Raw genomic sequence first — 57,671 nt, 5'->3', positions numbered from 1 at the left:
ACCTTGTGACATTGTTTACAATTTCACTTGTATCATACCAAAACAGAATTGATTTTACCAACTGAAGAGGCGAATTGATAAAAATACTACTATTTTCACTATTCAAATAATGGGATCAAGCTGGAATATATTGTTTCACCGCTTGCCGGATGTCGTCGATATCAAATGGTTTTGCAAAATGGGTAAGCGCTCCCAAATCCTTTGCTTCCTGGATCATGTCGAGCTCCCCGTATGCCGTCATGATGATGACGCGGATATCCGCATCCTTCTGCTTCATCCTTTTTAAGATTTCGATTCCATCCATTCCCGGAATTTTCATATCCAGTAAAACCAGGTCAGGGGAATGCTTATCTACGATTTCAAGGGCCTGAATCCCGTTCGCAGCTTGAAACGTCTGGTACCCTTCCTTTTGCAATACTTCATTTAATAGTATTCTAATACCAAATTGATCGTCCACGATCAAAATTTTCTCGTTCATCCATACCAGTCCCCTTCATAATAGAGTGAATTATGTATTCCGACGGTAAATAATTGTATATTTATTACTTATTCTCTTTTTCTGTAAAAAAATCCTGCTTCTTCTCAAGATTTTACTTGAGACCTTTTTCCCCTTTATAATAAGCGTTATGAAGAAAAAAGTCGAAGATAAATGTAGAAGGAGATTGACACTATGATCAAAATGTTCACTACACAGTTAACCGGACTGTTCAAACGGATATATGATAAGCAGGAATTCGAGATCGAAGACGGTGCCCGCCTGCTAGCACAGGCCGCCATCGGACAGGGAAACATCTATATAAAAGGCTATGGGGAAATGGAAGCTGTCACTGCCGAGGCGCTCTCTGGTGCCGAACCCCTTCCTTCTGCTAAGGGATATGATGACTCCATCCAGCTGACAGAAGCTGATCGTGTGTTAGTCGTCAGCCGCTTTTCAACGGATGAGGATGCGGTGGCATTAGGAAAGAAACTGAAGGCGGAAGGTGTTCCTTTTGTTGCTGTCTCCGGATTGGTGGAGGGGGAAGGTCATCTCGCGGACTTGGCCGATATCCACCTCGATACGAAACTCATCAAGGGGATGCTGCCAGGTGATGAAATCGGTGAGCGCGTCAGCTTCCCTTCAAGCATGGCCGCCCTCTATCTTTATTTCGCTCTCGGATTTGTGATCCGTGAGATGTTGGAGGAGTATGAGGAGTAGATAGGTTGAACCCTTTCTGGGTGGATCATTTTTATTAAAAGAGACGTATGAATGGGCATACGTCTTTTTCTTTATGTACGAATTCCTAATCATCTAGAATCAAGAGTGGCCGCACGTATCAGTTTGGAAAAACAGGTTAAGCTATAGTGCTGATCTAATATAGACGTAAAAATTCCGCTTAATCAGGCATTACTGTGAAAAAAGGCTGAAATAGACGGAAAGATTCCGCCTATTGACTTAAAAAATACAACTAGGAGCAATTTTTCTATGCATAAGCGGAAAAACTACCCTTATTTTCCTGAAAATATCTTCTATTTTAGATATAACAGGAAAAATTCCGCTTATTTTGTTTTTCCTGGTTCTTCTATTAAAGGGCCAATCGTACCCCATTCTGCATACCCATTAAAGAAACTCGCCAAATGCATACATAATGCATGCACAACGGCGAGTTCTACTTTTTTATATATGAGATGCTTCTACAACTATCATTTCAGCACATATTTTTTATAAAAGCACTACTCCCCATCAAGCCCCCCTAACCTTTTTCGCATGAATATAGGTCACGGCCAACGCTAATACCAATACACTCCCTTTAATGATTTCAAATGCATAGTATGGAAGGTTCATCATCGTCAGTCCATTCAGCAGGACCCCGATCAATGCCGCTCCAAAGAAGGTCCCGAGGATATTCGGTTTGCCCGCACCCAAGACGGAGAAGCCTACGAATACGGCGGCGACCGCTTCCATCAGGAGAGGGGCACCGGCATCCATCTGTCCCGATCCGACCCGGGCCGTGAACAGGATACCGCCGATCGATGCGAATACGCCTGAGAGAACGTAGGCAACCAGCTTCACCCGTTTCACCCGGACACCGGACAGGCGTGCGGCTTCCTCATTTCCTCCCGTCATGTACAGGATGCGACCCCATGTGGTGAAATGCATGATCACATAGACAATGGCGACCAGTACGAGCATGATCCATACCGGGACCGGCAATCCGAGCCACTTCCCCTGTCCGATCCATAAGAACGCTTCGGAAAACGTCCCTGGCGCCGTGCCTCCGGTTGTCATCGGCATGTGATTGTAGATCGAATACCCTTCTGTATAGGTCCGGTGGACACCTGAAATGATGTACATGGCGCCCAGGGTAGCCAGCAGATCCGGGATGCCGAACTTGACGATCAGGAGCGAGTTGAATAACCCAACCCCCGCCCCCACCAGCAATGGAACAAGCAGCACGACCCATAACGGGGCTTCATACCAGACCATCAGGGAAGCCGTCACCACGGTGGAAAGGGAAACGGTGGATCCAACCGACAAATCGAAGCCGTCGACCACAAGGGTAAAGGTCACCCCGATCGCCACCAAGGTGACGATGGAAATCGACCTCAGAATGTCGGATAGATTCCCATATGTAAAGAAAAAGGGATTGTATAAGCTGAAAAAGATGAGGATAACAGCCATCAACACGATGGCGCCATATTTAAATAGTAAGTCGAGTATCTTGCCTTTCATGCAGGTCCGTCCCTCCCGAAGCATAAAACAATATCGTTTCCTGAGTCGCTTCTTCTTTTGTTAGTTCTTTGACGATCCGCCCATCGTACATGACAAGGATCCTGTCCGAGATGGCCAGGATTTCTTGCAGCTCGCAGGAAAAGTAGAGTATACCCTTCCTTTTTTCTGCAAGGGACTGAATCAGGGAGAAGATCTCCTTCTTTGCCCCCACGTCCACACCCTTTGTCGGTTCATCGAATAAAAACACGGATGCCTCATCCGTCAGCCACTTTCCGATGGACACCTTCTGTTGATTCCCCCCACTTAAAAAATTGGCGGAGACCCCTTCATGAGCGGTCTTGATTCCAAGGGAACCGATCGTTTCACGGGCAAGCTGATGTTCCTTCTTCTGATTGATCCACAGCCAGTTGGAGACTTTCTTCAAAGAAGGGAAGCTGAGGTTGTGCTGGACGGATTCATGAATGAACAATCCTTCTTTGCGTCTTTCCTCGGGTACAAGCGCCAGTCCATTTTGCACCGCGTCCCGTGGAGACTGAATCCTGCGCTTCTTTCCTTTCAGAAGATGGTCACCCGATTCGACCTTAGATGCTCCAAATAAGGCTTTGGCAAGCTCTGTTTTTCCCGCCCCGACAAGCCCGGCCACTCCGACTACTTCGCCTTCCTTCACGGATAAATGGATATCCTTTACCTTTTGTCCGTCCCCAAATCCCCTCACTTCAAGAAGCGTGTCGCCAATCGGCAGGGATCTTTTCTGAAACTCTTTTCGATAGGTTGCCCCGAGCATGGCTTCGATGATTTGGTGTGAGTCCGTTTGCTGGGTTTCATACGTCCCCACCGTCTCTCCGTCCCTCATCACCGTGATGCGACTGGAGATCCGGAATACCTCGGGGAGCCGGTGAGAGATGAAGATGATCCCCACTCTCTCTTTCTTCAAATCTTCAATGACCTCAAATAATGTTTCCGTTTCAGAAGAACTCAACGGTGCCGTCGGTTCATCCAGAATCAACACCTTTGCTTTTTGAAGGAGACTCCGGGCAATGAGCACCAATTGTTTCTCGGCTAGACTTAATGATGAGGCAGGCTGCCCGAGGGGAATCGATTCTGCCCCGATCCGCTTGAGTGCCCCTGCAGCCTTTCTTTCCAACCTTTTTTTGGTCACAAAGAAGGATCCTTTTTGCGAGAACTGATCCAATACGATATTTTCAGCCACCGAAAGTTCAGGGACAATGGCCGTGTCCACTTCCTGGTACACACAATGAATGCCATGCTCCTTGGCTTCTTTCGGAGTTTGATAGACTTTCTTTTCTGAGTGAAGGATGATGTCGCCGCTGTCCTGTACATATGCTCCCGATAAAATCTTCATCAAGGTGCTTTTCCCTGCGCCATTCGCTCCCAGAAGGGCGTGAACCTCCCCCTCCATTACCTCGAAGCTTGCCGTCTTCAGGGCTTTCACTCCTGAGAAGGTCTTATTGATCTTAGTCATTTCTAACAGTGGAGACGTCATCCCTTCCCACTCCTTTCTATTCTTTGAACGATTCTTCCAGCTTTTTCAGCTCATCGGTATAGCCTTGTTCACTTGCTCCCCAGCCGTCTACATGCTCGTGAAGTTGATCGGTGGTGATCGTTTCTTCAGGCAGTGCCTCTTTTTCAATGAATACAGGCTCAAGCTTTACTTTCTCTGGTGTTTCTCCTCCATCAAGCTTTTGATAAAGGAAGCGGACCTGAACGCGGCCGATATCTTTCGGATCTACAGCTGCCGATGCCACCCATGGGCTGCCGTCTTTTTGAATGATCTGAAGATCCTCATCACTCATGTCGATCCCGTATACCTTGATTTCATCTCTTCCTGCCGCTTCGATTGCCCGTACTGCGCCTTTTGCAAATTCATCCCAGGCAGCCCAGACAGCATCGATGTCCCCTTTGTTCGGGTACTGCTTCAGGATCGCTTCCATTTGTGCCTGTGTATCCAATGCTGTATTCTGACTCGCCGCCCCAAACGCAGCGACTTCTTTAATATCAGGATTTTTTTCTAAAAATTGCTCGTATGCCACCTGGCGTCTTTCCATCGGTGCAAAGCCTGCCACCCATATCTTCACGATCTCACCTTTTCCGCCAAGCTCGTTTGAAAGCTTCGCGAGCGTCTGTTCAGCCATTTGCTGATCACCCTGCTCCAGGACCGTCACTCCCTCTGAAGCCACATCTGCATCGAACACCACGACAGGGATGTTTTGTTCCTTCGCTTTCTCTACTCCTGATTGCAGGGCTTCTTTTGTTCCGTGATCGATCAGGATACCGTCAAACTTTTGATTAATGGCCGCGTCCAGATTGGAAGACATCTTGGCCAAATCCCCTTCAGACGTGAACACCTGCACCTTTCCGCCAAACTTCTCCACCTGCTCTTTGACCCCTTCTATGTATTGAGCAGAGAACGTCCCGAGGTTAATCTGCATAATAAGGGCGATCTTTTTATTGGCTAACGGATGATCTGAAGTGACTTCCTTTTTATCACCGCCGTCAGCATCCGCCTCCTGTGATACCTTCGGCTGACAAGCCGCCAAACTGAAAATAAGTACAAGTAATACGAGTAATGATGCCGTTTTTTTCATCTTTTTTTCTCCTCCCGAGGTGTTTTGCCTCTTTTTTTCAAATAAAAAAACCCCTTTTCCCAAGAGAAAAGAGGTTTATGTATAAATAAACGTGCTCTTATCACTCAGGAAATTCTTCCTGCAGGTCTTAGCACCTTTCCGTGTGAACGGTAGGTTGCCGGGCGTCATCGGGCCAGTCCCTCTGCCAACTCTTTATAAGAGATTATGAAATTGGTTGTGTTCGCTTTGCTATATCGATATATTAACGATATGTGGGAATATTGTCAATATTCTTTTTAGGAAATTTCTTGTGAAGACTCTGCGAAAATTGTCGTTTTTTGCAGAACGGTCGATATCATGAAATGATGGTTGATAAATCCCTAAAACACAAAAAGCCCTCCCAAAAAAGGGAGAGCTCTTCCAGTCAACTCTTATTTTTCACCATACGCCAGTGACGCTTCCACGAAGTCTCTGAATAGAGGCTGCGGACGTGTCGGGCGTGATGTGAATTCAGGGTGGAATTGAGATGCGACGAACCATGGGTGGTCGCTTAGCTCGATGATTTCCACAAGGCGGCCATCAGGGCTCGTGCCTGAGAAGATGAAGCCGGCTTTTTCCATTTGTTCACGGTAGTGATTGTTGAATTCGAAGCGGTGACGGTGACGCTCGTACACGACTTCCCCATCGTAGGCTGTGTAGGCTTTTGAGCCTTTTGTCAGCTTACAAGGGTATAGTCCGAGACGAAGGGTTCCGCCAAGGTCTTCGATGTCCTTTTGTTCCGGTAATAGGTCGATGACCGGGAATGGAGTTTCGGGATTCAACTCAGCTGAGTGAGCTCCTTCAAGGCCAAGGACGTTACGTGCATATTCTACGGATGCAAGCTGCATTCCAAGGCAGATTCCAAGGAAAGGAATCTTGTTTTCACGGGCATATTGAGTGGCAGCGATCTTCCCTTCGACCCCGCGATCACCGAAGCCTCCAGGCACAAGGATCCCGTCTACTCCTGCCAGTTTTTCCGCAACATTTTCGTTGTCGATCAGCTCAGAGTTCAACCATCTCACTTCGATATCACTGTCGAAATGATACCCTGCGTGACGAAGGGCTTCGACTACTGAAATATACGCATCCTGCAATTCAACATACTTCCCTACAAGGGCGATGGTTGTTTTACGGGACAGGTTTTTCACGCGGTCGACGAGTTCGTTCCACTCGGTCATATCCGCTTCGTGGCAGTTCAGCTTCAAGTGCTGGCACGTGATTTCATCCAGCTTTTGATCCTGCAGGGCAAGTGGTACAGAGTATAATGTGTCTGCATCCATTGCTTCGATGACCGCATTTTTGTCAATATCACAGAATAACGCGATTTTGTCCTTCATGTCCTGCGTCATTGGCATTTCTGTACGGACGACGATGACATTTGGCTGGATACCAAGACTGCGAAGCTCTTTAACGCTATGCTGTGTCGGCTTTGTTTTCATTTCACCCGCTGCTTTGATGTAAGGTACCAGTGTACAGTGGATGTACATGACGTTGTCACGGCCGACATCGCTCTTGATCTGACGGATCGCTTCAAGGAATGGAAGTGATTCGATATCCCCCACTGTTCCGCCGATTTCCGTGATCACGACATCTGAATTGGTTTCGCGGCCGGCACGGTATACGCGTTCTTTGATTTCGTTCGTGATGTGCGGGATGACCTGCACCGTTCCACCAAGGTAATCACCGCGGCGCTCTTTCTTCAGTACAGTTGAATAGATTTTACCCGTTGTGACAGAGCTGTATTTCGTCAGGTTGATGTCAACGAAACGCTCATAGTGGCCTAAGTCAAGATCCGTTTCCGCACCATCATCGGTTACGAATACTTCACCGTGCTGATAAGGACTCATCGTTCCCGGATCCACGTTGATGTATGGATCGAACTTCTGGATCGTGACACTCACTCCACGGTTTTTTAATAGTCTGCCAAGGGACGCTGCTGTGATCCCTTTCCCTAGTGACGACACTACGCCGCCTGTTACGAAAATATACTTAGTCATGTATATGTCCCCCTTTTAAAGTAAGTTTGGTTCAAAAAAAGTAGAGGGTGTCTCTTATGTAGTCATGTCATGAATTTATCTTGTTCAAAGAAGGACAAGTCCATTCTCCTAAAATAAATCCATCTGCATAAACCAGCTAAAAGACAGCCTCTTATTATCAAGATACGTAAAGATGTAAGGGGTCTTAAAAGAATCGATCCTTCACACTTAAAACCTTGTCATGTCAAAGCATTCTTCTGTATAAAAATAAAAAACGCCCCGCTTACAATCTTGTAAGGGGAGCGTGATATACGTGATTCGTCCCTTTTTAGGGAGCCCAAATAAAATACTACCTTCATGGAGGGAAGAAGTCAAGCATAGAATAAGGATCGAATTTTCAATCATTTTGCGCATTTAAAAAGCCCCCCGGAAGGCAAGAAACCTAGTGGGGGACTGATCTGATTTAGGAGAGATTATTTCTCTTCCTCTTCTTCTAATTCATCTTCTTCATCTTCGTCATCATCATCGACATCGTCGAATTCATCGATTTCGAGCTCTTCTTCGTCGTCATCATCAATGTCCAGATCTTCGTCTGCATCGTCAACATCGACGTCGTCGTCATCCGTTAGATCGTCATCATCGTCTGTATCGTCAAGATCATCATAATCCAGATCTTCATCGTCCAGATCATCGAAATCATCCAGATCGAGATCTTCGTCCTTTTTCTTCGCTTTTTTCTTTTTACTGGATTTCATCGTTGGAACGGTCTCTTCCTCGATTTGATCAACCGGGTACCATTCTCTTAATCCCCAACGGTTATCGCCCATGGCAATATAACGGCCATCGATATTCAGGTCCGTATAGAATTGAAGTAAACGGCTCTTAACCTCTTTATCAGAGATTTCAAGCAAACCCTGGATTTCCTTCACGATCTCTTCAAATGCCATCGCTTGCTTTTTCTCTACTAAAATTTCATGTGCCAGTTCAATGAATGATGTTTGACGCAATTCTTCTTTGGATAATTGCTTAAGACTCACTTTACGCACTTCCTTTCTCTATTTCACACTCTACTAAGTAGAGTAAAAAAGGGCAAAAATTCTCCATTATCAATTTTAACCATATTCAACATTATAAACAATATCAAACACTTTATGCTAGACATATCTGGTTTTTCCCGCATTTTTTTCATATCAGGTTTCAGGAAGGTCTGCCATTTCCTAACTTCTCTTCTTTCTGTCCGTTCCTGATCACCCGGAACGCTTCATAGAATAGATAAAAAGAGAGCAGGAAGAAAGGGATGGCCCCCAGCTGGAATTGATATAAAAGGATGGCGGCGTATATGGTGATGATCAATAGTATGTAACGTAAAATGGTCTTCACAGTCTCACATCCAAACGTATGTATCGTACTTTCCCGTTCACTTATCTGACAATTCTTATTATATAGGAAATGATACCCTATAACTATTAAGTTCGTGTTAAAAATTGGTTGATTTTGTTTTAAGGATAGACGGTTTGGTGTGTTTTTAAACTTGCCAGGTGAATTTATATTAGATAGGCGTTGTTGATTTCCACTTCAGGCACTCGCTTTCCGGGGCGTGCGGTGAGCCTCCTCGGCTTTGCCTGCGGGGTCTCACCTGTCCCGCTATTCACGCAGGAGTCGAGTGCCTTCCGTTCCAATCAACTTAGCATCTTAATCAACAATTAGTTATTGGGACTATAAAAAAAATGAATTTCCCAATCGTTAAGAATATGTCTAATCATCACCTGTTAGAATGTCCACTGTGAAAAAAGAGACCACTGCACCCCCACAGTAGTCTCATTTTCGTTATTTTTGGTTACATATTACGTCGGTACTGCCCGCCTACTTCGTAGAGGGCGCGTGTGATTTGGCCGAGGCTTGCGACTTTCACGGTTTCCATCAATTCTTCGAAGATGTTTCCTCCGCCGACGGCTGCCTGTTTTAAGCGGGCGAGGGCTTCTTCTGTTTTGTCATTGTGCTGTGCTTGGAAGTCTCGGAGATTATGAATTTGTGTTTCTTTTTCTTCCTTCGTTGCACGTGCCAGTTCCATGCTGTCCATCTGTTCTTCTGAAGGTGGATTTGGATTCAGGTACGTGTTCACTCCCACGATCGGAAGTTCCCCGGAATGCTTCTTCATTTCATAGTACATGGATTCTTCCTGGATTTTCCCGCGTTGATACTGGGTTTCCATCGATCCGAGTACGCCGCCGCGGTCATTCAGGCGGTCGAATTCCGTCAATACCATTTCTTCCACGAGATCTGTCAATTCTTCAACAATGAACGAACCTTGAAGCGGATTTTCATTTTTCGATAATCCGTGTTCTTTCGTGATGATCATCTGGATCGCCATGGCACGGCGGACGGACTCTTCAGTCGGTGTCGTGATGGCTTCATCATAGGCGTTTGTATGCAGGGAGTTACAGTTATCCTGCAGGGCCATCAGCGCTTGAAGCGTCGTACGGATGTCGTTGAAATCAATCTCCTGTGCATGGAGGGAACGACCGGATGTTTGAATATGGTACTTCAGCTTCTGACTTCGTTCGTTCGCACCGTATTTATCTCTCATAACCGTTGACCAAATTCGTCGTGCCACGCGTCCGATCACCGTATACTCAGGATCGAGACCGTTTGAGAAGAAGAACGATAAGTTTGGCGCAAAGGCGTTGATATCCATTCCACGGCTTAAATAGTATTCCACATATGTGAACCCGTTTGCCAGTGTGAAGGCAAGCTGGGAAATCGGGTTCGCTCCCGCTTCGGCGATATGGTAGCCTGAAATCGATACAGAGTAATAGTTTCGTACCTTGTGATCGATGAAGTACTGCTGGATATCTCCCATCATGCGCAGGGCGAATTCAGTTGAGAAGATACACGTGTTTTGTCCCTGATCTTCTTTTAAAATATCTGCCTGAACCGTTCCACGGACGACTTGCAGCGTCTGTTCCTTTACTTCCACGTATTCTTCGACTGTGAGTACGCGGCCAAGCTCTTCTTCCTTCATACGGATCTGTTGATCGATGGCCGTATTCATATACATGGCAAGGATGATCGGTGCCGGACCATTGATGGTCATGGAAACCGACGTAGACGGCGCACACAGATCGAAGCCGGCATACAGCTTCTTCATGTCTTCCAGGGTACAGATGCTCACGCCGCTCTCCCCGACTTTACCGTAAATGTCCGGACGGTGATCCGGATCTTCACCATATAGAGTAACGGAATCAAAGGCCGTACTCAGGCGTTTCGCATCATCATCTTTCGATAGATAGTGAAAACGGCGGTTCGTCCGTTCAGGCGTTCCTTCACCGGCAAACTGACGCTTCGGATCTTCTCCTTTCCGTTTAAACGGAAACACTCCTGCTGTATAAGGGAATGAGCCTGGTACATTCTCTTTGTAAACCCAATCCAGAATCTGACCGTAGTCTTTGTATTTCGGAAGGGATACTTTCGGGATATCGAGTCCGGATAAGCTTTTTGTCTTTAATTCCGTGACAATTTCCTTATCTCGGATTTTTGTGATGAACTGGTCTTTGCTGTAGGTTTCTTTTAGAGAGTCCCATTTTTGTAAAATCTGTTTCGACTCAGCTGTCAGTTTATTTTCGACTTCCTCTTTCAACGTCTGAAGGGATGTGACGACCCCGTCATTCGTTTCTTTCTCATTGACCGCTTCGATGGCTCCTTCAAGCTGGAACAATCTGCGGGCCAGATTTACCTGCTCTTCGGCTTTTTTATGATAATTGCGGACGGTTTCGGCAATCTCGCGAAGATAGTAACGGCGATTGTTTGGAATGATGACGTTTTGCTTTTCAACATCCACGTCTTTAGAGAAACTCGTTTTCCAATCCAGTTCCATCTTATTGTTCACCGTTTCGATAATCGCCGCAAACAAGGCATTCGTACCCGGATCGTTGAACTGACTGGCAATCGTTCCGTATACAGGCATGTCATCTAGATCTTTATCAAACAGCATGTGACTGCGCTGGTACTGCTTCTGTACCTGGCGTCTTGCATCCTCAGAGCCTTTACGCTCGAATTTATTAATGACGATCAGGTCTGCATAATCGATCATATCGATTTTCTCAAGCTGGGACGGCGCACCGAACTCACTGGTCATGACGTACATGGACATGTCACAGATTTCAGCGATTTCCGCATCCCCCTGACCGATTCCGCTCGTTTCAACGACGATCAGGTCGTATCCTGCGGCCTTCACCACGTTGATCGCATCCTTGATGGCGAGTGACAACTCCGTCTTCGATCCACGTGTGGCAAGACTTCTCATATACACACGCGGATTGAAGATCGCATTCATGCGGATCCGGTCCCCGAGAAGGGCTCCTCCCGTTTTTTGTTTCGTAGGATCGATGGATAAAATCGCGATTTTCTTTTCAGGGAGTTCATTGATGAAACGACGGATCAGCTCATCCGTCAGGGAACTCTTCCCTGCTCCACCCGTTCCGGTAATCCCTAAGACAGGTGCTTTTTTCGCCAAGTTCTTGATTTCAGAAAATACGGTCTGGGCTGTAGCCGCCACCTCTTCATTTGCTCCTACTTGATACTCGGCAAGTGAAATCAGCTTCGACACCGTGTTCACATTCCCCGTCGAAAGTTTTTCCACTTCTTGATTGACGCTTCCCTTAATCGTAGGAAAATCGCACTCCTCGATCATTTTATTGATCATGCCTTGAAGACCCTGCGTACGTCCGTCTTCCGGTGAGAAGATGCGGGCGATCCCGTATTCATGAAGTTCCTTGATCTCACGCGGGATGATGACCCCGCCGCCTCCGCCGTAAATACGGATATGGGTGGCCCCTCTTTCGTTCAGAAGGTCATACATATATTTAAAGTATTCAACATGTCCGCCCTGGTAGGAAGAAATCGCAATTCCCTGCACATCTTCCTGGATCGCAGCATTCACGACTTCTTCGACCGAACGGTTATGTCCCAAGTGGATCACTTCTGCCCCACTTGCCTGGATGATCCGACGCATTATGTTGATCGACGCATCATGTCCGTCAAACAGGCTCGACGCCGTGACAAAACGGACATGGTGCTTTGGTTTATAAATCTCAACCGTGCTCATATTACTCCCCCTGTTCTCCCTTGTTTTTCAAATCCGATGATTCCTGCAAAAAGCAGCTCGATTTGAAGATCGATATATTCCTCGAGTGTAAATCGTTTCTGCATGGCCCATCGACGGAATCCCCACATCTGTCCCTGGACGAATACATTTTGAGCCAGCATATGGCACTGATCTTCATCAAGCTCAAGCTTTCCGCTTTCCACGCAGCCTTTGATGAGGTCTTCCACCATCCCCACCATCTCCAGTTCCTTGCGCAGGACATAAGGAAGAGCGTCCTTCGACAGGGATTTCGCTTCCTGGTACATGACCAGCACCTCATCCTGCATCCGGTCCATCACCTTAAAATAATGGGCGATGCCGAGTCGTAAGTTCTCAAGCGTCCCTTTGCCGACGTCCAGCTCCTCAAGCTCCAATCGGACCTGCTCATAAATGCTGTCACACACTAAATACAGGACATCTTCCTTTGTTCGTATATATTCATACAACGTTCCGATACTGAATCCGGCGGCCTTTGCGATCTCTCTGGTCGTGGTGCGATGAAACCCCTTTTGTTTAAACAGAGAGACGGCCCCACGAATCATCTGATCACGCCGCTTTTCTACCAAACGCTCATCCTTAACCGAAGCATGAACTTCCCTCTTCTTATTCAAAACAACCGACCGCCTTTATTATCCGTTTCTCCCAATGACCCCTAATTCCTATCCTGACTGCTTCATCCCCCAACAAAGCAATCAGAACTCTATCTCTATACCAATTCACACCGGGTCTGGCACCCTAAAGTCATATGCAATGGAACAAACCCCTATTACCCCACGAAGCACATCAACCCCCTCGGGTGCCTGACACGAGTTAGAACCTACCACGTGATACCCATCAAGCAAGCCATTCCCACAAACCCTTTTACGCCACGAAGCAGCTAACAACCCCCTCGGGTGCCTGACACGAGTCAGGACGGACCAGGTAATCCCCTTTCAGAAAATCTCCCAGTCAACCTCAACTCTACTTCGTCACCATCCGCGAAATAACCAATCTTTGAATCTCCTGCGTCCCCTCATAAATCTGGGTGATCTTCGCGTCACGCATATAGCGCTCAACAGGATAATCCTTCGTATAGCCATAGCCACCAAAGATCTGAACCGCTTCCGTTGTCACTTTCATCGCTGTATCCCCGGCCATCAGCTTCGACATCGCCGATTCTTTTCCGTATGGAAGACCTTCAGACTCAAGCCACGCAGCTTGATAGGTTAATAGACGGGAAGCCTCGATGGACGTTGCCATATCGGCGATCTTGAATGAAATCCCCTGATTCGCTGCAATCGGCTTGCCGAACTGCTCACGCTCTTTTGCGTACTCAACGGACGCATCAAGGGCCCCTTGTGCAATCCCGACAGCTTGAGCGGCAATCCCATTACGGCCGCCATCAAGCGTCATCATGGCAATCTTGAATCCGTCGCCTTCCTTGCCAAGCATGTTTTCTTTCGGTACCTTACAGTCTTCGAATACGATTTCAGTCGTTGGCGATGAACGGATTCCAAGCTTCTTCTCTTTTTTCCCCACAGAGAACCCTTCGAAGTCTGCCTCTACGATGAACGCACTCGTTCCACGCTGGCGCTGTGAAGGATCAGTTAAAGCAAATACGATATACGTATCGGCGATTCCACCGTTTGTGATGAAAATTTTAGAACCGTTCAATACGTAGTGATCTCCTTCTAAACGGGCCGTCGTTTTCATACCGCCTGCATCCGATCCTGAACCCGGCTCAGTGAGGCCATATGCACCGATCTTTTCACCCTGCGCCATTGGACGAAGGTATTTCTGCTTTTGCTCTTCTGTACCGAATTTATATACCGGCCATCCCGCTAACGATGTATGGGCAGACAGGGTTACACCCGTAGATGCACACACTCTTGAAAGTTCTTCAACGGCGATACAATACGCCAAATAGTCACTGCCGATCCCGCCGTACTCTTCCGGCCAAGGAATCCCCGTCAGACCAAGCTCCGCCATCTTCTTGAACAGATCCATATCAAAGCGCTCTTCCTCATCACGCTCAGCGGCAGTGGGTGCCACCTCATTCCGTGCAAAATCACGCACCATCTTCCGTATCATTTCATGCTCTTCCGACAATTTAAAATTCATCTCAAGTTCCTCCTCTTATCATCTACATACCGGGTCTGGCACCCTAAAGAAGCAAGCAGTGCCAAAACCCCTTTACGCCACGAAACATCCCAATCTATATCGGGTGCCTGACACGCTAACGATATATGCCAAACGACACCCCTCAAAGATTTCAAAAACACCTATCCTGCTAAACCAGCAAATTCTTCCCAATCACCATCCGCTGAATCTCACTCGTACCCTCATAAATCTCCGTCACCTTCGCATCGCGGAACAGGCGCTCAACCGGATATTCCTTCGTATAACCGTATCCGCCGTAAACCTGAATCGCTTCCGTCGACACTTCTACAGCTGTTTTTGAAGCAAACAGTTTGGCCATGCTCGCTTCTTTCCCACAGGAGATGTTGTTGGAGCGAAGATTAGCAGCCCGGTATACGAGAAGCTTCGAGCCTTCAACGGCCGTCGCCATGTCGGCAAGCTTAAAGCCTATTCCCTGCTGTGCGGCGATCGGTTTGCCAAATTGCACACGTTCTTTTGCATAAGCCGTTGAGTAATCGAAAGCCGCTTCCGCGATTCCGAGTGCCTGCGCGGCGATTCCGATCCGGCCGACATCCAGGTTGGCCATGGCGATTTTGAAGCCTTCCCCTTCTTCACCGAGAAGGTTATCAGCAGGCACTTTCATATCTTCAAAGGTCAACTGGACGGTCCGTGAACCGTGCAATCCCATTTTATGTTCGTCTTTTCCAATGACTAGACCAGGTGTATCCTTCTCAACGATGAAGGCCGATACCCCGCGGCTCCCCTTCGTCGAATCCGTCGTTGCAAATACAATATACGTATCGGCTTCTCCCCCATTGGTGATGAAGACTTTCGATCCGTTCACCACATAATGGTCACCGCGCTTTTCAGCACGGGATTTAAGGCTCTTTGCATCCGATCCCGCACTTGGCTCCGTCAGACAGAAAGCACCCAAATACTCGCCTGAAGCAAGCTTGGGAAGATACTTCTGTTTCTGTTCTGCGTTGCCGAAGTAGAGAATCGGATTCGTGCCTACCGACGTATGGACCGACAGGATGACCCCGATGGTGGCGCTTACTTTCGACAGCTCGTGGATCGCGATGATATACGAGGTGAAGTCCATTTCTGAACCACCGTATTTCTCCGGGATCGTGATTCCCATCAAACCTAACTCCGCCATTTTATTTAAAATCTCCTTCGGGAACTGTCCCTCTTCCATCTTCTCAACAAACGGCTGGATTTCGGTTTCGGCAAAATCCCGGACCATCTTTCTCATCATCTGCTGCTCTTCCGTGAATCGTAACTCCATGACTGTTTCCTCCCTGATGTTCGTCGTGATCACTCGTATGAATAGAAGCCCCGGCCCGTCTTGCGTCCCAACCAGCCTGCTTTCACATATTTTCTTAACAGCGGACATGGGCGGTATTTATCATCACCGAAGCCTTCGTGCAGGGTTTCCATGATGTACAGGCATGTATCGAGTCCGATGAAGTCAGCCAGCGTCAGAGGTCCCATCGGGTGATTCATACCAAGCTTCATCACTTCGTCGATCGCCTCTTTGCTCGCCACTCCTTCGTAAAGGGTGTAAATCGCTTCATTGATCATCGGCATCAGGATCCGGTTTGACACGAATCCAGGGAAATCTTCCACTTCCACCGGGACTTTATTGAGGGACTTTGTCATGTCTTCAATCACTTGATACACTTCATCCGTCGTCGCGAGTCCACGGATGATTTCAACGAGCTTCATGACCGGTACGGGATTCATGAAATGCATGCCGATCACCTGCTTGGGACGTTTCGTCGCTGCAGCGATTTCCGTGATTGGAAGTGAAGAAGTGTTCGAAGCTAAGATCGTGTGTTCCTGCGTGATCTCATCCAGTTGAGCGAAGATCTTCGTTTTGATGTCCATATTTTCCACGGCCGCTTCGATGACAAGGTCTACCTTCTTGGCGTCCCCGATATCCGTTGAAGCCGTCAAACGGTTGACCGTCGCCGTTTTCTCTTCCTCAGACATCCTCCCTTTTTCAACGGAGCGCGTCAGGTTCTTGGTGATGACGCCCATCCCCTTTTGGACGAACTCTTCTTTCAAATCGTTCAGATATACGTTGAATCCCGCTTGGGCACAAACCTGGGCGATTCCTGAGCCCATCTGCCCTGCGCCGATGACCATTACGTTTTTGATGTTCATTTCGTTCTCCCCTTTGTTGTTATATGAGACTAGTAAACTAGTTGGTTGGGTAGGTTCAGCTGCTGAAAATACTCATTATTTCAGCTGCTGATTTTCATCAAAAATTCAGCAGCTGAACTCACGGGTGTACCGGGCACACTTCACCGATTATGTACCTGGTACCATCAACCCCATTTGTACCTGGTACAAAACCGCCATCTGACAACCTATTGCTTCGCCACTTCAATCATGATTGCATCCCCTTGACCGCCACCGCTGCAGATCGAGGCAATCCCGATTCCGCCGCCGCGTCGTTTCAGTTCGTATGCCAGTGTCAGGATGATGCGCGCACCACTCGCCCCGATCGGATGACCGAGAGCAACTGCTCCACCGTTCACGTTGACTTTTTCAGGATCAAGGCCGGCAATTTTCCCGCTCGTTAACGCAACGGCTGCGAATGCCTCATTGATTTCGAATAGGTCGATCTCTTCAAGTGCTTTCCCCGTTTTCTTAAGCAGCTCGTTGATGACAAGACCCGGTGTTTGCGGAAAGTCCTTTGCTTCAACGGCGATGGCCGTGTGGCCAAGGATGGTCGCTAACGGCTGTTTCCCTTCTTTCAGGGCTCTTTCTTCGCTCATGAGGACCATGGCAGCCGCTCCGTCATTGACCCCGGGAGCGTTTCCTGCAGTGATCGTCCCTTCCGAACCGAAGACCGGACCTAATTTAGCCAGCGCCTCGATGGACGTTTCTTTCCTTGGTGCTTCATCTTTATCGACAACGACTGGGTCACCTTTCCGCTGAGGTACTTCAACGGCAACGATTTCTTCACCGAGTACGCCCTCTTCAGTGGCTTTGACTGCACGTTGATGGCTTCTGAGAGACCATCTGTCCTGCTCTTCCCTGGATAGTTCGAATTCCTTCGCTGTTTCATTTCCGTACGTTCCCATGTGGACGTTGTTGAAGCTGCATGTCAGTCCGTCATGTACCATCAGATCCTTCACCTGGGAGTCCCCCATTTTGAATCCCCAGCGTGCTTTCGGTAGGATATATGGTGCGCCCGACATCGATTCCATTCCCCCTGCCACGATGACTTCACCATCGCCTGCACGGATGATCTGGTCCCCGAGTGTGACGCTCCGCATCCCTGAGGCACAGACTTTATTGATGGTTTCCGTTTTGACATTCCACGGTAGTCCTGCGTGTCGGGACGCCTGGCGGGAAGGGATCTGTCCCTGTCCCCCTTGTAAAACGGATCCGAGGATGACTTCTTCGACTTCTTCCCCACTTACGCCGGCTCGTTTCAGGGCTTCCTTCACGGCAAAGCCGCCAAGCTCTGAGGCTGTAAAGCTGCTCAGGCTGCCCCCGAATTTACCGAATGGCGTTCTTGCTCCATCTAAAATAACCGTTTTCCCCATCTCAATCGCTCTCCTTTATATGGCTTTGATTCGACAAAAACAAATTGTATACGCTTTCAATATGTCCTAAAAAAATTTGACCGGCATTCGACTGAACGCTCGCTCGACCAATTCCCACAAGAGAAGGGACAAATTTTGTCCCCAATATACCTTTATTGTACTTCATATTTTGTAGAACTGCATTGATTTTTTAGAAAGTTTTTATTTTTCTATTACATTTACTATTGTAGAAAAACAATAGGAGTGAAACGCAATAGGGACTATTTTGCTTCACTCCTGAATGTTTGTTTTAAATGTGTGTACGATTCACTATTATGTGGATACTATTTTTCAGGAAGCAGCCGGCTGATCGTTTTGGTTGCCACAAACGGCTTTTTCCAGGATTTCAGCTACATCGAGAGTGGAAACATTCTCTTCCACTTCCTTCGCTTTCGTCCCGTCTGACAGCATCGTCAGGCAGTAAGGACAGCCCGAGCTGATGACCGATGGACTGACAGCGAGTGCCTGCTCGGTACGGGAGACGTTGACGCGGTGACCTGCGTCTTCTTCCATCCACATCAGTCCTCCACCCGCTCCACAGCACATGCCTTTTTCGCGGTTACGTTCCATTTCAATCAGTTTCACACCGGAAATCGATTTCAGGATTTCACGCGGCGGATCATATACTTCGTTGTAGCGGCCCAGGTAACAGGAGTCGTGGAAGGTGATTGTTTCGTTCACTTCGTATTGAGGCTTCAGACGACCTTCCTGTACCAGTTGATGCAGAAGTTCCGTATGGTGGTATACTTCTGCTTCCAAGCCGAAGTCCGGATACTCATTTTTGAAAATGTTGTACGCATGAGGATCGATTGTAACGATCTTCTTGATCTCGTGTTTTTCAAATTCGGCGATGTTTTGACCGGCCAGCTCCTGGAATAAGAATTCATTTCCAAGACGACGCGGTGTATCACCGGAGTTCTTCTCTTTGTTCCCAAGGATCGCGAATTTCACGCCTGCTTCATTCATCAGCTTGGCAAAGGATAGCGCAATCTTTTGGCTTCGGTTATCAAATGAACCCATGGATCCGACCCAGAATAAGAATTCGAAGTCTTCCCCTGCTTTTTTCATTTCTTTTACCGTAGGAATGGCAACGTCTTCTCTTGCTTCGCGCCAGTTTTCACGCTCTTTACGGTTCAGACCCCAAGGATTTCCCTGGCGCTCGATGTTTTGCATGGCGCGCTGTGCGTCTGCATCCATCTTCCCTTCCGTCAAAACAAGGTAACGGCGAAGGTCGATGATTTTATCCACGTGCTCGTTCATGACCGGACATTGATCTTCACAGTTACGGCACGTTGTACATGCCCAGATTTCTTCTTCTGTGATGACATCCCCGATCAGGCTTGGACTGTAAGTGGCTCCTGCAGCCGCTTCTTCAGCCGCTTGAGTGGCACTTGCCATTGCCAATTGGTTGCCCTTTGTGCCATTGAAGGCAAATGTCGGCACCCAAGGCTTCTTCTGTGTCACGACTGCCCCGTGATTCGTCAGGTTATCGCGAAGCTTGACAATCAGATCCATCGGCGAAAGCATTTTACCGGTTCCGGTTGCCGGACACATATTCGTACAACGACCACATTCCACACATGCGTAGAAATCGATCATTTGGTGTTGTGTAAATTCTTCTATCTTTCCGACTCCGAAGCTTTCGGCCGATTCATCTTCAAAGTCGATGGGCTTAAGCTTCCCAGGATTGTCTAAACGATTGAAATAGACGTTTGCAGGTCCTGCAATTAAATGGGCGTGCTTGGATTGCGGTACATATACAAGGAATGCCAGCAGGAATAGTAAATGGATCCACCACGCAACATAGAAGATGGCGATGGAAGCCGTTTCACCGATCGCTCCGAGTGCACCGGCAATCAGTGATGCAACAGGCTCTGTCCAGGCAAGTTCTTCAGCATGCCAGATGATGCCCATTCCGTTCCCGACAAGGACGGACAGCATTAAACCACCAATGAATAGTAAGACCAGTCCTGATTTGAACCCTCTCTTCAGGCGGACCAGCTTTTCCACATAGCGGCGGTGAAAAGCCCAGACAACGGCGACGAGGATCATCAATGTGACAATCTCCTGGAAGAAGGTGAAGCCAGGGTATAACGGCCCCAGCGGCAGATGGCTTCCCGGTGCCAGTCCTTTCCAGATGAAGTCGATGGCCCCGAATTGAACGAGGATGAAGCCGTAGAAGAACATGACGTGGATCGCGCCACTTTTCTTATCCTTCAGGAGCTTCTTCTGTCCGAAGACATTGACCAGGATTTTTTGGAATCGCTCCTTGAAACGTTTATCGAATTCCACTTTTTTCCCGAGCTTAATATATTCAATTCTCGTCTTTACCACATACACAAACAGACTTAGTGCATAAACGGTCACAAGGATAAATGCAACCCAATTGAGAATGAGTAACCCATTCATTGACAAACACTCCCCCTTCTTTGGTCCGATTGAACTTCCCCTTTGTTCAAACTTTTACAAACCAAATTAATATTCTGAATAGTTCATATCTCCATTATATTATGAATGAGCATTCAGTCAATGGTTTTTACCAATAAAAATGAAAACCTTTTCATAAACAGCCATTCATTTCTTGCTAATAGGCGGGACTATTTGTACCCCCCACAGGTTTCAAAAGGTCATATATAAGGGAAAAAGAAGAAAGGATGCAAAGTACATAAATTTACGGACATACTAAAGACAATGCAAATGAGAGAGTGATTCTATGTGGTGGTTGATCCTGCTGTTCATCCTTGCCGCTGTCATCGGGTGGTTAATGATCGACTTTAAATTGGGAAGAAGTCATTTTATCCGGACACGGACAAGAAGAGATTATGAAAAACGAAATAGCAATATTGAACTATTTTCCAGGGGTCCTGACCTCTTTGATCAGATGTTCAAGGAAATGAAGGAAGCCAGGTCTTCTATTCACGTATTATTTTATATCGTCCAGGATGACCACTTTGCCCTGAGGTTCCTTGAATTATTGAAAGGAAAAGCACAAGAAGGGGTCGAAGTCCGTCTTCTGATGGATCAGATCGGGAGTCATAACGTCCCTAAGTCGAAGGTGAAGGAACTTCGGGATGCGGGTGTGGAAGTCGATTTCTGTAGAAGAGTGAAGCTTCCTTACCTGTTCTTCTCCTCCCAGCAGCGTAATCACCGAAAAATCACCGTCATCGATGGTGTGATTGGTTATTTGGGCGGATACAATGTCGGGAAGGAATATATCGATGAAAATGATAAACCTGAGCTTTCTCCCTGGAGAGATTATCACCTCCGCTTAGAGGGGGAAGGTGTCCACGACTTACAGACAGAATTCTGCATTGACTGGTTCCGTGCAACACAAAAAGATTTGAAGGACGAGTCTATGTATTTCCCACCTGCCACAAAAGGAAGTATTCAGCATCAGATCTTTCCTACGGAGGGTGTGAATATAGAGGAGTTCTTCCAGAAGTTCATTGACGAATCAAGGGAAGAAGTCATCATCGGGACTCCTTACTTTATCCCTACCCCCATTCTGATGGATGCCCTTTTGGGTGCACTGGATAGAGGGGTCATCGTCAAGATCATCATTCCGAATAATGCCGATCACATGCTAGTGAAGGAAGCTGCCTTCCCTTATTTCAGGCCCCTGCTTGCAAAGGGGGCGAAAGTGTATCAATTCATGGAGGGCTTTTATCACGCGAAGGTAATGGTCGTCGATGACCACTTCTGTGATATCGGCACGGCGAATTTTGACAAACGAAGCTTCTTTATCAATTTTGAAATCAATAACTTGATTTTCGATAAAGGATTTATCCACATGGTGAAAAAGGAAATGCAAAAAGACATGGAGGCGTCCGATATGTTAAGCGAAAGCGATCTTTCCTCGGTTTCTCTGCTTACACGCTTAAAAGAACGGGTCGCTTCAGCCATTTCAATCTTACTTTAGGGGGATGAGACATGAGAGTCCGACTGGGGTTCGTGGCGAACTCCCTCTCTTTATGGGACGCAAGCCCTGCCAAAACCATGACCTACAAGCGATATACAGAGTTACCTGAGAACGAGCGCATGGATCGCCTGAAGGAAGTGACGAGGTTAAATCTGGAGCATACGAAACGTATCCTCTACCTGTGCGCGGCTCATGAAATTAAACTGTACCGATTATCCAGCTCCCTCGTTCCCCTTGCCACCCATCCGGAGGTCGAATGGGATTTCTACTCCCCTTTTAAAGAGGTGTGGCGTGAGCTTGGAGATCTGATCAGACAATTTGAGATCAGGTCAAGCTTTCACCCGAATCAGTTCACCCTGTTCACGAGTCCGAAGCAGCATGTGACCGACAACGCCGTGAAGGATATGGTGTATCATTACCGGATGCTTGAATATATGGGCATTGAGAAGGAATCCGTCATCAACATCCATATCGGAGGAAGCTACGGGGACAAGGAAGAGACCCTGGTCCGTTTTCATGAGAACCTGAAGGATCTCCCGGCGGATGTGAAAAAGATCATGACGCTTGAAAACGATGATAAAACCTATACGGTCGAAGAAACATTGAAGGTTTGTCAAAAAGAGGACATCCCCATGGTCCTGGATATCCATCATCACGAGGCGAACCCTGGTGAAAGCACCCTTGAGGAGTACCTTGAAAAAATTTTTGCGACATGGGACAGGAGAGATTTAGTGCCTAAGATCCATATATCTTCCCCTAAATCAGATAAAGCCTTTCGCTCCCATGCCGATCTTGTCAATCCGGGATTTGTTGAAGGCTTCTTCAAAACCCTCAAAACCGTCGATCAGGACGTGGACTTTATGATAGAGGCCAAACATAAGGACCTGGCCATGCTGAAGCTGATTGAAGACCTTTCTTCCATACGGGGAGTGAAACGGGTCGGCGGAGGTACGCTGGAGTGGTAGATAAGGAAGATGGACATGTTGATGTTCGTCTTTTTTTTTGCCTGGCCCATATTCCCTTATACAACCTCCCAGCCCGACTTCGCTATTTAAATACTGATTCGATCCAGGGCTGAATCGCGAGAAAGGCTTTGAATCCAAGGTAGATCCCGACGATGCCTGCTATTCCGGCAAGGGCGGGCGGGGCTGGTATCGGCAGCTTGAATAAAGCGAAGATGAATCCGACTAAAAATCCGGTGACGACGGCTAAGACTACGGTTTTCATAAAACTCTCCTCCTACATGCATCTCCCATTATTATACGTTAAAACAGGCGAAATATAAGAAAAAGGTCCATCCTTTTGAGGGACGGACCTTCTATCATTACATTTTTTCCGGAGCTGCTACACCGATTAAAGCAAGAGCGTTTTGCAGCGTGACACGTACGACTTTCACTAAAGCCAGACGTGCTGTCGTCAGTTCACGGTTTTCTTCATCAAGTACCTTGTTGGCATTGTAGAAGCTGTGGAAAGCAGACGCCAGATCGTTGATGTAGTTTGCCACACGGTGTGGTGTGCGTTTCTCCGCAGCATCGGCGATCATTTGCGGGAATTCACCCAGCTTTTTCAGAAGGTCGACTTCTTTTTCCGTACCGATCAGCTTTAAGTCGATCTTGTCTTCAGAAGCCAGTCCCTGCTCTTCAGCCTGACGCAGGATACTGCAAATACGCGCGTGGGCGTATTGAGCATAGTAGACAGGGTTTTCGTTGGACTGGGATACCGCTAAGTCCAGGTCGAAGTCCATATGCGTATCGGCACTTCTCATGGCGAAGAAATAGCGGACCGCATCAAGGCCGACCTCTTCTACTAGCTCACGAAGGGTTACGGCTTTTCCTGTACGCTTACTCATCTTCATCTTTTCACCATTTTTATAAAGGTGAACAAGTTGAATCACTTCAACTTCCAATTTGTCACGGTCAAAGCCAAGCGCTTCGATGGCTGCTTTCATACGCGGGATGTATCCGTGATGATCCGCTCCCCAGATATTGATCAGCACATCATGGCCACGCTCGAATTTATCCTGGTGATAGGAAATATCCGGCGTCAGGTATGTGTACGTACCGTCGTTCTTGATAAGGACACGGTTCTTGTCATCGCCAAGTTCAGTCGAGCGGAACCAGGTCGCACCGTCCTCTTCGTATACGTGACCGTTGTCTCTCAGCGTCTTCAATGCCGCATCGATTTTCCCATTTTCATAAAGGGATGTTTCAGAGTACCACACGTTGAACGGTACGCGGAACATTTCAAGATCCTTTTGAAGCTTGGCCATTTCGATCTTCAGGCCGTATTCACGGAAAAACTTGTAGCGTTCTTCATCGCTTACTTCAGCGTATTTCGAGCCGAACTCCTCAGCCAGTTTCTTTCCGATTTCAATGATGTCCTGACCATGATAGCCATCTTCAGGCATTGCCTTATCCTGGCCAAGTGCCTGGAAGTAACGTGCTTCAACGGAGATCGCCAGGTTATGGATCTGGTTTCCGGCGTCGTTGATGTAGTATTCACGGGTTACCTTATAACCTGCTTTTTCAAGGACATTACATAGGGAATCACCGACGGCCGCTCCACGGGCATGACCAAGATGAAGATCTCCTGTCGGATTGGCTGAAACGAATTCGACGTTCACTCTTTCGCCATTCCCAGCGTCCGACTGACCGTATTCCTGATCCTGATCGAGAATCAATGGGATCAGATCTGTTAAGTATTCGTTGTTCATATAGAAATTGATGAATCCGGGTCCTGCGATCTCCATTTTTTCAATGGACGCTTTGGACTGGTCGAAGTTCGCGACGATGTCGTCAGCGATCATGCGCGGCGCTTTTTTCGCTACACGTGCAAGCTGCATGGCCATATTCGTTGAATAATCCCCGTGTGACTTTTCTTTCGGGATCTCAAGGATGACATCCGGGATTTGATCCTCTGTAGCAAGTCCCGCTTTCAGGACCGCTGCTTTGATTTCGGCTTTCAGGTTTTCTTGTACTTTTTCGACGATATTCATATCGCTATGCTTCCTCCTTATAGTGAATGGACATGACATAATCCCCCACTGGACTGTCCTGCATCTTTAACTCGTAAGAAAGGTTGAAGTTCCCTTCAAGCTCCGAGTCACTCTGTGTATGTGAAAGTGTTTTGGTTTTCGTTGTCAATAAGAGGGTGCCGAGCTGGCTCTCGTAAGAACCGTTCTGTTCCTCGAGTTCGTTGAAGGCCATTCTCATTTTGACTGCCCCGCTTCTGAGGATGAGGGCCTGTCGATCCGTTACTTTAACAATCGTATGAGTGGTCCCTTCCTCCTGTACTTCATCGTACTTTAGAAAAACGGCATCCCCTTTTTCATAGTATCGACCAAATGATACCAATTCAAAAGAGTCACTTTCCTCTCCTATTGTGATCTTGGTTTTCAAGTGAACTTTGACAGGTGTAGAATCCGCTTTTGCCGTCAAATCACTCACATCCTTTTCTTTTTTAGGGTCCGATCAAGTGATAGGTCCGTCCCTCAAATGGACGTCCCTTCCTTCTAACTAATTAAGTATAAGAAGTATTGGGGGAAATTGCAATGGAACACGGTGAGTTTTCAATTATTGGAGGGATGTAAGCGGATTTATGGGAATGAGCCCCGGGTTCATGGAATATAGGATGCCGTTTTCATGAATGGATGTGTGTGATCCCGCCTTTTTTAAAATGGGGGGGCGGACTTATTCGTTAGGAAATCAGGTGAAGCACCAGCGCTGACCAATAGACGGAAAAACTCCGCTTAAAAGAGAATATAATGTATAAAAAGCTGAAATAGGCGGAAAATTTCCGCCTATTGACTTAAAAATACAAAAAAGGGGTGATTTTTCTGAGCTTAAGCGGAAAATTTCCGGTTATCCACCCCAAAATCGAGGTGTATTCTGATTGTAACCGGAGAATCTCCGCTTATTTTATGCTGTTTCTTCTTTAAAGGGCTTGGCGTCCTATTTTAAAAGAAGACGCTGACCCTGATTACTCGCTCCCCCAAAAAGAAACTCCCCACATTCAATGGAGCGAGTTCTACTTTTTTATATAAACCAACCATACTTCATGGAAACAAGCCTAAGTGCCTATTTTTTTATAAGACCGTCCCGTTTCATTTGGTTCACTTGATCTGTGAAGGTGGTTTCGAGGCTTCTATAGGTCATGCCAAGATCTTTGATGCTTTTCTCCGTATTAAATGTCACAGGAAGTCCGACGTTTTTGCTCACGTATGGTCTGGTAAGGCCCACTGTAGGTGCAATCAGCCAGATGAGCGGCTTGGGAACGACCCTGGTCGGGAGGGGATACTCGTCAGGGAAGTTCTTTTCAATCAGTTTCGCGATTTCTATGAACGTGATTTCTCCACCTGAAAGGATGTAGCGCCCTTTGGCTTCCGGTGTGAAGGCTGCTAGCATATGGGCTTTGGCGATGTCCCGCACGTCCACGACTCCTGTTGCGAGATCCGGTACCCCCGTTTTAAAGCCTCCTGTCAAAAACGATAGAATTGTAGAAGTGCTCGTGGAGTCCGTCCGTTTGGTGAGTGCCGGCCCCATGACAAAGGACGGGTTGATGGTGACGAGATCCCAGCGGTCCTGGTCTTTCATCATCTTCCATGCTTCCTTTTCAGCCACGGTTTTGGAGTAATTGTAAGGCTGATGGTCTTTTGAGCTTGTCGTATTCCAATCATCCTCTGTGAAATGAGGCTTGCCTTTCATATCGATGTGGTCACCGAAGATGGCGACGACGCTGCTGGTCAGGACCACACGCTTGACGGACCCTGCTTTATTCACGGATGTTAAAACGTTTTGCGTTCCTTTCTTTGCCGGCTCCACCAGTTCTTTTTCAGGGTCTTTAATGCCGTTGATCAAGAAGGGCGAGGCCGTATGGAAAACGTACTCCGAGCCCTCGACGGCTTGATCGAAGCTCCCTTCCTTCAGCAGGTCGGCTTCGTAGATGGTTAAGGTCCCGGGAGTGGCGCTTTCAATATCTTTCAGGTGCTGGTATTTTTCTTCTTTTTGCAGGCTGCGGACGGTCGTCCTCACGTCATGACCCTGTTCGAGCAGTTCTTTCACGAGCCATGAGGCAACAAAGCCTGTTCCGCCGGTTACGAGTACGGTTGATGGATTCACACGATCACCCTTCTCTCATTTTATTTAGTATAAGAGGTCCGTCCCTCTTATTAGTTTATATGTTTAAAACTTTAAACATATAGTATAAAAGCAAAGCCCCTTCTGTCAATGAGAAGGGGCTGTCAGTTTGGTTTATTTTACCCAGCCAAGGAGCATTTCACGGATCAGCTTGCTTGCCGTATTCGCGGTCTGCTCGGATGGATCATAGATTGGCGCCACTTCCACAAGATCCGCTCCCACGACGTTCACGTCAGAGTGAGCGATGGCATGGATGGATGCCAGTAATTCCTTCGACGTGATGCCGCCGCAGTCCACTGTTCCAGTTCCAGGAGCGTGGGCCGGGTCCAGGACGTCAATATCGATCGTCACATACACAGGGCGTCCTGCTAGCTGTGGAAGGATTTCCTTCAACGGCTCGAGCACTTCGAATTTCGAAATATGCATGCCGTTTTCCTTCGCCCATTGGAACTCTTCTTTCATTCCGGAACGGATCCCGAATGAGTAGACGTTCTTCGGTCCGATGTGCTCGGCGATCTTCCGGATCGGAGTCGAGTGGGATAATGGCTCCCCTTCATACTCTTCACGAAGATCCGTGTGAGCGTCCATGTGGATGATGGCCAGGTCCGGGTATTTCTTCGCGATGGCTTTCATGACCGGCCATGAGACCAGGTGCTCCCCACCCATTCCGAATGGGATCTTTCCGTCGCCAAGGAGGCCGTCGATATAATCTTCAATCATATCGATGCTCCTCTGCGGGTTACCGAACGGCAGCGGGATATCTCCGGCGTCATAGTATTTCACTTCTTCAAGCTCACGGTCGAGGTACGCACTGTACTCTTCCAGCCCGATCGACACCTCGCGGATACGGGCAGGACCGAAACGGGAACCCGGACGATAACTAACCGTCCAATCCATCGGCATCCCATAAAGAACCACCTGGCTCTCCTCATAAGAAGGATGACTCTTAATAAACACATTACCTGAATAAGCCTCATCAAAACGCATATTCTTCAGCCTCTCTTTTTAGGAGAGGGACGGACCTTGGTTCAGGTCCGTCCCTCCTTGATATTATAGGATTTCACGTTGAAATATGAGGTCCGTCCCTCACATTTATTTGGTCAGGTCTTTAACGAATTTCGGAAGGGCGAATGCTGCTTTGTGCAGTTCCGGTGTGTAGTATTTGGTTTCGATGTCATGGAAACGCTCTTCCGGTACTTCGATCGGGTCGTGCTTTTTGGAACCGATGGTGAATGCCCACAGTCCGCTTGGGTATGTCGGGATATTCGCTGTGTACAGGCGGGTGATCGGGAAGATTTCCTTCACGTCGCTTTGTACCTGGCGGATAAGGTCTGCTTTGAACCATGGGTTATCACATTGGGCAACGAAGATTCCGTCGTCTTTCAATGCTTTCGAGATCCCTGCATAGAAACCTTTTGTGAACAAGTTTACCGCCGGTCCGACAGGCTCAGTGGAGTCGACCATGATCACGTCATATTCGTTTTCACTTTTCGCGATGTGCATGAAGCCATCGTCCACTTGTACGTCCACGCGCTCGTTCTCTAACTCTCCCGCAATCTCAGGAAGATACTTCTTGGAGTACTCGATCACTTTTCCGTCGATTTCAACAAGAACGGCCTTTTTCACGCTCGGGTGCTTCAACACTTCACGGATGACACCTCCGTCTCCACCGCCGACAACCAATACGTTTTCTGGATTCGGGTGCGTGAATAATGGAACGTGTGCCACCATTTCATGATAGACGAACTCATCCTTCTGGCTCGTCATGACCATGCCGTCAAGGAACAGCATATTGCCCCATTCTTCTGTTTCAGCCATTTCAAGATACTGAAAATCCGTTTGCTCTGTATGTAAAGTCTTCTTGATTTTCATCGTGATTCCGAAGTTTTCTGTTTGTTTCTCTGTGTACCAAAGTCCACTCATTGTTTCAACTTCCCTTCTTGTTTTTCAATTTTTATCGATTTTTTTCACTACTGCCGCTCCCTGCTGAAAAAAATCATATACCACTAGTTTGAGTTTTCACACGTTCGCCTAAAGGACAAAGTCAAGCGAAAGCCTGACATAACGGGCTTCACTCCTATTTATTAAAACATCCGCAAAGGACGTCATTTTTATCCTTCCCTATCATGATAAATACAAACATGAGAAAAAGTATAGTGGAATCTAGCAAAATTTCAAGTGAAATTTTTTCTAAACCTTTGACGTTTAAAATCTCGTAAATCTTTTCATACTGATACTACACGTAAATCAGTATAAACGAGAAAACCAATATAAAAAAATGGAAGGTCCGTCCCTCAAAAAATGCGGGCCTCTGCAGGGAAAGTAGGGAGAGGTATGGAAATGATGGCGCACATGGAGAAGACAAAGAAATATGCGAGATTTGCAGTGGTGGGGGCCCTCGCGGCTATGGTCCTCTTTATGCTCGGGGTCATGGGGGTTCTGATCTATGCCAAGGTCCAGGGTCCCCCGCCCCTCGCCGTCCCTCAATCTACTTTGATCTACAGTGAGGATGGTTCTGTCATAGGAGAAACGAATACAGGCGAGAAGCGCTACTGGGTGGGCCTGAAGGAAATTTCCCCGGCCCTCATCGAAGCGACCATCTCCATTGAAGACAAAAGCTTCTACCAGCACTACGGCTTTGATTTGAAACGGATGGCAGGGGCCGCCCTGGCAGACGTCAAAGCGATGTCAAAGGTCCAGGGGGCAAGTACCATTTCACAGCAATACGCTCGCAATCTATTTCTTTCACATGATAAGACGTGGAAGAGGAAGATTTCCGAAGCCCTCTATACGCTCCGCATCGAGATGAACTACTCCAAGAAGGACATTCTAGAAGGCTATTTAAATACCATCTATTACGGGCACGGCGCTTACGGTGTCCAGGCTGCCAGTCAGTATTATTTCGGCAAGGACGCAAGCCAGCTGACGGTTTCAGAAGCCGCCATGCTCGCCGGGATACCGAAAGCACCGTCCTACTATTCACCGGTCACCCATATGGAAAATAGCAAGAAGCGCCAGGAGCTCATCCTTCAGTCCATGACCGAGGACGGTCTCATATCCAAGGAGCAGCAGGCAGTGTCCAAAGCGGCACCGATCCGCATCACCGGGGAGCATGCTCATCAAAAGGTGGAAACCGCCCCTTATTTTCAAGATGTAGTGAAAAGCATCCTCCGTTCCGACTTGGGAATCGAAGAGCGTACCATCGAAATGGGTGGACTGAAGGTATATACGACCCTCAACCCCGACCATCAAAAGGTCGCCGAGAAAGTCGTGAAGGAACAGATTTCCGAGGAATCCGATATCCAATTGGGCTTTGTCTCCATGAATCCTAAGAATGGGTATGTGACCTCTCTTGTCGGTGGACGGAATTATGAAGAAAGTCCGTTCAACCGTGCCGTGCAGGCAATCCGCCAGCCTGGATCCACCATCAAGCCGCTTCTCTACTATTCTGCCTTGAAGCAGGGATTTACGCCGTCCACGACGATGAAGAGCGAATTGACGTCCTTCACGTTCGATAATGGAAAAAAGTACACCCCTCATAATTACAACAATAAATACGCAGGGGGCGACATCACCCTTGCCCAGGCCATCGCTCTATCGGATAACGTGTACGCCGTGAAGACCCATCTCTTCATCGGACAGGACACCTTGACGGAAACCGCAAAGGATTCATTCGGACTGACGACCAAGGTGAAGAAATATCCTTCCTCGGCACTCGGTACATCCGGGGCACGGGTCATCGATATGGTCAACGCCTACAGCATCTTTGCCAACGGCGGCTACAAAGTGAAGCCCGTCTTCATCACACGGGTGGAAGACTGGTCCGGTAACGTCATTTATGAACATGAATCGAAAAAAGAGCAGGTCTTAGACCCCGACCTCACCTACGTCATGACTCATATGCTAACGGGGATATTCGATCCTATGCTCAATGATTACTCGACAGTGACAGGGATCCAGATCCGTAAAGACGCCACCCGGCCCTATGCAGGGAAATCGGGGACGACCAACACCGACAACTGGATGATCGGCTACTCCCCTCAACTGACGGCGGGTGTGTGGACCGGATATGACAGGGAAAAAGAAATCTCATTGGTCGATGATAAATACTACGCCAAGAAAATCTGGGTCCACTTCATGGAAGAAGCCCTGAAGGATGAACCCGTTAAAAACTTCAAACCTACCAAGGGCGTCGTCGGCGTAGCAGTAAATCCGCATAACGGACTTCTCGCAACCGAAGACTGTCCGGTGCAGCGCTTCACCTATTTTGTAAAAGGCACTGAACCAACCGAATACTGTCATGAACACTTGGGCGAAAAAGAAGCACCGAAAGAAAAGGCACCGGAAAAAGAGAAGAAGTCTTGGTATGATAAAGTGAAGGATTGGATTTTTTAAAAGAAAAGCGGAGGCGGCTTGGGCAGGCCCGACAAGCATAAGGCAAGAACGCCGGAAAGGCGCTCCTTGCCTTTTTGGCTTTCTTGCCTTATGACCTCGAGGGACTAGCCGCCGGAGCTGGACATCTCGAAAAGCGGAGGCGGCTTGCACAGGGAATTCCCATTCTGCCGCAACCAAACCAAATCGCGCCGCCAATTCCAGCTATATATCTATAAAACACAACGAAAAACCCCGGGTTTGTGCGAACCCGGGGTCTTTCATGTCCTAGTTTATGTGCAAACTGTGATTTAAGTGTACTTTTTTTCTCACCATAGAGCAAGATGTGAACGACATATTCAAAAAAATGTCACAGTTTGTTCACAAAACGATGATTTTCTTCTAATTTATATTTTTAACGCTTCCTTCAGCTCATCCTTTGAGCGTTCCCACATACCTGCATCATGATTCTTTAAGAAGTTTGTGAGGATCCCTTTTGACTTGTCGTCGAGTTGATCCAGGACGATCTTCCTCTTGATGGATTTATCCATATTGTTCACGTGTTCCGGCATGGACTTGTAGCCCCTGCGCTTTTCACGGTTCACAACGAGCTCACACGCCGTCACGCCTGCATAGTACGGGCCGTCTTCCATCCGGTCGATGGTCACCCAGATCAGCCAGTACGGCTTACCGCCTGCCGAGTCCTCACGGTTATTCGTGAATTTGATCCCTTTTTCGATCGGGCTTCTCGCATGCATCGCTCCGATCTCGATTGTCGCTTCGCCTTCTTCGACATCGATCATCACAGGCGAAACATTATCAAGACTCAGTGATCCCACACCGTAGCCGCCATGACCGTCAGTCGGATCACTTTTGATGATGTTGAATCCAATGTTCTTTTTCTTTTCCATGAAACGTCACTCCTCTAGCTAAAGATTGAAAATATCGTCGTGAATATCGTACTGAAGGCCTGATTGGTCGCGGTCATCCCGCCCTGTAATAACGGCCAGATCGTATATTCATCCAGGGGCGTAATCACGATGATCAGAAATAGTAATACGCCATATTGCTCATACTGCGTCAATTTTGCCCTGACATGGTTCGGGGACAGATCCTCTATGATCCGGTATCCATCCAGTGGAGGGAACGGCAGTAAATTGAAAACAAATAATAATACATTCAAGTATACGATCATTTGCAATAGATCGATGACGAATGGAGGAACCCCTACTCCCCCGGTCACTCCAACAAAGAAGTAGAAAAATCCGAACGCGATAAAGGCCAGTAGAAAATTACTCAGGGGACCCGCGACTGAAACCAGTACCCCTGCCAAACGAGGATTCTTGAATCGGGATCTCATGACCGGCACCGGACGCGCCCAGCCAAATCCCGCAATTAGTATTAAGATGGTCCCAAGCGGGTCCAGATGTTGAATCGGATTCAATGTGAGCCTTCCTTGATCCTTCGCTGTCGTATCCCCGAATTTATAGGCCACAAAGGCGTGGGCAAATTCATGAACCGTGAAGGCCATGACGAGGGCGATCACGACAAAGGGAAGCTCTTCCAACCGAAAGACGGAAACCGACTCAAACAGAGAGCTAAATGTATCCAAAGTATGTACTCCTTTAAAAAATGTTTTACTTTCTTATTCCATAGTATACAGATAAATTCCTGCATTCATGACCATGCAAAAAACAATTCCCGTATCCATCATATCAAACTTGCTCAAAGATCCCCTACCGATTACATTTAAATGGGAGGCAGAATCGTACAAGCCTACCACAGATTGTACCAAATCCAAAAGCAAGGAGCGAACCATAATGCCTTATATCACCGTAAAAATGCTCGAAGGCCGCTCAGAGGAACAGAAGCGTGCCCTCGTCGAAAAAGTAACCGAAGCCGTCAGCGAAACGACGGGAGCACCTGAAGAGAAAATCGTTGTCTTCATTGAAGAAATGACGAAAGGTCACTATGCCGTCGGTGGCAAGAGACTGAGTGATCAATAGAAAGGCAGAAGACAAGCCCGCTGCAAAAGCATTCATTGCCTGTGCAGCGGGCTTTTATCATAAAAGGGCCAGCATGCCAAACGGCCGCATCATAAAAAAAGGAATCAACTGCATTACGCTCGTGAGTGACGATTTTTTTATTTAGAAAGGGATCACCCGCTTCGGATGATCCCCTTTCACCTTCATATAAGAACGTCCGTTACTGGACGATTTTTTTCGTTTTCAATCCTTCGATGTAGACGAAGGCTTCGTCGATTTCTTCTTCTGTATATTTCTGCTTACTCTTGAGTGTGAATACTTTCTCCACGACTTCTTCTTTAGGAAGGTTATCAAAATATAAGACGGTTGAAACGAGCTCCAAAAAGCGTGCTGATTGAACGTTCATATCCGTGAGGCAATCCTTCAGGCAGGGCATTTCCTTCTCATAGATCTGCAGGAAGTCTTCCCCTTCTTTCGTGACGGTGTACCGGTACTGATAATAACCGCCCTTTTTCTCCTTCACCTCGGAGATGAATCCCATGTTGCAGAGTTCCTCGACCCTGAGCGTCAGTTCTTCCGAATACGGACCGTAAAAATGAAATTGAAATTTTTCCTGAAACGGGAATTCAAGCTTCTTGGCGATGAATATCATCTTCTGAAGCTTCTTCCTTCCCACCACTTCACCCGAGGCTAAGAAGGCACTCATCAGTTTTGCATGATCTTTCAACAATGTACGTCATCTCCTACTCCTAGTATTGCATATGTCAGATCCTCATTGGCTGTAGTGTCATTTATGTCAATTCTAAAATCTTCCGTATCTGTCTCTTAATATTCTTCTTCGTCGATTCGTCATATAGTAAATCCACTGGATAGTATAATTTATGGTCGGTCCGTCGTTTTCCGGAAATGGAATCCACGATATCCGACTGCCTGGAAAGTTCACGCAGCTCATCATTTCTCATCAGAAGATGGATCGGGAGCCGTTCCTCTTCCTCGCCCGGCCTGTAGAAATCGTATGGAAGGTCTGAAGATGAGTCCACCACCAGATAATAATCGGGATCGATTCCCGCCTTTTTAAAGAGGGCTTCCAGTTCACTGTGCTTCTTGTATTCCTTCGCCGGATCAAATTCCACGTACTTGAATAAATTCCGGTTCATGAAGCGCTCGCAAAGGTCCCGTAAAATCGGATCCTCTTCTTCCTGCCAAATTTGAAAATAGTACATGATGACCGCTTCATCGAGCTTTAAATAATCCTCAAGGGACACTTCCTCCTCAAACAGGGAGTAGAAATGGATCGGGCTTTGTTTGAAGGAATAGTATTCTTCATGAAGCTCCTTCGCTCTATGTAGAATCTTCGTCAAAATCACTTCTGCACTCCGGGTGACGGGATGGAAATACACCTGCCAGTACATCTGATAGCGGCTCATGATGTAATCCTCCACGGCATGCATCCCGCTCTGCTTGATGACGACCTGGTCTTCACGTGGCCTCATGACGCGAAGGATCCGCTCCATGTCGAAATGTCCGTAGCTCACCCCTGTAAAATAGGCATCACGCTGCAGATAATCCATACGGTCCGCATCGATCTGGCTGGAAATCAGGCTGACGACGAGCTTGTTACTGTACGTCTTCGCAATCACTTCGGCCACATGCTTAGGAAAATCCGGTGCCACCTTGCTGAGGACCGCATTCACCTCTGTATCGCCCAGGATGATGGCCTGGGTGAAATGCTCGTGATCGAGGTGAAACACTTTTTCAAAGGAGTGGGAAAACGGCCCGTGCCCGAGATCATGCAATAACGCTGCGCATAGTGACAGCAGACGTTCATCCTGATTCCACTCCGCCCTGCCAGCGAAAACATCATCGACGATGCGGCGGATGATCTCATACACGCCAAGGGAATGATTGAACCGGCTGTGCTCGGCGCCGTGAAAGGTCAGGTAGGTGGTCCCCAGCTGCCTGATCCTGCGGAGTCGCTGAAACTCTTTCGTTCCGATCAAATCCCAAATCACACGATCCCTTACATGGACATACCGATGAACAGGGTCTTTAAATACTTTTTCTTCATGTAATTTCTGCTTGGCATACTCCATCTTCTACCCTCTTCCTAAACTAGCATATTTCTATTATAGCGACTTACGTCCTGTTGTTCATCTCGAATTTTGTCGAAAAAAATAGGTATTTGTCCTTTGATTGGTCAACCGCAAGCGTTCCAAATCCTTCAAAAAAATTGGACGCTTGACAAAAAAACCTCACCCTATTATTTCTTCACCCCTTATCTAGTTTCCTTTTCCGTCGAGGCGCAAACCTTTATTTATTTTATCCAAACAAAAGAAAAAACTCCCTCAGGTGGAAGTTTTCTTTATTTCTTTATTTCTTTATTTTCTTGATTACTTTTTCCATGAGCTCTTCTTCAGTCAACGCCGCTACAGGACGATTATTCACAAAGGCGAATGTCTTCTTGCGTCCTGGACCACAATAGGATTGGCACGCAATATCGATCGGTGCATCCGGGTCAATCTCTTTCAATTTGGGGATCAAGCTCTTCAGGTTAACGGCCTGACAATCATCGCAAACACGAAATTCGTTTGCCATCTGTCAACAACCCTTTCTATCTATTGAAATGGATTTTATTCGTCCTAAACATCGATTTATAGAATACAGTTTTCTGTCATGTTTTGCAAGGAAACATCGCTTCCACCTTGTGGAAAAGCCCACTGATACAACGAAACTAGCAGACAGAAAATAATTTTAGCATATTCGTATAAAAACATGGAAAATGGTCCATCCTTTAACCAACGAACACTTTAAGAAAACTTTTGGGAGTTGAGATGAAATGATGATGAAAACAAGACAGGATGCCTGGACGGAAGAAAATGATCTATTATTGGCCGAAACAGTCCTACGCCACGTCCGTGAAGGCAGCACACAATTGAACGCCTTTGAAGAAGTCGGCGACAAACTGAACCGTACATCCGCCGCATGTGGATTCCGCTGGAACGCCGTCGTGCGCCATCAATACGAGAAAGCTCTTCAACTAGCAAAAAAACAACGTAAGCAGCGCCACCGCATCCTAGGGAAGGATCAAGGCGGCAAGAAAAAATTGCTCTATCAGCCACCAACACCATCCGCGGAAGATTTAGACGCTATGTCTCTATCAATGTCTGAAGCACAAGAAGAAATGGAGTTCGCCGATTACGAGAACTACGTGCCGGCAACGGAACAGCTGGGGAAAGAAATCGTTGAAGCACCGCAAAACTTTGAAGTGGAAGCAAGCGAGGAACAAGCCTACGTGGCTCCACAAGCACCTGCAGCTAATCATGTCGTGAAGCCATCCGGATTAAAGGGGGAAGTGACACTCGAGAAAGTCATCGCCTTCCTGCAGAACCTGGCCCAGACCAACATGAACACAGACTACGTTAAAATAGAAAACCAACGACTAAGGCAGGAGATTTCCGACATCCGCAAGGAAAACGCCGAGCTCGAAAAGAAAGTCAAAGATCTTGAAAACAATTCCGTCACCATGCAGGAAGACTACGAAACACTCATGCAAATCATGAACCGGGCCAGAAAGCTTGTCGTATTCGATGAAGACGAGTCAAAGGCACCCCGTTTCAAGATGGATCGCAACGGAAACCTCGAAAAAGTAGCTGAATAATGGTATTCCCAACCAGTGCGCCTGTGGGCGTGCTGGTTTTTTGGTGGAGTTTGTGAGATACAAAAGAATCTCTTTCTACAAGACGTAAAGTATGTCCAGTTTGGTTCAAAACTAGTTACCTAAAACCTATTTTAGCTAAAAATGCGACGATCAAGAGTGGAAGCTCAGTCCAAGACGGGCGGGTATCCGCTTGATTCCGTCATTTCATCTTTTATTGCGTCGAAATCGGGGGTGATGGCGTCATTTTTATTTTTATTGCGTCGAAATCAGCTTTGATTGCGTCATTATTTTATTAATTGCGTATTTTTCCAATTACATCCAAAAAAGCTGGGCTCCGATATAAACCGAAGTCCAGCTCTCCACATTATCCCAACACCTTCTCATTCCGATCAACGACCCGCTGATAATACATCTCGTACATCCCATACTCTTCCCCCTGAAGGGCACTGCTGTAAAATTCGCCGCTGAACCCTTTCAGAGACTGCAGGAAGCGGAGCATCACATCCTGAATCGATAATTCGGCTCCAAGGAGCTCCGTTAACGATGCCATCACGTCGGGATCGATATCCGGAAACGTGAACTTCGTCGTCCCATTCTTCAGCCCCGTCTCATAAAAACGCTGGATGAGACCCGCCCGTTCAGAACCGCTTCCGTTGACGCAGAGATACACCTGGACGGCTACGCCATTCCGGATCCTCCGCTGGGAAATGCCTGCAAATTTCCGGTCACGGATGCTAAGGTCATAGCTTCCGGGGCAATAGGAGCGGGTGATCTCCTTCGCTTCTATTGCCACGTCAAAGTCCTTGAACATGTCCTTGATCAGTAACCACATGGCATCGTAGCCGCGGTTAATGTCGATCCCTTTTTCAGAGTCAGGGAAAACCAGAGACAGATTCAGTACCCCTTCATCCAATACCACTGCCAATCCACCTGAGTTTCGTACAATATATCGATAGCCTTCCTCTTCCAACACCTTCAAGGCATCAGAAAGAAAGGGCAGTTTTGTATCCTGAATACCCAATACGACCGTTTGATGGTGGACCCATGAGCGCGCCGCCGGATCAGACTGACCTGCTCCGACTGCCGTGCACAATGTGTCATCCATGGCAAACGACTGCAGGGCCCCGAACATCGGTCCCAAACTTGATTGATCAATCACTCTCCATCTGTCTTGACGAAGCAGTGCATACGCTTTTTCCTTATCCATAACGCTTCTCCTTCACTCACAACATGCGAGCTCATTATATCACATAAAGTGGGGTTGCTAAAAAAGGGGGTGGACACTCTTTAAGGTTTGAAGGGGATTGCCTGTTAAGTTTGCCTGTTGAATTTCCATCTTTTTTTACCTGTCAAAAAAAGATCGTTATTCAACAGGCAAAACAACTTTTTTCATCACCACAAAAAAACCGGAACCCCAAAAGGATCCGGCTTTCCGATAAATCTATATCCTTACAGCGCCTGAGCAGCCGTAATCAATGCAAGCTTATACACATCTTCTTCGTTACAACCGCGTGAAAGATCGTTCACAGGAGCGTTCAATCCTTGAAGGATCGGTCCGACTGCTTCGAAGTTTCCGAGGCGCTGGGCGATTTTGTATCCGATGTTACCAGCTTCCAGGCTTGGGAATACGAATACGTTCGCATTGCCTTGGATGTCTGCACCCGGTGCTTTTTTCTCTGCTACTGATGGAACGAAGGCAGCGTCGAATTGGAATTCACCGTCGACTGTCAGTTGTGGTGCTTTTTCTTTTGCGATAGAGACGGCTTCAACCACTTTTTCCGTTTCCGGTGATTTTGCCGAACCTTTTGTCGAGAAGCTCAGCATCGCAACGCGTGGATCGATGTCGAACATCTCAGCTGTCTTTCCACTTTCGATTGCGATTTCAGCAAGATCCTGGCTGTCAGGTGTGATGTTGATCGCACAGTCAGCGAATACATACTTTTCGTCTTCACGCACCATGATGAAGACACCGGATGTTTTGCGTACGCCTTCTTTTGTCTTGATGATCTGAAGGGCCGGGCGAACCGTGTCAGCCGTTGAGTGGGCTGCGCCGCTTACAAGACCGTGGGCCTGTCCTGTGTAGACAAGCATTGTTCCGAAGTAGTTGCCATCCAACAGGATTTTCTTCGCATCTTCTTCCGTTGCTTTTCCTTTACGACGTTCAACGAATGCTTTGACAAGCTCGTCCATTCCAGCGAATGATGCGGGATCGACCACGTCACATCCGTCAAGCTTCACACCAAGCTCGTCTGCTTTTGCATTTACTTCATCCACGTTTCCGACAACGATCGGTGTCAGGATGCCGTCGCCCGCCAGACGGGATGCCGCTGTTAAAATGCGTTCGTCTGTCCCCTCAGGAAAAACGATTTTCAGCTCTTTGCCTTTTACTTTATCTGTTAGTGTTGTAAATAAGTTGCTCAATAGAGGAACCTCCTTGATTTATACATATCCAATCTTAGAATACTCTTCTCATATAGGAATTCAAGGAAAAGGAGAAATGATACCGATTTCACAACAAAAGTCTTTGTTTTCTAATAATTCCCGTTTCCTTTTACCCTCTCTTCCACATTCCTAAGCCTATGTAACAATCTACGAGGATAGTGTGTTCCAGAAATCACTCGGCTATCCACTATTTGTGCCATTTTACCGACATTGGGTTTTGTATTCTTCTTCTGCGGTCAAACTATGATATAGTAAAGTTGGAAAAAGTACTTTAAGGAGTGATTACGTTGGCAGAACCGGCACAAACATTAGATGGTTGGTATTCCCTGCATGATTTTCGAGCGATGGACTGGACTTCTTGGAAGATGCTTCCGAGTGAAGAAAGAGCCTCGGCGATTTCAGAATTCCATCGTTTCTTAGATCGCATGAACTCAACGCAGGATGCGAAGGAAGGAAGTCATGCCCTATACACGATCGTTGGGCAAAAAGCGGACTTCATGCTGATGATCCTTCGTCCTACAATGGAAGAATTAAATGAGCTGGAAAATGAATTCAATAAGTTGAAAATCGCTGAATTCACGATCCCTACATTCTCATATGTTTCTGTAGTGGAACTCGGCAACTACATGCCTTCAGAGGGTGACCCTTACGAGAATCCGTATGTGCAGGAACGCATCTACCCGATCCTTCCGAAAGCGAACCATATTTGCTTCTATCCGATGGACAAGCGTCGCCAAGGGAATGATAACTGGTACATGCTTCCGATGGAAGAGCGTCGTGACATGATGAGAAGCCATGGTATGATCGGTCGCCAGTACGCAGGAAAAGTAAAGCAGATCATCACTGGTTCTGTTGGTTTCGATGATTACGAATGGGGTGTGACCCTGTTCGCCGATGATGTCCTTCAATTCAAAAAGCTTGTGTACGAAATGCGCTTTGATGAAGTAAGTGCACGCTACGGCGAATTCGGTGCCTTCTACGTAGGAAATCTATTAAAAGAAGAAGCCATTTCAAAATTCCTTCACGTGAACTAAATACATGACAAACGACAAGTCCTTCCCTGTGGCTTGTCGTTTTTTTATTAAGGCTCTTTTGTGAAAATTGTTTTTTTAAGGGAAAGGTGTTGGTTGATTTCCGTTCCAGGTGCTCGCTTTCCGCGGGGCGTGAGTTTCTTAAATAGACATATATAATTACACTTATAATACACACCCAACATACTCCAAGGTGTTCAGTTGATAGACCTTCGAAGTCTCCTGTACTTAAGAGTAACTTCTGCGAAATCAGCCTTTCAAAAAAGTCCTCCTCTTCATAACAAAAACACACGAATATATTATTCTCCCCCCACATAGACATGAAATAGTGAGACATAGCATCTTCTAAAGTGAGGTGGGAAGATGGCTGTTATTCCTTATAACGAGAAGGAAGTAAAGCTCCTGGCTCGACTGATGAGGGCTGAAGCCGAGGGTGAAGGACAGCAGGGTATGCTGATGGTAGGGAATGTCGGGGTGAACCGGGTCCGGTCTGATTGCCTTGACTTCAAGAAATTGGCGAGTCTTCAGGATATGGTGTTTCAGAGTCCGGGTGGATTCGAAGCAACCCAGAAAGGTTACTTTTATCAACGGGCACGGCAAAAGGAAATCGACTTGGCGCGGAAGACTATTAAAGGCAGCAGGTATCACCCTGCGTCGTATTCCCTTTGGTTCTTTAAGCCCGCAGGTAATTGCCCGGCCGAGTGGTATAACCAGTCCAACGCGGGACGTTTCAAATCCCACTGCTTCTATCAACCCACTCAAGGTGATTGTCCGAAAGTATATTAATTTCACTCAAAGGAGGTATTCGGTTTGGCGAACCAACAATCAAACCCGTATATGCAAGGGTATAATCAATCTGCCTATAATCCTTATGGTCAGCAGTATTACAGTGGTGGGCAAGGACAGGGACAGTATTATCCACAGCAACAAGGTGGTGGAGGCTTTCAAATTCCTTCACCGACGAATGCTCCGGCACCTTCTCAAAATGTTCCGGGAATGCTTCCCATCGAGGAGTCGTACATCGAGAATATTCTCAGGTTGAATAAAGGAAAGGTAGCGACGGTGTATACTACTTTTGAAAACAATAAGGAATGGAATGCCAAGATTTTCAAAGGGATCATTGAAGCCGCCGGCCGGGATCACCTGATCCTGAGCGATCCACAAACAGGGACACGGTACCTCATTCCCATGATTTACTTAGATTATATTACATTCGATGAAGAAATCGAGTATGAATATCCATATGGTGCAGGCGGATCTATGCAATCCTATTCGCAACGCTAAAAAAAACACCCTGTAAGGAAATCCACTTCCTTACAGGGTATTTTCATGTTTATAATGTTTTCGCCGCGAATACAATCAGGAGTACCCAGGCTGCGAGGAAGCTGACTCCTCCAAGGGGTGTGATCGCCCCGAGGACCTTAATGCCTGAGAGGCTCAGTACATAAAGGCTGCCTGAGAAAAGAACCGTGCCGATCAGCATCAGCCAGCCTGACCAGGAAAGCAGTGCTGTTGGTGTGACATTCCCCATCAGCACTCCGACGATGAGAATTCCGATGGCATGGAACATCTGATAGAGAACGCCTGTGTTCCACGTATCGATGTATTTCTGTGAAATCTTCCCTTCCAGCGCGTGGGCACCGAAAGCTCCCAGTGCTACGGATAGAAAGGCGTTGATGGCTCCGATAATGATAAATGTTTTCATGATGAACCTCCTGGGCTAAAAGTCAAATAATGAATTGCCGTTGGCTCCGTCATCCGTTTCAAGGGGCTCTTCCTTCTGAATGGTGACGGGTTTCTGAACCGGCTGTGATTGCTGAAAATAGGGTTGCTGAGGTTGAGAATACACCGGCGCGGCACTGACCGCCTGGTTTTCCTCTAGCAGCACTTCACATAGTGCTTTTATTGAATACACATGCTCACGGATATGCTGGGCCTTTTCTGCCGACTTCGCTTTCCCGAGTTCATGTTCGATTTTTTTGATTAATGATTGATGTGGGATATTCACGATCGTTGACTCCTTCCACGCAGTATGTACGTCTTTATCCTAATTCTTATTGAAGGATTTCGCAAATATATCATCAGCGTTGTTTCGGCTTGAATTTCATGCACGGGCTTCCCGAGGATTGAAAAACCACCAGGGAAGGCATCGCTTTTGTTTTAAACCCGTAGCCCTTGCATCCCCTCGGATGGGCCTGCTCCCACGTCGTATAAAAGTAGTGACATTGGAAGCAGTTGATCCTTTCTTCCTTTTTCACACAGCCTTCCTCCCTCAAAGTGTTTCACGTGAAACATCACTCTTCGATACACCAGTCGATTTCGCCCATTCCCTGTTCCCGGAGAAACCCGTTCGTTTTGGAATAAGGCCTGCTGCCAAAGAATCCCCGATGAGCCGATAACGGACTTGGGTGGGGCGCCGTCACAATATAATGCCTGGATGAATCGATAAGGGACTGCTTCCCTTGAGCAGGCTTCCCCCATAAAATAAACACCAGCGGCTTCTCCCGCTCATTCAATAAGGAAATGACATGATCGGTGAACTTCTCCCACCCCTTCCCCCTGTGGGAGTGGGCCTTCCCGTCCTGAACGGTCAGCACTGTATTCAATAACAGGACACCCTGCTCTGCCCATTTTACCAGTGAGCCGTGAGGGGGAATCGGACAGCCAATATCCTCTTGAAGCTCTTTGTACATATTTCGTAAGGACGGAGGGATCTTGATCCCTTTTTTCACAGAGAAGCTTAATCCTTCTGCCTGATTTGGCCCATGATACGGATCCTGTCCAAGTAAGACGACCTTCACATCTTCAAAGGCCGTGTAGTGAAAAGCATTGAAAATGTCGTGCATGGGAGGATGGGTGATGGTAGAATCATACTCTCCCTTCAGCCATTCTCTTAAATTCCCGTAGTACTCCTTCTGTAGTTCATCTTCCAGAACGTGTGCCCAATCATTTTGAAAAATTGCCGTCACCAATAGACACCCCTTCTAGTTTTGAAAATTAATCGTCACGCTGTATCCTAATTGTTCAAAGAAACCCTTCAATGATTTTTCTGCGTTTTTCTCAGCGGCTTGAAGGATTCCCTGCTCGACCGCTTCCTGACTGATTTGGTCCTTTGCCACCTCTGCAAGGGCAAAGCCTTCATTCCAGTCCACATCATTCCGGAAGATCCCTTCTACTGAGAACGTCTTGATGTTGTCCGTATCGATCGACGGTTCCTGAAGGATCTCCGCACGGGGCAGGGTCAGTTGAATTTCTTTCTTTTCTTCATTCACTACTATATCCCTCTCATCGATACCTTGTAAATCGACCCCTGCGAGAACGGTCCCGGGAACGACCATCAGAAGCTTCCGTTCCGTGCCGGGAAGATCCGCATTGATTTCTTTCCCGAACAATTGATTATCCTCCTGCTCGATCACTGCCTTCACAAACCCCTGGGCCGTAGCCAGTGAGCTCATCTCTTGAATCCGTTCCACAAACGAGCCCCTTTCTTCTGTAAAAGTAGAGCCGGATAGCCATGAGTAGATCCCTAATGATGCTCCCCCAGCCAACAGGAGGACTGCCAGAAAGATCAGCACCACCCTCTTTTTCCAGAGTGACAGGAGTGATGGGACTAATCTCCATGGAGTGATATGTCTGCTGCTTCTATTATCAATGGCCATAGAGGCGCCGGTTTCTCTTTCAGTCGCTTTCAAGTCAGCCAGGATTGCTTCGATTTCTTGTATTTTTTTGTATTGGCTTGTCAATTCCTTCACCTTCCTCTCTTCTATTATAGGAAATAATGTAGAATCTTGGAAACCATTATTCTCTAAAAAACATTTCTATATTTTGGAAAGTTTGAATTTTACAGTACCGGGAAAAGAAGGGACAAGACAAAAAAGTGGAGGTAATGAATATGTATAAAGTTCAAACAGCTGAAAATGTGGTAGAAGCGAAAAAGGAAATCGAAATGTTCACAAGTGAAGGTTATACGAAAGATGACATCTACGTATTCGCTCATGACAAACATCGCTCTAAGCACATCACAGAGGCAACGCATACGGAATCCACTGGTATCAAGGAGCAGGGAATCATCGAATCCATGGGTAATATGTTCAACAGCCGCGGAGATGAACTGCGTTCGAAAATGAAGTCTGTCGGCATGAATCAGGCAGAGGCCGACGCCTATGAAGAAGAACTGGATAAAGGAAAGCTGGTCATCGTCGCTTCCAAAGAAGCAACGGAGAATAACGCCAAACCCTTCTAAGTTTATTTAGCAGTCTTGAAAAGACGTCGATGGATTCTCAATCGACGTCTTTTTTGGCGTCATCTAAAGATAAAAGAATTTGTATTTACCCGGATGATATTATATTCTTTAGTCAGACTTTTACAAAGATAACGAGCTATTTTCATAGGAGGAATGCAACCATGACATTGAAAAAAACACTCACGATCGCAGGGTCCGACACGAGCGGAGGCGCAGGGATCCAAGCCGATCTTAAAACATTCCAGGAGCATGGCGTATATGGGATGACGGCCCTTACCACTGTTGTGACGATGGACCCGAATAACCATTGGCACCACAACGTTCATCCATTACCACTCGATACACTGGAAGCACAATTGGAAACGGTCCTTTCTGTCGGAATCGATGCCATGAAGACGGGGATGCTCGGCACGGTTGAAATCATCGAGCTTGCAGCGAAAAAAATCGATGCATTCGGTTTGAATAAAGTCGTCATTGACCCGGTGATGGTATGTAAAGGGGAAGATGAAGTACTAAACCCTGAAACAACCGTTGCCATGAGGGAACACCTCTTGCAGCGCGCGACCGTTGTCACCCCTAACCTGTTCGAGGCGGGCCAGCTTGCAGAAACAGGGCCGATCAAAACCGTTGAAGAAATGAAGGAAGCTGCCAGAAAGATTCACGACCTTGGCGCGAAGAATGTTGTCATCAAGGGTGGGAAGCAGCTGCAACATGACAAAGCCCTCGATTTATTCTATGACGGAAACGAATTCACCCTTCTTGAGGAAGAAAAGGTGGAAACGAGCTATAATCACGGAGCTGGGTGCACCTTCGCAGCAGCAATCACTGCGAACCTCGCCAATGGACAAGACGTGAAGGAAGCCGTTCAAAACGCGAAAACATTCGTCACAGCCGCCATCAAACACGGCTTCAAACTAAACGAATACGTAGGACCTGTCATGCACGGAGCCTACAACCGCTTCGAAAAATAATCTCTTGGACAACCGGTGCCAGGCACGAATCAACTCCTTCGTGCCTGGCACCTTTTTTGAGGGACGGACCTCCCCCCACCCAATCATACTTTTCGCAATCACTCATGAATTTTAGTAAGATAATACATAATGGTTAAGAGTCTTTTCTGTACTTAAGGAGGAAAAAAGGATGGAACCGATCAAGATTGCTGATGTGCAGGGGATCATTACCCAGCTTGCCCGTCAGGACGTTTATATACATTTAGAAACCACCAATGGAGCCTACGCTTCCCACTTCAATGAAGGCTTCTTCTCGGCAGGCGCCTATATACGAAATGCAAAAGTCAATTATGAGCACGGAAAGATCATCGGGGACGGACCTTACCGTGTCGGCCTGAAATTGGAAATCGGCTGGATCTACGCCGAAGGACTGACTCATTATGAATTCGATGAACTGGGCCGCCTGTTACTTGCAGGTCATGGCGGCGACGGGAAACTCGCCGTTGCCCTTGAAATCAGCCCGACACCTTTCAGCTAATACTCGAACATATATATAAAGGAGAGGTCAAAATGGAAAAAGAAAGACAAGTACTTGTCATCTTTCCACACCCGGATGATGAGGCATTCGGTGTATCAGGAACCATATCCACTCACGTGAACAATGGAACACCCGTCACCTATGCGTGCCTCACATTAGGGCAGATGGGAAGGAACCTGGGGAACCCGCCGTTCGCGACTCGCGAGTCCCTTCCGTTAATCCGGAAGAAAGAATTGCAAAAAGCCGCTGAAGTAATGGGAATCCAGGATCTTCGCATGATGGGATACCGGGATAAGACGCTTGAATTCGAAAATGATGAAAAGCTTTCGAACATGGTGACGGAGCTGATCGACGAATTAAACCCGTCCCTCATCATCACATTCTACCCGGAATACTCCGTTCACCCGGATCACGAAGCAACCGCAAGAGCCGTCGTCCGCGCCGTTCGACGCCTTCCGAAAGAATCAAGACCGAAGCTTCACTGCCTTGCATTCTCAAAGAACTGCGAGGAGATTCTCGGAAAGCCTGATATCCTAGTCGATATCACACCGGTGAAAGATCAAAAAATCGGAGCCATGAAGGCTCACATCTCTCAAACGGCCTGGATGCTGAAGGATCTTGAAAAAGGAATTCAGCAGAATGACCCTGAAGCGATGAAATGGGTCACCGTTGAACGTTTCTGGAGCTATCAGTGGGAAAATGACAACGTAAAATAATGATTGAACAAGAGCTTGGGCCATCGCCCAGGCTCTTTTTTATTGGTCTCTTCTATATGTGAATGTCAGGAATATACTAAATATGTAATGTCGTGAGTGATTACTCACTTTACAAACAAACGAATATCCTTTATATTGAAAGTGAGTAATCACTCATTATTCAAGGAAGGTGTGATTCATATGGATTCCATTATTCAATTAAGTGAGCTCTCAAAATCGTTTGGCTCACAGAAAGTATTAAAGAATGTCACTCTAACCATTCCTAAAGGACATATTTATGGTTTATTGGGGCCTTCAGGTTCAGGAAAAACAACCATGATCAAGCTGATGATCGGCCTTGAGACGCCATCATCCGGCAGTGTCACGTTCAAAGGCAACAAGCTGAAGGCAAAGGACCTGTACCCGACCATCGGATATATGGCTCAATCAGATGCCCTCTACGATGAGCTGACGGCAAAAGAAAACTTATCTTTTATGGCCTCCCTCTACGGGTTAAAGAAAGCCGAACGAAAAGCGCAAATTGAAAAAGTGATGACCACCGTTGATCTTGTTGATCACCTGAACAAACCTGTTCATCAATACTCCGGGGGGATGAAACGAAGACTTTCTCTTGCCATTGCCCTCCTTCATGATCCTGAAGTTCTGTTTTTAGACGAGCCGACAGTCGGAATCGACCCTGTATTGCGAAAAGAAATCTGGGACAGTTTTCACCGGCTGAAAGAGGAAGGCAGAACGCTGATCATCACCACCCACGTCATGGATGAAGCAGAGAGATGCGACAGGCTCGGTCTCCTGCAGCATGGAGAAATCATTTCAAGCGACACGCCGTCTGCGATAAAAGAAACATACGGGGTCTCTTCAATCGAAGATGTCTTTTTGAAAAATGGAGGTGTTTCCATTGAGAATTAAGGGATTTGTCGTCCGTATCCTTCAGCAGCTCATGCGTGACAAACGCACATTGGCCTTGATGTTTCTGGCTCCACTCTTGATACTCAGCATGCTGTCCCTTGTGTTTAACTCCGATGATTATGAAGCCAAGGTTGCCATTGTGGATCTGCCAAAGCAGTTGGAGGCGAAGTTCGATACACAGGATTTCCAATCCTATACGAGTCCCGAAAAGGCGATGAAGGACGTCAAGAACGGAGAACTGGATGGCTATATTTCATTCGAGGACCCCACTGCACCTTCCATCGTCATTGAAGGCAGTGATCCGACTGTCAACGGCGCCGTCATGAAGAAGATTCAAACCCTGTTCCCTTCCCCTTCACAGGACCTTTCCGATGAGGTGGAATATGTGCACGGAAGCAAGGATATGGAGATGTTCGATTCTTTTGGACCGGTCCTACTTGGATTTTTTGTCTTCTTTTTCGTCTTTTTAATCAGCGGGGTGTCCTTTTTAAGAGAAAGAACGACGGGCACATTAGAGAGGCTGCTTGCTTCCCCTATTAAAATATGGGAAATGGTCGTCAGTTACGTGATCGGTTTCGGAATCGTGACGCTCCTTCAGGCTTCGCTGATTTCATGGTACTCGATCTACGTTCTGGATATGATGATGAAAGGCAGCTTTCTCAACGTATTGATCATCATCGTCTCCTTATCCTTCACCGCCCTTACGCTGGGAATATTGCTGTCCGCTTTTGCTAAAAATGAATTACAGATGATGCAGTTCATTCCGATCGTGGTCGTTCCACAGATCTTCTTCTCGGGACTATTCAATTTAGAAACCATTTCCGAGTGGCTGAGCTGGATCGGCCCTTTGACACCGCTCTATTATGCAGCGGATGCCTTAAGGGATATCATGATACGGGGCTATGCATTCGAAGATCTACTCTTTAATCTATCAGTGCTGATCGGGTTTTCTTTACTCTTTATTGTCCTGAATGTTGCAGCCCTACGAAAATACCGTAAAATATAGGTAAGGAATGAATGAAGTTAGGGGTTTAAAGGATGTCTGATGAAAAAAATATATTTAAACAATTATTCGACCAGGAAGAAACACTGACGGATAAACAGCAGAAAATCGTGGAGGCCGCGATTGAAATGTTCGCGGAAAAAGGCTACGCCTCCACCTCCACCAGTCAAATCGCCAAAAAGGCCGGCGTCGCAGAAGGAACCATCTTCCGGCACTATAAAACGAAGAAGGACCTGCTTCTTTCGATAGTATCCCCTACGATGGCCAAACTCATTGCGCCGTTTGTCATCCGTGATCTCAACAAGGTCCTCGATGCGAAATACGAACGCTATGAAGATTTCCTGAAAGCGATGATCTTGAACCGCCAGGAGTTTTTGAAAGAAAATATGACCGCTTTTAAAATTCTGATACAGGAAATCCCTTTTCATCCCGAACTGAAAGAACAGTTCCGGGAGCACATCGGAGAAAAGGTATTCGAGAAATTCGTGAAGCTCGTTGATTATTATAAAGAAAAAGGACAGATCATCGACATGCCTTCACACGCTGTCGTTCGATTTTCAGCTTCCAGCATCTTCGGATTACTCCTTGTCCGCTATCTTTTCCTTCCCGAAGCCGATTGGGATGATGAGAAGGAGATCGAGATGACAGTGAGGATGATTGTGGATGGGATTGGGAAAGCGTAAAAAAAGGCGACCTTGGACATTGTCCAAGGTCGCTTCTCATTATTATTTGTGAATCCAAACCGCTCCGGCAGTATTATCTTTCGCTTCACCGATAACTTCGAATTTCAGCCCATAATTAGGCGTTTTTCGTCCGGCATCAGGAATTAAATTGTTCATGTATGTTTTTGAATCATCGAAGGCACGGACGCCATCTAGTCCTTTATAATCAAAGATCCCACGGGATGGAGAGTCGATATACCAATCAGGTGCTTTGTCCATTGAGAACGCCGCATCTGCTACTTGGTAGCGGGTACTTTGATACGTTGAAGGTGATCCATTTCTCATGCCTAAAATAGCTTCCGGATGTGAATCTACCACTCCAAGGAACCCTTCACCTGGATGCACACCCACCCAGTTGTCTGTGAAGCTGTCGTCACCATACCAGACGACTAATCCAGTGTTATATTTCACTCCGCGGGAGAAGGCTAATGCTTTGTCGGATCCGGCATAGTTTCTCCATTCGAGGTAGTAGTAGTGATCTTTTTTATCAAAACCGTTGGAAACAACGAATCCATCCTTAGTAAATTTCGCTTCTCCTTCAGCATCGTCTGAGAAGACTTCCTTACCATCTACAGTCACTGTAATGTTATCCATGGCAAAGCCGTCAAGGGCGAGTCCGCCATCGGTAACATAATCAAAATATAGAGTGACTTTTTCGCCTGCAAACTGACTTAGATCGTACCCTTTATTAATCCATTGACCCTTAGTAGATTCAGCACGAGCATCTCCGTCTGTATCGTCATTCCCAATCACATCCAGCTCAACTTCCTTACCGCCATCCGTTACTGCCGTGACATATAAATAATCGAAGTTATACTCAATATCATATAGCGTTTTAAAATCAAACTTAGCCGTTGCTGCATTCGTCAAATCAAACTCAGGAGACACTAATGACGTATGAAGGTCATCACCTTTCGTACTGTAATAGTACTGTTTCCCAAATGCAGGTTGAATTCCCTTCACTTCCTTTTGAGGAAGATTCACTTTTACAATTCCCGGATTCTTAGATTTCGTTACACTTTGATCAAGGAATGAAGTCATTCCACTTTTATCAATATCTTTATAGTCTATCTCCGTAATATTGGCCCAGTTTCCGCCCATCGTCTTCTGGAAGAACTCCTTATTCTGAGGGGAGAAGCTTGTCGGTGCCGTACCTGCAATGTTTCCATTCCAGCTGCCGCCACTCATGATGGACCAGGAAGCGACCGGCTCACCTTGACCTGTGTATTGGGTGTCGTATTCATCCGGAAGACCTAAATCATGACCGAATTCGTGGGCAAAGACTCCGACTGCACCGTCTTCGGGTTGGATAGTGTAATCATAGGCTGCCATTTGGCCGCCCCAATATGGGACTTCAGTCGATGATCCAGGTACTTTGTACACTCCATTCAATACCCAACGGTGAGACCAGATCGCGTCATCACCAAGTTTACCCCCACCAGCTTCTTGCCCGGTTCCGGCATGGATTATCATCAGATGATCCACTAAACCGTCCGGCTCGTTTTGATTGCCATCTCCGTCAAGATCGTATTGATCAAATAAATCGTATTGAGATAGATCCATACCAGATGCCACTGCAGCTTTTAAAGCATCTTTCACCAAATCACGTGGCCCTTTAGGAGCTAGGTTATCATGTCCGCCATTAGGATTATCATCACCATACTCTTTTGCCGTTCCAGGCACCGTCAACCATTCAGAGACAGCCCCATCCAACGTATAACTTCCCCCGGACTGCTCTTCATAGAACTGCTTAAAGGTTTTGACTTTTTCACCGTTAAACAATTCGAAGTCTTCATCCCCGAACATTAATTTTTCATAATGCTCCTTATTAAAATTACTAGAATACATGTATCCTTTTTCCTGAATGACATTATTATGCTTAAAGTCCGAGAATTCTGTCAGTAGAACAAGAACTTTATCCTTTCTTACTGCTCCATTGTATGGTGCCTGCTTAGCAGAATCCACCTTGGCAGCTTCGGTAGGTTTCCCCTTCTTGAAATTATCATGACCTTTTTCCATTTGCTTCATCAGCTTATCCTTTTGCTTGGTTAAAAAATCTTTCGCTTTCTGATCCATTTCGTCATGCTTTTGTTCTTTTGCTGATTTAGGTTCTTTCACATTCTTTTTCTTTTGTATGTACTCTTTCACAGCTTTCTGAATTTCGGCAGTAGAGGCGTTTTTAGAAATGACCCCTCGATCTTGAAGTGCTTTTGCCAAACGGTCTTCGTTAATGATGTTTAAATCGATCGGTGCCGATTCCATCGAAGACGCAGCAGCAGACGCAGGTACTGGCTTAGGTCCTGCCACGCTACCTGCAAATAATGTGGATGCTACAATGGTGGTAGCCGTGATGCTTGTCAAAACTTTTAATGCCGATTTTTTCTTCCTCAACTGATTCACCCCTGTAAATTGATAGAGTACTAGATCCGTTCTATTTGAAGAACAAAATGATCATATCAATTCGTCTGAATATTGTAAATACTAGTGATAAAACTAGTCAAAAGAAGTGAAAAAGTTACAATTTTTGAGCAGAGTCCCTTCTATTATTCGGCATGGAACGAGGAACAGCTGTCTCGAATTGTCTATCAAAGCATTTATTTTCCATCCCATCCAACTTTTTTAAATACACATTTTTATTTTCAAATCGTACATCCATCCGTTTCCCTCCTCCCCCCATCGGGTAAAACCTACTATACATCACAAGGAGGGTAAAAAATGAGTTTCCTTTTTCACGAAAGCACGTTGAAAGATCATCATATTCTTATTACCGGTGCCACCGGCGGCATCGGGTACGAAACGGCGAAAGTGGCTGTCCAGGCGGGTGCCAAGGTGACGATCACAGGACGGAATGAAGAAAAGCTGAATGAACTGAAAGCAGATTGCGAGGATCCAAGTAGGGTCTTCCTGTATAAAGCGGATCTTACGAGTTCCGAAGAACGGGGACAGCTCTTGTCGGCAGCAAGAGACGAGCACGGTCCCATCACAGGTCTTGTAAATTCGGCCGGGATAGGCGGCGGTGATCTGGTGGAGAAACTATCTGAAGATGATGTACGAAAAATCATGGAGTTAAACTACTTCTCACTGGTCCAGCTATCCCAGGCTGTTTATAATCAAATGAAGAGCGCAGATAGAGGGGCGATCGTTAATATCTCTTCCCTCTCCGGACTGAGAGGCACCCATGGGAACAGTGCATACAGCGCGTCCAAGTTTGCGGTGACAGGATTCACCCAGGCCTTTGCTCATGAAGCGATCGAACATAATATCAGAGTGAATGCCATCTGTCCGGGGTATGTCGATACAGAGATGGGGCGAAACGCCATCAAATCCAAAGGGGAACGGGAAGGCAGAAGCTATGAGGAACAATTGGAGATTGCGAAGGACGGCATTCCTTCAGGAAGATTAACCTCCCCTGTGGAAGTCGCGAATACGATTGTCTATCTATTAAGTGATGCGGCCGAGAACATTGTAGGGGAATCCGTCAAGATTTCCGGGGGCAGTGTGATGCGTTAAAAGAAGAACGGGCAAGGGTTTTTTCACCCTTGCCCCATTAGCTGCCCTCTTGAATCTTTTTTTTGATCTCATCAATATACTTTTGTTTTTCTTTTTCGTTGGTCAGCTGGTCATTATTCTTATTTTGAAGGTATTTTTGAAGAGCCTTTTCGATTTCTTCATGCGTTGCGTCTTCCGATATAACACCTTTCTTTTTTAGCATCTCTATGATCTTTTCATCATTGGCCAGGACGTCTATTTTACCTGCGGGCTCATCGGTGTCGGCAGCAGGTGCATCCGAGTTGACTTCAGTAGAATCCTGTTCTTTCTTCTGATCGTCTGCAGCACATCCAGTCAGTAATAAACCAACCAGAAGAAATACGAACATCCATTTACCACTCATCTCATCACTTCCCTTTCATAGAGAATGAACCATTAATATGAAATTAAGTAAATGATCTTTATATACACATTTTCAATAACACTGTCCCCTATTCCTGCATTTTATTGATATGATTCTTTTTAAGAATGTTAGCCTAGAAGTTGATTGGAGCGGAAATCAACCAACAACTGGCTGTTTCAAAAGAAACAAACTTTACTTAAGATGCTTTAATAGAACAAAATTCGTTCTAATAAGTGGATAAAAAGGGAAAATTAGTGCAATCATCACTTACTTCCTTCTGTAATATATGGTTTAATAGATAGTACTATGGGACGATATTAAAGAAGAAGGTTGTGGAAAAGGTGCCCTTCCGCTTCTTTATAAAGTAAAAGCTGAGAGATTTTTTCTCCTCTTTTTTTTACTTTAAAATCGAACATATGTTCTATTGGTGGTGAAAAAAATGGATTCATTAGTGAGTGAATTTTATCGTCATTATCCTCATCTCAAAAAAAATAAAGCCGTTGAGTCCTTTATCAGTCAATCGGAGAATCGGAAGTTAGTCGAAGATTTTTTACGTCACCCCAGTGCAAGGAAGGAAGAACACTTAAACGAAGCCTTTAAAGCCCATTATTTTGATATACGGTTTACCTCTTACGTCAGTTCATCCCTTTATTTTCACAGCGTGAACTTTGACAAGCATATAAGAAAATATGGCGAACGACATCCTCTCACCCTGGATAAACAGGTGGATGAGGATGGTGGGTCGTATATTGATCTTGTGCCGGACCCGGCATCGGACATTGCCCCTTTCACCAATTATTCGACCTTAACGGAATGCCTGGAGAACGAAGAACTCCTGCAGGCCTATCACACGCTGACCGACAAACAGAAGCATATCCTGGATTTAGCCTATGTACAGGAATTATCCGATACGGAGATCGCCAGAATGCTTGGGATATCCCAGCAGGCCGTCTCTAAAACCCACCGAAAAGCTTTACGCCACTTAAAATTCATTTTAGAAAAAGGAGAATCATAACCATGGGAATTCTATACGATCTCGTCAAAGAAGCTCAAAATGACTCAGAATATGAAACGAAGGTCATCCGGACGTTCGAACCGAAAATAAAGAAATCCTTGTATTTAACCCGGGTTGACTACAGAGATGATCTCGAACAGGAATTAAAGATGAAATTGGTCCGGTATGTGCGGGACTATTCTCTGGAAAATGTACCGGGGTTGTTTGATCTAAAAGAACAATAATGGAAGGACAAGCGCCCACATACGGGTGCTTGTCCTTTTTCTATGACTATATCTTCTGGATGGATTTTTTGAATACAGGTTGTCATTTATCCATCGAACGGTTCTTTATACAGTGTAAGGCAAACAACAAAGAGGAAGAGAGATTGGGATGGCCTTTCTTCCTCTTTCATCCCTCTGCCTAAACGATATTAAGGGAGCGATGTTGAATGAATTGGACACGAACATTACGACAAGGTGACTCAGGCAGTGACGTAAAGGAACTTCAAATCCGCGTTGCGGGCTGGGCGGCAAGTTCTCCTTCGAAGACATATGTATCGGTGGATGGGGCATTCGGACCTGGAACGGAAGCAGCTGTTAAACGATTCCAAAGTGCATACGGACTTTCAGCTGACGGAATCGCCGGACCTCAGACACACAGTCAATTGAATGCCCTGGAAGACAGCGATGGATCGACGGCCAACTTTGCATTCAGTGAGTTCTACTCCAAGGATGGAAGTGGTTTTTCCGGAGGGAATGTCGGCTCTACTCAGGTAAAAGAGAATGTGCGACGACTCATGTACAAGCTCGAAGCCCTTCGAAAAAAACTGGGGAACCCACCCGTTGTCATCAACTCCGGATTCAGAAGCATCTCTCATAATCGAAATGTCGGGGGTGCCTCCAACAGTATGCATACCTATGGAATCGCAGCGGATGTCGATCCATCAGGAAAAACACCTACTCAAGTGGCAGAAGTCGCTAAAACATGCGGATTCAGCGGGATCATCAAGTACTCTACATTCGTTCATAATGACAGCCGCATTGAATACCCGTATGGTGCCGGGTCGTATTACTGGGCTTAAAAATAGGAAGGGGGATACTATATGCCAATCATCGTACTTGATCCAGGCCACGGGGGAACAGACCCCGGGGCAATGGGTAACGGACTGCAGGAAAAGAACCTCACGTTAACGATAGGGATGAACGTGAAACAACTCTTGGAAGCGGACTATAATGCGGATGTACGTTTAACCAGGGAAACGGATCGCTATGTCGGACTATCAGAGCGGGCCGACTTCGCCAATGCACTAGGAGCGTCTTACTTCGTATCCCTTCATCACAATGCAGGTGGAGGCACTGGCTTTGAAAGCTACATTTATCCGGGTACCAGTTCTTCTGAAACAGGGCGACGACAGGACGTCATGCATGGGAGAATCATGGATTTTCTTTCTGGTTACGGATTACGGGACCGAGGTCAAAAAGAAGCGGACTTCGCCGTATTGAGAGAAACTTCCATGCCAGCGATCTTACTTGAAAATCTCTTTATCGACAGCGTCAATGATACGAACCTCTTAAAAGATCCGACCTTCATCACGGGACTATCACATGCAATTGCTTCAGGCATCGGAAATGCACTGAATCTCTAACAGGTTAGGCTAATCTGAAAGGAGGAGCATAAATGGATTATTCCGTATTTGTTCAATTACTAGGTAATTTCGGATTTCCCATTGCCGTCACACTCTTTCTGTTAGTAAAGCTTGAGAAGAAATTGGAACAGCTCGAACTAGCCATTCACGCCCTGTCAAAGTCATTAAATGATAACGGGAAATAACATCCGCCTTCCCCCAGGGATAACTCACATTTACCAAACGGTACAAAAGAGCCTCCCTTTCAACCAACATCCTTCGTATCGACTGTGAGGATGTATACCTGCTTAAATTAAATTACGATAAAAAGCATGAAACCTTGATTTAAGAGAGGTTTCATGCTTTTTATTTTAGCTGTTTTCATGTAGAGTTTCGCCCGATACCCATACTTTCATGCATTTAACATGCGATGACCCCTGTATCTATCAATGTGCTGATTGCTAAAGGGTCATGGTGAGATTTGTTTATTTAAAATCTTTGCTTAGAAGTTGATTGGAGCGGAAGGTGCTCGACTCCTGCGGGAATAGCGGGAAAGTTGAGACCCCACAGGGCAACGCCCGAGGAGGCTCAACTCACGCCCCGCGGAAAGCGAGCACCTGGAGCGGAAATCAACCACCAATTTCTCCTTTAACAGCAAAAATAGATCTTTTTTGAAGCGTATAGGACAATCTTGGATCCGGGAAGCCTTAGAGTAAGGAGGCGATGTATACATGAATACATTCGAAGTATTATCTCTGATGCTCAGCTTTGGGATGTTTGTGATTGCAATTATGAACAGCAATGATGAAAATAGACGTTCGTAAACACGCTTAAAAAGCGTGTTCTTTTTTTATCAAAAAAACCTTCCTGGGCGCAGGAAGGTTTCCGGTTCTCTATTGTTCATTCATCACTGACTTCAAATCCACCTCATACAGCTTATCATCATTCTCACGGGGGATTCCCCGTCCATCTGTGTTATTGGACACAAAATAAAGGGTGTCCCCTTCGACCAATACATCCCTGACACGCCCAAAACCGGTCAGCAAATCGGACACCTGATTCGTTTCTGTATCAAACCGCTTCACGGCTTGACCGGCGAGGGAAGCAAACACTAAGTCCCCATTCCAGAAGTCCGCTCCTGATGGGGCCCATGAAGGTTCTCCTGAGTGCACCAGAGGGGAAATCAAGGATTCTCCCTTCTCACTCCCTGTGATCTTCGGCCAGCCGTAATTGTTACCGGCCTTGATCAAGTTGATTTCATCAAAGCCATTCGGTCCATGTTCCGTTTCATATAAATCCCCATCCTGATTCCAGGCGAGGCCTTGGGGGTTCCGGTGCCCGTAGCTGTAGACATATGAATCGT

The 57,671-nt window shown here is 46.6% G+C and carries 60 protein-coding genes and 1 riboswitch (1 of these 61 cut by a window edge); of the genes, 24 read left to right on the top strand and 36 right to left on the bottom strand.

Features of this window, described 5'->3' with window-relative positions; all coding sequences use genetic code 11:
• Positions 1-115: 115 nt before the first annotated feature.
• A complete protein-coding gene (locus tag CN378_RS08685) occupies positions 116-478 on the bottom strand; it encodes a response regulator (RefSeq protein ID WP_044340566.1) in 363 nt (120 codons plus the stop codon).
• 192 nt (positions 479-670) lie between these two features.
• Between CN378_RS08685 and CN378_RS08680 the strand changes: the two genes are divergently transcribed.
• Entirely contained in the window at positions 671-1,195 is a 525-nt protein-coding gene (locus CN378_RS08680; protein WP_098351486.1) for a DUF2529 domain-containing protein, read from the top strand.
• A gap of 525 nt (positions 1,196-1,720) precedes the next feature.
• Here CN378_RS08680 and CN378_RS08675 read toward each other — a convergent pair.
• From CN378_RS08675 to CN378_RS08610, 13 genes are all read right to left on the bottom strand, one after another.
• On the bottom strand, positions 1,721-2,710 hold the full coding sequence (locus CN378_RS08675) for an ABC transporter permease (protein ID WP_098351485.1): 990 nt from the start codon (positions 2,708-2,710) through the stop codon (positions 1,721-1,723).
• Positions 2,679-4,214 carry a sugar ABC transporter ATP-binding protein gene (locus CN378_RS08670; protein ID WP_098351484.1) on the bottom strand — a complete coding sequence of 512 codons (1,536 nt, stop codon included), beginning with the start codon at positions 4,212-4,214 and terminating at the stop codon, positions 2,679-2,681. Before CN378_RS08670 ends, CN378_RS08675 begins: the two co-directional genes overlap by 32 nt.
• Positions 4,215-4,230: 16 nt before the next feature.
• Positions 4,231-5,316, bottom strand: a complete 1,086-nt coding sequence (locus tag CN378_RS08665; protein WP_098351483.1) for a sugar ABC transporter substrate-binding protein — start codon at positions 5,314-5,316, stop codon at positions 4,231-4,233.
• Positions 5,317-5,410: 94 nt separating this feature from the next.
• Positions 5,411-5,517, bottom strand: a riboswitch (SAM riboswitch).
• A gap of 209 nt (positions 5,518-5,726) precedes the next feature.
• On the bottom strand, positions 5,727-7,331 hold the full coding sequence (locus tag CN378_RS08660; RefSeq protein WP_098351482.1) for a CTP synthase: 1,605 nt from the start codon (positions 7,329-7,331) through the stop codon (positions 5,727-5,729).
• Positions 7,332-7,783: 452 nt separating this feature from the next.
• Positions 7,784-8,347 carry a DNA-directed RNA polymerase subunit delta gene (gene rpoE, locus CN378_RS08650; RefSeq protein ID WP_098351480.1) on the bottom strand — a complete coding sequence of 188 codons (564 nt, stop codon included), beginning with the start codon at positions 8,345-8,347 and terminating at the stop codon, positions 7,784-7,786.
• A 160-nt stretch (positions 8,348-8,507) separates the two neighbouring features.
• A complete protein-coding gene (locus CN378_RS08645; RefSeq protein ID WP_098351479.1) occupies positions 8,508-8,690 on the bottom strand; it encodes a hypothetical protein in 183 nt (60 codons plus the stop codon).
• Between the two features lie 457 nt (positions 8,691-9,147).
• Positions 9,148-12,414, bottom strand: coding sequence for a fused isobutyryl-CoA mutase/GTPase IcmF (gene icmF, locus CN378_RS08640; RefSeq protein WP_098351478.1), 3,267 nt, complete (start codon positions 12,412-12,414; stop codon positions 9,148-9,150).
• Positions 12,411-13,064: a TetR/AcrR family transcriptional regulator gene (locus CN378_RS08635; protein WP_257141082.1), complete on the bottom strand. Its 654-nt coding sequence runs from the start codon at positions 13,062-13,064 to the stop codon at positions 12,411-12,413. Before CN378_RS08635 ends, icmF begins: the two co-directional genes overlap by 4 nt.
• Before the next feature lie 349 nt (positions 13,065-13,413).
• Entirely contained in the window at positions 13,414-14,553 is a 1,140-nt protein-coding gene (locus tag CN378_RS08630; RefSeq protein WP_098351477.1) for an acyl-CoA dehydrogenase, read from the bottom strand.
• 169 nt (positions 14,554-14,722) lie between these two features.
• The gene (locus tag CN378_RS08625) at positions 14,723-15,859 is read right to left on the bottom strand and encodes an acyl-CoA dehydrogenase (RefSeq protein ID WP_098351476.1); all 1,137 of its coding nucleotides are present in this window, start codon (positions 15,857-15,859) and stop codon (positions 14,723-14,725) included.
• A 29-nt stretch (positions 15,860-15,888) separates the two neighbouring features.
• The gene (locus CN378_RS08620; RefSeq protein ID WP_098351475.1) at positions 15,889-16,740 is read right to left on the bottom strand and encodes a 3-hydroxybutyryl-CoA dehydrogenase; all 852 of its coding nucleotides are present in this window, start codon (positions 16,738-16,740) and stop codon (positions 15,889-15,891) included.
• A gap of 206 nt (positions 16,741-16,946) precedes the next feature.
• Positions 16,947-18,134: an acetyl-CoA C-acetyltransferase gene (locus CN378_RS08615; protein ID WP_098351474.1), complete on the bottom strand. Its 1,188-nt coding sequence runs from the start codon at positions 18,132-18,134 to the stop codon at positions 16,947-16,949.
• A gap of 330 nt (positions 18,135-18,464) precedes the next feature.
• Complete coding sequence (locus tag CN378_RS08610; protein WP_098351473.1) at positions 18,465-20,582, bottom strand: 4Fe-4S dicluster domain-containing protein; 2,118 nt, start codon at positions 20,580-20,582, stop codon at positions 18,465-18,467.
• A 304-nt stretch (positions 20,583-20,886) separates the two neighbouring features.
• On the opposite strand from CN378_RS08610, the gene cls reads away from it, so the two are divergent.
• Both cls and uvsE read left to right on the top strand, forming a co-directional pair.
• Entirely contained in the window at positions 20,887-22,092 is a 1,206-nt protein-coding gene (gene cls / locus CN378_RS08605; RefSeq protein WP_098351472.1) for a cardiolipin synthase, read from the top strand.
• A gap of 11 nt (positions 22,093-22,103) precedes the next feature.
• Positions 22,104-23,057, top strand: coding sequence for a UV DNA damage repair endonuclease UvsE (gene uvsE / locus CN378_RS08600; protein WP_098351471.1), 954 nt, complete (start codon positions 22,104-22,106; stop codon positions 23,055-23,057).
• 82 nt (positions 23,058-23,139) lie between these two features.
• On the opposite strand, the gene CN378_RS08595 is transcribed toward uvsE, so the two are convergent.
• The 6 genes from CN378_RS08595 to speE form a co-directional block, all read right to left on the bottom strand.
• On the bottom strand, positions 23,140-23,319 hold the full coding sequence (locus tag CN378_RS08595) for a XapX domain-containing protein (protein ID WP_098351470.1): 180 nt from the start codon (positions 23,317-23,319) through the stop codon (positions 23,140-23,142).
• A gap of 97 nt (positions 23,320-23,416) precedes the next feature.
• Complete coding sequence (gene argS / locus CN378_RS08590) at positions 23,417-25,087, bottom strand: arginine--tRNA ligase (RefSeq protein WP_098351469.1); 1,671 nt, start codon at positions 25,085-25,087, stop codon at positions 23,417-23,419.
• Positions 25,088-25,091: 4 nt separating this feature from the next.
• A complete protein-coding gene (locus CN378_RS08585) occupies positions 25,092-25,529 on the bottom strand; it encodes a YwiB family protein (protein WP_257141080.1) in 438 nt (145 codons plus the stop codon).
• A 639-nt stretch (positions 25,530-26,168) separates the two neighbouring features.
• On the bottom strand, positions 26,169-27,209 hold the full coding sequence (locus tag CN378_RS08580; RefSeq protein WP_098351467.1) for an SDR family oxidoreductase: 1,041 nt from the start codon (positions 27,207-27,209) through the stop codon (positions 26,169-26,171).
• A gap of 132 nt (positions 27,210-27,341) precedes the next feature.
• Complete coding sequence (gene speB, locus CN378_RS08575; RefSeq protein ID WP_098351466.1) at positions 27,342-28,214, bottom strand: agmatinase; 873 nt, start codon at positions 28,212-28,214, stop codon at positions 27,342-27,344.
• Positions 28,215-28,319: 105 nt separating this feature from the next.
• Positions 28,320-29,150 carry a spermidine synthase gene (gene speE / locus CN378_RS08570; protein WP_098351465.1) on the bottom strand — a complete coding sequence of 277 codons (831 nt, stop codon included), beginning with the start codon at positions 29,148-29,150 and terminating at the stop codon, positions 28,320-28,322.
• A gap of 411 nt (positions 29,151-29,561) precedes the next feature.
• Between speE and CN378_RS08565 the strand changes: the two genes are divergently transcribed.
• A complete protein-coding gene (locus tag CN378_RS08565) occupies positions 29,562-31,622 on the top strand; it encodes a transglycosylase domain-containing protein (protein WP_098351464.1) in 2,061 nt (686 codons plus the stop codon).
• Positions 31,623-32,005: 383 nt separating this feature from the next.
• On the opposite strand, the gene CN378_RS08560 is transcribed toward CN378_RS08565, so the two are convergent.
• Positions 32,006-32,509 (bottom strand): YwhD family protein, encoded by a 504-nt coding sequence (locus tag CN378_RS08560; protein WP_098351463.1) that lies wholly within the window; start codon positions 32,507-32,509, stop codon positions 32,006-32,008.
• 14 nt (positions 32,510-32,523) lie between these two features.
• Entirely contained in the window at positions 32,524-33,129 is a 606-nt protein-coding gene (locus CN378_RS08555) for a site-2 protease family protein (protein WP_098351550.1), read from the bottom strand.
• A 289-nt stretch (positions 33,130-33,418) separates the two neighbouring features.
• Between CN378_RS08555 and CN378_RS08550 the strand changes: the two genes are divergently transcribed.
• Positions 33,419-33,604, top strand: a complete 186-nt coding sequence (locus CN378_RS08550) for a 2-hydroxymuconate tautomerase (protein WP_034765056.1) — start codon at positions 33,419-33,421, stop codon at positions 33,602-33,604.
• Positions 33,594-33,749 carry a hypothetical protein gene (locus tag CN378_RS22590; protein WP_179884852.1) on the top strand — a complete coding sequence of 52 codons (156 nt, stop codon included), beginning with the start codon at positions 33,594-33,596 and terminating at the stop codon, positions 33,747-33,749. Before CN378_RS08550 ends, CN378_RS22590 begins: the two co-directional genes overlap by 11 nt.
• Positions 33,750-33,803: 54 nt before the next feature.
• On the opposite strand, the gene CN378_RS08545 is transcribed toward CN378_RS22590, so the two are convergent.
• The 3 genes from CN378_RS08545 to CN378_RS08535 all read right to left on the bottom strand — a co-directional run bounded on the left by CN378_RS08545 (position 33,804) and on the right by CN378_RS08535 (position 36,178).
• Positions 33,804-34,313 carry a YwgA family protein gene (locus tag CN378_RS08545; protein WP_098351462.1) on the bottom strand — a complete coding sequence of 170 codons (510 nt, stop codon included), beginning with the start codon at positions 34,311-34,313 and terminating at the stop codon, positions 33,804-33,806.
• Positions 34,314-34,374: 61 nt separating this feature from the next.
• Positions 34,375-35,676, bottom strand: coding sequence for an HD domain-containing protein (locus tag CN378_RS08540; RefSeq protein ID WP_098351461.1), 1,302 nt, complete (start codon positions 35,674-35,676; stop codon positions 34,375-34,377).
• Positions 35,677-35,953: 277 nt separating this feature from the next.
• Complete coding sequence (locus CN378_RS08535) at positions 35,954-36,178, bottom strand: YuzB family protein (protein ID WP_098351460.1); 225 nt, start codon at positions 36,176-36,178, stop codon at positions 35,954-35,956.
• A 247-nt stretch (positions 36,179-36,425) separates the two neighbouring features.
• On the opposite strand from CN378_RS08535, the gene CN378_RS08530 reads away from it, so the two are divergent.
• On the top strand, positions 36,426-37,241 hold the full coding sequence (locus CN378_RS08530) for an RsfA family transcriptional regulator (protein WP_098351549.1): 816 nt from the start codon (positions 36,426-36,428) through the stop codon (positions 37,239-37,241).
• A gap of 364 nt (positions 37,242-37,605) precedes the next feature.
• Here CN378_RS08530 and lipL read toward each other — a convergent pair whose 3' ends face one another.
• Both lipL and pta read right to left on the bottom strand, forming a co-directional pair.
• Positions 37,606-38,448 (bottom strand): octanoyl-[GcvH]:protein N-octanoyltransferase, encoded by an 843-nt coding sequence (gene lipL, locus CN378_RS08525; protein ID WP_098351459.1) that lies wholly within the window; start codon positions 38,446-38,448, stop codon positions 37,606-37,608.
• Positions 38,449-38,690: 242 nt separating this feature from the next.
• Complete coding sequence (pta, locus tag CN378_RS08520) at positions 38,691-39,662, bottom strand: phosphate acetyltransferase (RefSeq protein ID WP_098351458.1); 972 nt, start codon at positions 39,660-39,662, stop codon at positions 38,691-38,693.
• A 308-nt stretch (positions 39,663-39,970) separates the two neighbouring features.
• Here pta and hemQ point away from each other — a divergent pair, with 308 nt between their 5' ends.
• The 3 genes from hemQ to gerQ all read left to right on the top strand — a co-directional run bounded on the left by hemQ (position 39,971) and on the right by gerQ (position 41,998).
• Entirely contained in the window at positions 39,971-40,717 is a 747-nt protein-coding gene (gene hemQ / locus CN378_RS08515; protein ID WP_098351457.1) for a hydrogen peroxide-dependent heme synthase, read from the top strand.
• A 360-nt stretch (positions 40,718-41,077) separates the two neighbouring features.
• Positions 41,078-41,500, top strand: coding sequence for a cell wall hydrolase (locus CN378_RS08510; RefSeq protein WP_098351456.1), 423 nt, complete (start codon positions 41,078-41,080; stop codon positions 41,498-41,500).
• Between the two features lie 51 nt (positions 41,501-41,551).
• On the top strand, positions 41,552-41,998 hold the full coding sequence (gene gerQ, locus CN378_RS08505) for a spore coat protein GerQ (RefSeq protein ID WP_098351548.1): 447 nt from the start codon (positions 41,552-41,554) through the stop codon (positions 41,996-41,998).
• A gap of 49 nt (positions 41,999-42,047) precedes the next feature.
• On the opposite strand, the gene CN378_RS08500 is transcribed toward gerQ, so the two are convergent.
• The 5 genes from CN378_RS08500 to CN378_RS08480 all read right to left on the bottom strand — a co-directional run bounded on the left by CN378_RS08500 (position 42,048) and on the right by CN378_RS08480 (position 44,466).
• Positions 42,048-42,419, bottom strand: coding sequence for a DUF423 domain-containing protein (locus CN378_RS08500; RefSeq protein ID WP_098351455.1), 372 nt, complete (start codon positions 42,417-42,419; stop codon positions 42,048-42,050).
• A gap of 15 nt (positions 42,420-42,434) precedes the next feature.
• Positions 42,435-42,722 carry a YwdI family protein gene (locus tag CN378_RS08495; RefSeq protein ID WP_098351454.1) on the bottom strand — a complete coding sequence of 96 codons (288 nt, stop codon included), beginning with the start codon at positions 42,720-42,722 and terminating at the stop codon, positions 42,435-42,437.
• 73 nt (positions 42,723-42,795) lie between these two features.
• Entirely contained in the window at positions 42,796-42,972 is a 177-nt protein-coding gene (locus tag CN378_RS08490) for a uracil-DNA glycosylase (protein ID WP_098351453.1), read from the bottom strand.
• A 36-nt stretch (positions 42,973-43,008) separates the two neighbouring features.
• Positions 43,009-43,683 carry a uracil-DNA glycosylase gene (locus CN378_RS08485; RefSeq protein ID WP_098351547.1) on the bottom strand — a complete coding sequence of 225 codons (675 nt, stop codon included), beginning with the start codon at positions 43,681-43,683 and terminating at the stop codon, positions 43,009-43,011.
• Between the two features lie 15 nt (positions 43,684-43,698).
• Entirely contained in the window at positions 43,699-44,466 is a 768-nt protein-coding gene (locus CN378_RS08480; protein WP_257141078.1) for a DUF4230 domain-containing protein, read from the bottom strand.
• 140 nt (positions 44,467-44,606) lie between these two features.
• On the opposite strand from CN378_RS08480, the gene CN378_RS08475 reads away from it, so the two are divergent.
• The 7 genes from CN378_RS08475 (at position 44,607) to CN378_RS08445 (ending at position 49,756) form a co-directional block, all read left to right on the top strand.
• A complete protein-coding gene (locus CN378_RS08475; RefSeq protein ID WP_098351452.1) occupies positions 44,607-44,957 on the top strand; it encodes a YflT domain-containing protein in 351 nt (116 codons plus the stop codon).
• A gap of 161 nt (positions 44,958-45,118) precedes the next feature.
• Positions 45,119-45,928: a pyridoxine/pyridoxal/pyridoxamine kinase gene (gene pdxK, locus CN378_RS08470; RefSeq protein WP_098351451.1), complete on the top strand. Its 810-nt coding sequence runs from the start codon at positions 45,119-45,121 to the stop codon at positions 45,926-45,928.
• A gap of 169 nt (positions 45,929-46,097) precedes the next feature.
• The gene (locus CN378_RS08465) at positions 46,098-46,445 is read left to right on the top strand and encodes a YojF family protein (protein WP_098351450.1); all 348 of its coding nucleotides are present in this window, start codon (positions 46,098-46,100) and stop codon (positions 46,443-46,445) included.
• A 32-nt stretch (positions 46,446-46,477) separates the two neighbouring features.
• Entirely contained in the window at positions 46,478-47,161 is a 684-nt protein-coding gene (gene bshB2, locus CN378_RS08460) for a bacillithiol biosynthesis deacetylase BshB2 (RefSeq protein ID WP_098351449.1), read from the top strand.
• Positions 47,162-47,341: 180 nt separating this feature from the next.
• A complete protein-coding gene (locus CN378_RS08455; RefSeq protein ID WP_098351448.1) occupies positions 47,342-48,070 on the top strand; it encodes an ABC transporter ATP-binding protein in 729 nt (242 codons plus the stop codon).
• A complete protein-coding gene (locus tag CN378_RS08450; RefSeq protein ID WP_098351447.1) occupies positions 48,060-49,076 on the top strand; it encodes an ABC transporter permease in 1,017 nt (338 codons plus the stop codon). The genes CN378_RS08455 and CN378_RS08450 overlap by 11 nt, the downstream gene beginning before the upstream one ends.
• A 32-nt stretch (positions 49,077-49,108) precedes the next feature.
• Positions 49,109-49,756 (top strand): TetR/AcrR family transcriptional regulator, encoded by a 648-nt coding sequence (locus tag CN378_RS08445; protein WP_098351446.1) that lies wholly within the window; start codon positions 49,109-49,111, stop codon positions 49,754-49,756.
• 42 nt (positions 49,757-49,798) lie between these two features.
• Here CN378_RS08445 and CN378_RS08440 read toward each other — a convergent pair whose 3' ends face one another.
• Both CN378_RS08440 and CN378_RS22585 read right to left on the bottom strand, forming a co-directional pair.
• On the bottom strand, positions 49,799-52,186 hold the full coding sequence (locus CN378_RS08440) for an immune inhibitor A (RefSeq protein WP_257141076.1): 2,388 nt from the start codon (positions 52,184-52,186) through the stop codon (positions 49,799-49,801).
• Between the two features lie 124 nt (positions 52,187-52,310).
• Positions 52,311-52,451, bottom strand: coding sequence for a hypothetical protein (locus CN378_RS22585; RefSeq protein ID WP_179884851.1), 141 nt, complete (start codon positions 52,449-52,451; stop codon positions 52,311-52,313).
• A 59-nt stretch (positions 52,452-52,510) separates the two neighbouring features.
• Between CN378_RS22585 and CN378_RS08435 the strand changes: the two genes are divergently transcribed.
• The gene (locus CN378_RS08435; RefSeq protein ID WP_098351445.1) at positions 52,511-53,305 is read left to right on the top strand and encodes an SDR family NAD(P)-dependent oxidoreductase; all 795 of its coding nucleotides are present in this window, start codon (positions 52,511-52,513) and stop codon (positions 53,303-53,305) included.
• Positions 53,306-53,342: 37 nt separating this feature from the next.
• On the opposite strand, the gene CN378_RS08430 is transcribed toward CN378_RS08435, so the two are convergent.
• Positions 53,343-53,687, bottom strand: coding sequence for a hypothetical protein (locus CN378_RS08430; RefSeq protein WP_098351444.1), 345 nt, complete (start codon positions 53,685-53,687; stop codon positions 53,343-53,345).
• Positions 53,688-54,126: 439 nt separating this feature from the next.
• Between CN378_RS08430 and CN378_RS08425 the strand changes: the two genes are divergently transcribed.
• From CN378_RS08425 to CN378_RS22900, 6 genes are all read left to right on the top strand, one after another.
• Positions 54,127-54,702 (top strand): sigma-70 family RNA polymerase sigma factor, encoded by a 576-nt coding sequence (locus tag CN378_RS08425; protein WP_098351443.1) that lies wholly within the window; start codon positions 54,127-54,129, stop codon positions 54,700-54,702.
• 2 nt (positions 54,703-54,704) lie between these two features.
• Positions 54,705-54,926 carry a hypothetical protein gene (locus CN378_RS08420; RefSeq protein WP_098351442.1) on the top strand — a complete coding sequence of 74 codons (222 nt, stop codon included), beginning with the start codon at positions 54,705-54,707 and terminating at the stop codon, positions 54,924-54,926.
• Between the two features lie 206 nt (positions 54,927-55,132).
• Entirely contained in the window at positions 55,133-55,765 is a 633-nt protein-coding gene (locus tag CN378_RS08415) for a D-Ala-D-Ala carboxypeptidase family metallohydrolase (RefSeq protein ID WP_098351441.1), read from the top strand.
• Between the two features lie 21 nt (positions 55,766-55,786).
• Entirely contained in the window at positions 55,787-56,329 is a 543-nt protein-coding gene (locus CN378_RS08410) for an N-acetylmuramoyl-L-alanine amidase family protein (protein WP_098351440.1), read from the top strand.
• A gap of 32 nt (positions 56,330-56,361) precedes the next feature.
• Positions 56,362-56,514, top strand: coding sequence for a YvrJ family protein (locus CN378_RS08405; RefSeq protein WP_098351439.1), 153 nt, complete (start codon positions 56,362-56,364; stop codon positions 56,512-56,514).
• Positions 56,515-57,039: 525 nt separating this feature from the next.
• Positions 57,040-57,132 (top strand): putative holin-like toxin, encoded by a 93-nt coding sequence (locus CN378_RS22900; protein WP_257141075.1) that lies wholly within the window; start codon positions 57,040-57,042, stop codon positions 57,130-57,132.
• A gap of 69 nt (positions 57,133-57,201) precedes the next feature.
• Here the strand turns inward: CN378_RS22900 and CN378_RS08400 are convergent, their stop codons facing one another.
• Positions 57,202-57,671 carry the 3' end of a PQQ-dependent sugar dehydrogenase gene (locus CN378_RS08400; protein WP_098351438.1) on the bottom strand. It continues 622 nt past the right edge of the window, so 470 of the gene's 1,092 nt are visible here — the last part of the coding sequence; the start codon falls outside the window, past its right edge; it ends in the stop codon at positions 57,202-57,204.

Origin of the sequence: Bacillus sp. AFS015802 (genome assembly GCF_002561455.1) — a bacterium.
Lineage (GTDB): Bacteria > Bacillota > Bacilli > Bacillales > Bacillaceae_B > Rossellomorea.
This window is presented reverse-complemented; position numbering and strand designations above follow the sequence as displayed.

Bases quoted from the DNA above. Each gene is read 5' to 3' on its own strand.
- CN378_RS08455 (WP_098351448.1), top strand. From the start codon at position 47,342: ATGGATTCCATTATTCAATTAAGTGAGCTCTCAAAATCGTTTGGCTCA.
- icmF (WP_098351478.1), bottom strand. From the start codon at position 12,414: ATGAGCACGGTTGAGATTTATAAACCAAAGCACCATGTCCGTTTTGTC.
- CN378_RS08560 (WP_098351463.1), bottom strand. From the start codon at position 32,509: ATGGAAAAGAAAAAGAACATTGGATTCAACATCATCAAAAGTGATCCG.
- CN378_RS08670 (WP_098351484.1), bottom strand. From the start codon at position 4,214: ATGACGTCTCCACTGTTAGAAATGACTAAGATCAATAAGACCTTCTCA.
- CN378_RS08510 (WP_098351456.1), top strand. From the start codon at position 41,078: ATGGCTGTTATTCCTTATAACGAGAAGGAAGTAAAGCTCCTGGCTCGA.
- CN378_RS08685 (WP_044340566.1), bottom strand. From the start codon at position 478: ATGAACGAGAAAATTTTGATCGTGGACGATCAATTTGGTATTAGAATA.
- speE (WP_098351465.1), bottom strand. From the start codon at position 29,150: ATGAGTGGACTTTGGTACACAGAGAAACAAACAGAAAACTTCGGAATC.
- CN378_RS08435 (WP_098351445.1), top strand. From the start codon at position 52,511: ATGAGTTTCCTTTTTCACGAAAGCACGTTGAAAGATCATCATATTCTT.
- CN378_RS08425 (WP_098351443.1), top strand. From the start codon at position 54,127: ATGGATTCATTAGTGAGTGAATTTTATCGTCATTATCCTCATCTCAAA.
- CN378_RS08625 (WP_098351476.1), bottom strand. From the start codon at position 15,859: ATGGAGTTACGATTCACGGAAGAGCAGCAGATGATGAGAAAGATGGTC.
- speB (WP_098351466.1), bottom strand. From the start codon at position 28,214: ATGCGTTTTGATGAGGCTTATTCAGGTAATGTGTTTATTAAGAGTCAT.
- CN378_RS22900 (WP_257141075.1), top strand. From the start codon at position 57,040: ATGAATACATTCGAAGTATTATCTCTGATGCTCAGCTTTGGGATGTTT.
- CN378_RS08630 (WP_098351477.1), bottom strand. From the start codon at position 14,553: ATGAATTTTAAATTGTCGGAAGAGCATGAAATGATACGGAAGATGGTG.
- CN378_RS08430 (WP_098351444.1), bottom strand. From the start codon at position 53,687: ATGAGTGGTAAATGGATGTTCGTATTTCTTCTGGTTGGTTTATTACTG.
- CN378_RS08660 (WP_098351482.1), bottom strand. From the start codon at position 7,331: ATGACTAAGTATATTTTCGTAACAGGCGGCGTAGTGTCGTCACTAGGG.
- CN378_RS08550 (WP_034765056.1), top strand. From the start codon at position 33,419: ATGCCTTATATCACCGTAAAAATGCTCGAAGGCCGCTCAGAGGAACAG.
- CN378_RS08475 (WP_098351452.1), top strand. From the start codon at position 44,607: ATGTATAAAGTTCAAACAGCTGAAAATGTGGTAGAAGCGAAAAAGGAA.
- CN378_RS08565 (WP_098351464.1), top strand. From the start codon at position 29,562: ATGGAAATGATGGCGCACATGGAGAAGACAAAGAAATATGCGAGATTT.
- CN378_RS08535 (WP_098351460.1), bottom strand. From the start codon at position 36,178: ATGGCAAACGAATTTCGTGTTTGCGATGATTGTCAGGCCGTTAACCTG.
- CN378_RS08420 (WP_098351442.1), top strand. From the start codon at position 54,705: ATGGGAATTCTATACGATCTCGTCAAAGAAGCTCAAAATGACTCAGAA.
- CN378_RS08620 (WP_098351475.1), bottom strand. From the start codon at position 16,740: ATGAACATCAAAAACGTAATGGTCATCGGCGCAGGGCAGATGGGCTCA.
- CN378_RS08675 (WP_098351485.1), bottom strand. From the start codon at position 2,710: ATGAAAGGCAAGATACTCGACTTACTATTTAAATATGGCGCCATCGTG.
- CN378_RS08405 (WP_098351439.1), top strand. From the start codon at position 56,362: ATGGATTATTCCGTATTTGTTCAATTACTAGGTAATTTCGGATTTCCC.
- CN378_RS08415 (WP_098351441.1), top strand. From the start codon at position 55,133: ATGAATTGGACACGAACATTACGACAAGGTGACTCAGGCAGTGACGTA.
- argS (WP_098351469.1), bottom strand. From the start codon at position 25,087: ATGAATATCGTCGAAAAAGTACAAGAAAACCTGAAAGCCGAAATCAAA.
- cls (WP_098351472.1), top strand. From the start codon at position 20,887: ATGTGGTGGTTGATCCTGCTGTTCATCCTTGCCGCTGTCATCGGGTGG.
- lipL (WP_098351459.1), bottom strand. From the start codon at position 38,448: ATGGATAAGGAAAAAGCGTATGCACTGCTTCGTCAAGACAGATGGAGA.
- CN378_RS08680 (WP_098351486.1), top strand. From the start codon at position 671: ATGATCAAAATGTTCACTACACAGTTAACCGGACTGTTCAAACGGATA.
- uvsE (WP_098351471.1), top strand. From the start codon at position 22,104: ATGAGAGTCCGACTGGGGTTCGTGGCGAACTCCCTCTCTTTATGGGAC.
- CN378_RS08610 (WP_098351473.1), bottom strand. From the start codon at position 20,582: ATGAATGGGTTACTCATTCTCAATTGGGTTGCATTTATCCTTGTGACC.
- CN378_RS08665 (WP_098351483.1), bottom strand. From the start codon at position 5,316: ATGAAAAAAACGGCATCATTACTCGTATTACTTGTACTTATTTTCAGT.
- gerQ (WP_098351548.1), top strand. From the start codon at position 41,552: ATGCAAGGGTATAATCAATCTGCCTATAATCCTTATGGTCAGCAGTAT.
- CN378_RS22585 (WP_179884851.1), bottom strand. From the start codon at position 52,451: ATGGATGTACGATTTGAAAATAAAAATGTGTATTTAAAAAAGTTGGAT.
- CN378_RS08465 (WP_098351450.1), top strand. From the start codon at position 46,098: ATGGAACCGATCAAGATTGCTGATGTGCAGGGGATCATTACCCAGCTT.
- CN378_RS08530 (WP_098351549.1), top strand. From the start codon at position 36,426: ATGAAAACAAGACAGGATGCCTGGACGGAAGAAAATGATCTATTATTG.
- CN378_RS08595 (WP_098351470.1), bottom strand. From the start codon at position 23,319: ATGAAAACCGTAGTCTTAGCCGTCGTCACCGGATTTTTAGTCGGATTC.
- bshB2 (WP_098351449.1), top strand. From the start codon at position 46,478: ATGGAAAAAGAAAGACAAGTACTTGTCATCTTTCCACACCCGGATGAT.
- CN378_RS08445 (WP_098351446.1), top strand. From the start codon at position 49,109: ATGTCTGATGAAAAAAATATATTTAAACAATTATTCGACCAGGAAGAA.
- CN378_RS08540 (WP_098351461.1), bottom strand. From the start codon at position 35,676: ATGGAGTATGCCAAGCAGAAATTACATGAAGAAAAAGTATTTAAAGAC.
- CN378_RS08410 (WP_098351440.1), top strand. From the start codon at position 55,787: ATGCCAATCATCGTACTTGATCCAGGCCACGGGGGAACAGACCCCGGG.
- pdxK (WP_098351451.1), top strand. From the start codon at position 45,119: ATGACATTGAAAAAAACACTCACGATCGCAGGGTCCGACACGAGCGGA.
- CN378_RS08500 (WP_098351455.1), bottom strand. From the start codon at position 42,419: ATGAAAACATTTATCATTATCGGAGCCATCAACGCCTTTCTATCCGTA.
- CN378_RS08555 (WP_098351550.1), bottom strand. From the start codon at position 33,129: ATGGCCTTCACGGTTCATGAATTTGCCCACGCCTTTGTGGCCTATAAA.
- CN378_RS08615 (WP_098351474.1), bottom strand. From the start codon at position 18,134: ATGGGGAAAACGGTTATTTTAGATGGAGCAAGAACGCCATTCGGTAAA.